This is a genomic window from Mesobacillus stamsii (assembly GCF_030814065.1).
Taxonomy (GTDB): domain Bacteria; phylum Bacillota; class Bacilli; order Bacillales; family Cytobacillaceae; genus Mesobacillus; species Mesobacillus stamsii.
This window is the reverse complement of sequence record NZ_JAUSUN010000006.1, coordinates 1-56669: the sequence shown is the minus strand read 5'-3', so window position 1 is coordinate 56669 and position 56669 is coordinate 1. Positions and strand designations below refer to the sequence as shown.

At 40.7% G+C, this 56669-nt stretch carries 62 protein-coding genes and 4 pseudogenes; 25 read left to right on the top strand and 41 right to left on the bottom strand.

Going from position 1 to position 56669, the window contains the following annotated elements; genetic code table 11:
- The first annotated feature begins 45 nt into the window (after positions 1–45).
- The 3 genes from J2S25_RS06790 to J2S25_RS06780 all read left to right on the top strand — a co-directional run bounded on the left by J2S25_RS06790 (position 46) and on the right by J2S25_RS06780 (position 2055).
- Complete coding sequence (locus tag J2S25_RS06790; protein WP_044391169.1) at positions 46–315, top strand: hypothetical protein; 270 nt, start codon at positions 46–48, stop codon at positions 313–315.
- Between the two features lie 89 nt (positions 316–404).
- Complete coding sequence (locus J2S25_RS06785) at positions 405–1196, top strand: alpha/beta fold hydrolase (RefSeq protein WP_044391171.1); 792 nt, start codon at positions 405–407, stop codon at positions 1194–1196.
- Between the two features lie 142 nt (positions 1197–1338).
- Complete coding sequence (locus J2S25_RS06780; RefSeq protein WP_044391173.1) at positions 1339–2055, top strand: YebC/PmpR family DNA-binding transcriptional regulator; 717 nt, start codon at positions 1339–1341, stop codon at positions 2053–2055.
- 61 nt (positions 2056–2116) lie between these two features.
- On the opposite strand, the gene J2S25_RS06775 is transcribed toward J2S25_RS06780, so the two are convergent.
- The 3 genes from J2S25_RS06775 to J2S25_RS06765 are packed head-to-tail and all read right to left on the bottom strand — an operon-like array spanning position 2117 to position 3858.
- Positions 2117–3253, bottom strand: coding sequence for a zinc-dependent alcohol dehydrogenase (locus J2S25_RS06775; RefSeq protein WP_044391174.1), 1137 nt, complete (start codon positions 3251–3253; stop codon positions 2117–2119).
- Positions 3254–3268: 15 nt separating this feature from the next.
- A complete protein-coding gene (locus J2S25_RS06770) occupies positions 3269–3631 on the bottom strand; it encodes a spore coat protein (protein ID WP_044391175.1) in 363 nt (120 codons plus the stop codon).
- Complete coding sequence (locus J2S25_RS06765; RefSeq protein WP_044391177.1) at positions 3631–3858, bottom strand: hypothetical protein; 228 nt, start codon at positions 3856–3858, stop codon at positions 3631–3633. Before J2S25_RS06765 ends, J2S25_RS06770 begins: the two co-directional genes overlap by 1 nt.
- A 135-nt stretch (positions 3859–3993) precedes the next feature.
- Between J2S25_RS06765 and J2S25_RS06760 the strand changes: the two genes are divergently transcribed.
- From J2S25_RS06760 to J2S25_RS06745, 4 genes are all read left to right on the top strand, one after another.
- Positions 3994–4200 (top strand): hypothetical protein, encoded by a 207-nt coding sequence (locus tag J2S25_RS06760; RefSeq protein WP_044391251.1) that lies wholly within the window; start codon positions 3994–3996, stop codon positions 4198–4200.
- Complete coding sequence (locus J2S25_RS06755; RefSeq protein WP_044391179.1) at positions 4197–4490, top strand: spore coat protein; 294 nt, start codon at positions 4197–4199, stop codon at positions 4488–4490. Before J2S25_RS06760 ends, J2S25_RS06755 begins: the two co-directional genes overlap by 4 nt.
- 143 nt (positions 4491–4633) lie before the next feature.
- Positions 4634–5524, top strand: a complete 891-nt coding sequence (locus J2S25_RS06750; protein WP_044391181.1) for a nucleoside hydrolase — start codon at positions 4634–4636, stop codon at positions 5522–5524.
- A gap of 83 nt (positions 5525–5607) precedes the next feature.
- Entirely contained in the window at positions 5608–6168 is a 561-nt protein-coding gene (locus J2S25_RS06745; protein ID WP_307191562.1) for a class I SAM-dependent methyltransferase, read from the top strand.
- Between the two features lie 566 nt (positions 6169–6734).
- Here J2S25_RS06745 and J2S25_RS06740 read toward each other — a convergent pair.
- The 3 genes from J2S25_RS06740 to parE all read right to left on the bottom strand — a co-directional run bounded on the left by J2S25_RS06740 (position 6735) and on the right by parE (position 12034).
- Entirely contained in the window at positions 6735–7496 is a 762-nt protein-coding gene (locus J2S25_RS06740; protein WP_052806937.1) for a YybI family spore inner coat protein, read from the bottom strand.
- A 126-nt stretch (positions 7497–7622) separates the two neighbouring features.
- A complete protein-coding gene (gene parC / locus J2S25_RS06735; RefSeq protein ID WP_044391183.1) occupies positions 7623–10058 on the bottom strand; it encodes a DNA topoisomerase IV subunit A in 2436 nt (811 codons plus the stop codon).
- Positions 10055–12034 (bottom strand): DNA topoisomerase IV subunit B, encoded by a 1980-nt coding sequence (gene parE / locus J2S25_RS06730; protein ID WP_044391185.1) that lies wholly within the window; start codon positions 12032–12034, stop codon positions 10055–10057. The genes parC and parE overlap by 4 nt, the downstream gene beginning before the upstream one ends.
- 368 nt (positions 12035–12402) lie before the next feature.
- Between parE and J2S25_RS06725 the strand changes: the two genes are divergently transcribed.
- Positions 12403–13800: a S8 family peptidase gene (locus tag J2S25_RS06725; protein ID WP_044391186.1), complete on the top strand. Its 1398-nt coding sequence runs from the start codon at positions 12403–12405 to the stop codon at positions 13798–13800.
- A 39-nt stretch (positions 13801–13839) separates the two neighbouring features.
- Here J2S25_RS06725 and helD read toward each other — a convergent pair whose 3' ends face one another.
- From helD to J2S25_RS06700, 5 genes are all read right to left on the bottom strand, one after another.
- Positions 13840–16167, bottom strand: coding sequence for an RNA polymerase recycling motor HelD (gene helD / locus J2S25_RS06720; RefSeq protein ID WP_307191561.1), 2328 nt, complete (start codon positions 16165–16167; stop codon positions 13840–13842).
- Positions 16168–16408: 241 nt separating this feature from the next.
- Positions 16409–17542 carry a glycerate kinase gene (locus J2S25_RS06715; RefSeq protein ID WP_044391190.1) on the bottom strand — a complete coding sequence of 378 codons (1134 nt, stop codon included), beginning with the start codon at positions 17540–17542 and terminating at the stop codon, positions 16409–16411.
- Between the two features lie 112 nt (positions 17543–17654).
- The gene (locus J2S25_RS06710; RefSeq protein WP_044391191.1) at positions 17655–18923 is read right to left on the bottom strand and encodes a GntP family permease; all 1269 of its coding nucleotides are present in this window, start codon (positions 18921–18923) and stop codon (positions 17655–17657) included.
- A 119-nt stretch (positions 18924–19042) separates the two neighbouring features.
- A complete protein-coding gene (locus tag J2S25_RS06705; protein ID WP_044391192.1) occupies positions 19043–20155 on the bottom strand; it encodes a sugar diacid recognition domain-containing protein in 1113 nt (370 codons plus the stop codon).
- 174 nt (positions 20156–20329) lie between these two features.
- Complete coding sequence (locus tag J2S25_RS06700; protein WP_044391194.1) at positions 20330–21637, bottom strand: purine/pyrimidine permease; 1308 nt, start codon at positions 21635–21637, stop codon at positions 20330–20332.
- 254 nt (positions 21638–21891) lie between these two features.
- Between J2S25_RS06700 and plsY the strand changes: the two genes are divergently transcribed.
- From plsY to J2S25_RS06680, 4 genes are all read left to right on the top strand, one after another.
- A complete protein-coding gene (gene plsY / locus J2S25_RS06695) occupies positions 21892–22476 on the top strand; it encodes a glycerol-3-phosphate 1-O-acyltransferase PlsY (protein ID WP_044391195.1) in 585 nt (194 codons plus the stop codon).
- Positions 22477–22808: 332 nt separating this feature from the next.
- Positions 22809–23759, top strand: coding sequence for a two-component system sensor histidine kinase NtrB (locus J2S25_RS06690; protein ID WP_052806938.1), 951 nt, complete (start codon positions 22809–22811; stop codon positions 23757–23759).
- 101 nt (positions 23760–23860) lie between these two features.
- Positions 23861–24049, top strand: a complete 189-nt coding sequence (locus J2S25_RS06685) for a hypothetical protein (RefSeq protein ID WP_044391196.1) — start codon at positions 23861–23863, stop codon at positions 24047–24049.
- A 130-nt stretch (positions 24050–24179) separates the two neighbouring features.
- Positions 24180–25343: a CapA family protein gene (locus tag J2S25_RS06680; protein WP_044391198.1), complete on the top strand. Its 1164-nt coding sequence runs from the start codon at positions 24180–24182 to the stop codon at positions 25341–25343.
- Positions 25344–25360: 17 nt separating this feature from the next.
- On the opposite strand, the gene J2S25_RS06675 is transcribed toward J2S25_RS06680, so the two are convergent.
- Entirely contained in the window at positions 25361–25660 is a 300-nt protein-coding gene (locus tag J2S25_RS06675; protein ID WP_044391201.1) for a zinc-binding metallopeptidase family protein, read from the bottom strand.
- 263 nt (positions 25661–25923) lie between these two features.
- Here J2S25_RS06675 and pxpB point away from each other — a divergent pair, with 263 nt between their 5' ends.
- From pxpB to J2S25_RS06655, 4 genes are read left to right on the top strand one after another with little or no spacing between them, the layout of a single operon-like run.
- On the top strand, positions 25924–26637 hold the full coding sequence (gene pxpB, locus J2S25_RS06670) for a 5-oxoprolinase subunit PxpB (protein WP_084221704.1): 714 nt from the start codon (positions 25924–25926) through the stop codon (positions 26635–26637).
- Positions 26634–27635, top strand: a complete 1002-nt coding sequence (locus tag J2S25_RS06665; protein WP_044391203.1) for a 5-oxoprolinase subunit C family protein — start codon at positions 26634–26636, stop codon at positions 27633–27635. The genes pxpB and J2S25_RS06665 overlap by 4 nt, the downstream gene beginning before the upstream one ends.
- A 13-nt stretch (positions 27636–27648) precedes the next feature.
- Complete coding sequence (locus J2S25_RS06660) at positions 27649–28419, top strand: LamB/YcsF family protein (RefSeq protein ID WP_307191560.1); 771 nt, start codon at positions 27649–27651, stop codon at positions 28417–28419.
- 23 nt (positions 28420–28442) lie between these two features.
- A complete protein-coding gene (locus J2S25_RS06655) occupies positions 28443–29633 on the top strand; it encodes an NRAMP family divalent metal transporter (RefSeq protein WP_044391207.1) in 1191 nt (396 codons plus the stop codon).
- 35 nt (positions 29634–29668) lie between these two features.
- On the opposite strand, the gene trhA is transcribed toward J2S25_RS06655, so the two are convergent.
- From trhA to J2S25_RS06640, 3 genes are all read right to left on the bottom strand, one after another.
- On the bottom strand, positions 29669–30307 hold the full coding sequence (trhA, locus tag J2S25_RS06650; protein WP_044391209.1) for a PAQR family membrane homeostasis protein TrhA: 639 nt from the start codon (positions 30305–30307) through the stop codon (positions 29669–29671).
- 265 nt (positions 30308–30572) lie between these two features.
- Complete coding sequence (gene ltaS / locus J2S25_RS06645; protein ID WP_500684432.1) at positions 30573–32504, bottom strand: lipoteichoic acid synthase; 1932 nt, start codon at positions 32502–32504, stop codon at positions 30573–30575.
- A 248-nt stretch (positions 32505–32752) separates the two neighbouring features.
- A complete protein-coding gene (locus J2S25_RS06640) occupies positions 32753–33676 on the bottom strand; it encodes a DNA/RNA non-specific endonuclease (protein ID WP_044391212.1) in 924 nt (307 codons plus the stop codon).
- A 253-nt stretch (positions 33677–33929) separates the two neighbouring features.
- Between J2S25_RS06640 and J2S25_RS06635 the strand changes: the two genes are divergently transcribed.
- A complete protein-coding gene (locus J2S25_RS06635) occupies positions 33930–34874 on the top strand; it encodes an aldo/keto reductase family protein (protein WP_044391214.1) in 945 nt (314 codons plus the stop codon).
- 186 nt (positions 34875–35060) lie between these two features.
- On the opposite strand, the gene J2S25_RS06630 is transcribed toward J2S25_RS06635, so the two are convergent.
- Positions 35061–36074: a YeiH family protein gene (locus J2S25_RS06630; protein WP_044391216.1), complete on the bottom strand. Its 1014-nt coding sequence runs from the start codon at positions 36072–36074 to the stop codon at positions 35061–35063.
- Positions 36075–36219: 145 nt separating this feature from the next.
- On the opposite strand from J2S25_RS06630, the gene J2S25_RS06625 reads away from it, so the two are divergent.
- Positions 36220–37104: a LysR family transcriptional regulator gene (locus J2S25_RS06625; RefSeq protein WP_044391217.1), complete on the top strand. Its 885-nt coding sequence runs from the start codon at positions 36220–36222 to the stop codon at positions 37102–37104.
- A 10-nt stretch (positions 37105–37114) separates the two neighbouring features.
- On the opposite strand, the gene J2S25_RS06620 is transcribed toward J2S25_RS06625, so the two are convergent.
- A complete protein-coding gene (locus J2S25_RS06620; RefSeq protein ID WP_044391218.1) occupies positions 37115–37477 on the bottom strand; it encodes a winged helix-turn-helix transcriptional regulator in 363 nt (120 codons plus the stop codon).
- 212 nt (positions 37478–37689) lie between these two features.
- Here J2S25_RS06620 and hxlA point away from each other — a divergent pair, with 212 nt between their 5' ends.
- The 3 genes from hxlA to J2S25_RS06605 all read left to right on the top strand — a co-directional run bounded on the left by hxlA (position 37690) and on the right by J2S25_RS06605 (position 39667).
- Positions 37690–38322, top strand: a complete 633-nt coding sequence (gene hxlA / locus J2S25_RS06615; RefSeq protein WP_044391219.1) for a 3-hexulose-6-phosphate synthase — start codon at positions 37690–37692, stop codon at positions 38320–38322.
- Between the two features lie 8 nt (positions 38323–38330).
- The gene (gene hxlB / locus J2S25_RS06610) at positions 38331–38888 is read left to right on the top strand and encodes a 6-phospho-3-hexuloisomerase (RefSeq protein WP_044391220.1); all 558 of its coding nucleotides are present in this window, start codon (positions 38331–38333) and stop codon (positions 38886–38888) included.
- 62 nt (positions 38889–38950) lie between these two features.
- On the top strand, positions 38951–39667 hold the full coding sequence (locus J2S25_RS06605) for a 3-ketoacyl-ACP reductase (protein ID WP_044391221.1): 717 nt from the start codon (positions 38951–38953) through the stop codon (positions 39665–39667).
- Between the two features lie 82 nt (positions 39668–39749).
- Here J2S25_RS06605 and J2S25_RS06600 read toward each other — a convergent pair whose 3' ends face one another.
- From J2S25_RS06600 to spxA, 5 genes are all read right to left on the bottom strand, one after another.
- Positions 39750–40025, bottom strand: a complete 276-nt coding sequence (locus tag J2S25_RS06600) for a hypothetical protein (RefSeq protein WP_307191559.1) — start codon at positions 40023–40025, stop codon at positions 39750–39752.
- Positions 40018–40350 (bottom strand): hypothetical protein, encoded by a 333-nt coding sequence (locus J2S25_RS06595; RefSeq protein WP_307191558.1) that lies wholly within the window; start codon positions 40348–40350, stop codon positions 40018–40020. Before J2S25_RS06595 ends, J2S25_RS06600 begins: the two co-directional genes overlap by 8 nt.
- A gap of 313 nt (positions 40351–40663) precedes the next feature.
- Positions 40664–41353 (bottom strand): DUF421 domain-containing protein, encoded by a 690-nt coding sequence (locus J2S25_RS06585; protein ID WP_044391223.1) that lies wholly within the window; start codon positions 41351–41353, stop codon positions 40664–40666.
- Between the two features lie 100 nt (positions 41354–41453).
- Positions 41454–41879 (bottom strand): RrF2 family transcriptional regulator, encoded by a 426-nt coding sequence (locus J2S25_RS06580; RefSeq protein ID WP_044391224.1) that lies wholly within the window; start codon positions 41877–41879, stop codon positions 41454–41456.
- Positions 41880–41952: 73 nt separating this feature from the next.
- Positions 41953–42348, bottom strand: a complete 396-nt coding sequence (gene spxA / locus J2S25_RS06575; protein ID WP_044391225.1) for a transcriptional regulator SpxA — start codon at positions 42346–42348, stop codon at positions 41953–41955.
- A 231-nt stretch (positions 42349–42579) separates the two neighbouring features.
- Here spxA and J2S25_RS06570 point away from each other — a divergent pair, with 231 nt between their 5' ends.
- The gene (locus J2S25_RS06570) at positions 42580–42897 is read left to right on the top strand and encodes a hypothetical protein (RefSeq protein ID WP_307191557.1); all 318 of its coding nucleotides are present in this window, start codon (positions 42580–42582) and stop codon (positions 42895–42897) included.
- Between the two features lie 76 nt (positions 42898–42973).
- Here J2S25_RS06570 and J2S25_RS06565 read toward each other — a convergent pair whose 3' ends face one another.
- Together J2S25_RS06565 and J2S25_RS06560 are read right to left on the bottom strand one after the other, a co-directional pair.
- Positions 42974–43171, bottom strand: a complete 198-nt coding sequence (locus tag J2S25_RS06565) for a hypothetical protein (protein WP_307191556.1) — start codon at positions 43169–43171, stop codon at positions 42974–42976.
- A 229-nt stretch (positions 43172–43400) separates the two neighbouring features.
- A complete protein-coding gene (locus tag J2S25_RS06560) occupies positions 43401–43778 on the bottom strand; it encodes a YkvA family protein (RefSeq protein ID WP_307191555.1) in 378 nt (125 codons plus the stop codon).
- 131 nt (positions 43779–43909) lie between these two features.
- Here J2S25_RS06560 and J2S25_RS06555 point away from each other — a divergent pair, with 131 nt between their 5' ends.
- Entirely contained in the window at positions 43910–44173 is a 264-nt protein-coding gene (locus tag J2S25_RS06555) for a hypothetical protein (protein ID WP_307191554.1), read from the top strand.
- A gap of 89 nt (positions 44174–44262) precedes the next feature.
- Here the strand turns inward: J2S25_RS06555 and lepB are convergent, their stop codons facing one another.
- The 17 genes and pseudogenes from lepB to J2S25_RS06470 form a co-directional block, all read right to left on the bottom strand.
- The gene (gene lepB / locus J2S25_RS06550) at positions 44263–44808 is read right to left on the bottom strand and encodes a signal peptidase I (protein ID WP_307191553.1); all 546 of its coding nucleotides are present in this window, start codon (positions 44806–44808) and stop codon (positions 44263–44265) included.
- 97 nt (positions 44809–44905) lie between these two features.
- Positions 44906–45139, bottom strand: coding sequence for a glutaredoxin family protein (locus J2S25_RS06545; protein ID WP_084221705.1), 234 nt, complete (start codon positions 45137–45139; stop codon positions 44906–44908).
- 189 nt (positions 45140–45328) lie between these two features.
- Positions 45329–46102: a TerC family protein gene (locus J2S25_RS06540; RefSeq protein ID WP_044391231.1), complete on the bottom strand. Its 774-nt coding sequence runs from the start codon at positions 46100–46102 to the stop codon at positions 45329–45331.
- A gap of 358 nt (positions 46103–46460) precedes the next feature.
- Positions 46461–46658 (bottom strand): twin-arginine translocase TatA/TatE family subunit, encoded by a 198-nt coding sequence (gene tatA / locus J2S25_RS06535; protein WP_044391232.1) that lies wholly within the window; start codon positions 46656–46658, stop codon positions 46461–46463.
- Between the two features lie 97 nt (positions 46659–46755).
- A pseudogene (locus J2S25_RS06530) lies at positions 46756–47145 on the bottom strand (DUF817 family protein); the annotation flags it as partial.
- A gap of 75 nt (positions 47146–47220) precedes the next feature.
- Positions 47221–47334: pseudogene (locus J2S25_RS06525) on the bottom strand (helix-turn-helix domain-containing protein); the annotation flags it as partial.
- On the bottom strand, positions 47335–47727 hold the full coding sequence (locus J2S25_RS06520; RefSeq protein ID WP_044391233.1) for a thiol-disulfide oxidoreductase DCC family protein: 393 nt from the start codon (positions 47725–47727) through the stop codon (positions 47335–47337).
- Positions 47728–47775: 48 nt separating this feature from the next.
- A complete protein-coding gene (locus J2S25_RS06515) occupies positions 47776–48951 on the bottom strand; it encodes an LL-diaminopimelate aminotransferase (RefSeq protein WP_307191552.1) in 1176 nt (391 codons plus the stop codon).
- 102 nt (positions 48952–49053) lie between these two features.
- Positions 49054–49893, bottom strand: coding sequence for a DMT family transporter (locus J2S25_RS06510; RefSeq protein WP_439117490.1), 840 nt, complete (start codon positions 49891–49893; stop codon positions 49054–49056).
- A 298-nt stretch (positions 49894–50191) separates the two neighbouring features.
- On the bottom strand, positions 50192–51172 hold the full coding sequence (locus J2S25_RS06505) for a DUF2705 family protein (RefSeq protein WP_044391236.1): 981 nt from the start codon (positions 51170–51172) through the stop codon (positions 50192–50194).
- Positions 51165–52076: an ABC transporter ATP-binding protein gene (locus tag J2S25_RS06500; protein ID WP_044391238.1), complete on the bottom strand. Its 912-nt coding sequence runs from the start codon at positions 52074–52076 to the stop codon at positions 51165–51167. The genes J2S25_RS06505 and J2S25_RS06500 overlap by 8 nt, the downstream gene beginning before the upstream one ends.
- A 14-nt stretch (positions 52077–52090) precedes the next feature.
- Positions 52091–52873 carry an SGNH/GDSL hydrolase family protein gene (locus J2S25_RS06495; RefSeq protein ID WP_307191551.1) on the bottom strand — a complete coding sequence of 261 codons (783 nt, stop codon included), beginning with the start codon at positions 52871–52873 and terminating at the stop codon, positions 52091–52093.
- 132 nt (positions 52874–53005) lie between these two features.
- Positions 53006–53515, bottom strand: a complete 510-nt coding sequence (locus tag J2S25_RS06490; RefSeq protein WP_307191550.1) for a cell wall hydrolase — start codon at positions 53513–53515, stop codon at positions 53006–53008.
- Positions 53516–53663: 148 nt separating this feature from the next.
- On the bottom strand, positions 53664–54017 hold the full coding sequence (locus J2S25_RS06485) for a hypothetical protein (protein WP_044391243.1): 354 nt from the start codon (positions 54015–54017) through the stop codon (positions 53664–53666).
- 126 nt (positions 54018–54143) lie between these two features.
- Entirely contained in the window at positions 54144–54410 is a 267-nt protein-coding gene (locus tag J2S25_RS06480; protein ID WP_052806940.1) for a DUF1450 domain-containing protein, read from the bottom strand.
- Positions 54407–54724, bottom strand: coding sequence for a DUF3817 domain-containing protein (locus J2S25_RS06475; protein ID WP_044391260.1), 318 nt, complete (start codon positions 54722–54724; stop codon positions 54407–54409). Before J2S25_RS06475 ends, J2S25_RS06480 begins: the two co-directional genes overlap by 4 nt.
- Before the next feature lie 149 nt (positions 54725–54873).
- Positions 54874–55374, bottom strand: a complete 501-nt coding sequence (locus J2S25_RS06470; protein WP_044391245.1) for a hypothetical protein — start codon at positions 55372–55374, stop codon at positions 54874–54876.
- A gap of 255 nt (positions 55375–55629) precedes the next feature.
- Between J2S25_RS06470 and tnpA the strand changes: the two are divergent.
- A pseudogene (gene tnpA / locus J2S25_RS06465) lies at positions 55630–55999 on the top strand (IS200/IS605 family transposase).
- 35 nt (positions 56000–56034) lie between these two features.
- Positions 56035–56669, top strand: a pseudogene (locus J2S25_RS06460) (RNA-guided endonuclease TnpB family protein); the annotation flags it as partial.

The window sequence follows — 56669 nt, the reverse complement described above, 5'->3', positions numbered from 1 at the left end:
AATTATTCGCGAATGTCGAATTGATTTTTAAAGGAGTTGATGCAATTGGATAGCGTTATCCTCGTAACCTTTAAAATCAAGGGAATCCCGATTCCTATTAAAATAGCATCTACTACAGAACCAAGCAAAGACCAAATCCTCAAAAAAATTACTGACTTAGCCAATGGATATGACTTATCCGGTCAGATTCAATTCAAGAAGCTCCTAATAGAGCATGGACATAAGATGTATATTTATGAAATTGGAGATAAAAAATGCATTGTGCTGGTAGAAAGACTTGAAAAAATAAAAGAGTTTGAAGAAATGGGTTCATAGTAATGTTCTTTCAAGTATCACAGCATCAAAAAGAAAAGGGAATAAGCTGTCCTTTCATCTAAGTAGTATAAAAGATAGGAGTGAATGAAATGACTACACAAAAAATAAAAGCAGCAAACACAGAAATCAGTTTTTATGAGGAAGGAAATGGAAAACCGATTGTTCTTATTCATGGTTTTGCTGGCGGAAAAGAGTATTGGGACAAAGTACTTCCTGAATTAACCAAAGAGTACAGAGTAATCGCCATCGATCTTCCAGGACATGGCGAGTCAGGCATGGTAAACGACAGTTATAAAATAGAGGATTATGCATTTTTGGTAAAAGACTTTCTTGATCATTTAGGGATTGAGAAAGTGACTATGTTCGGTCATTCGCTTGGCGGATATATTACTTTAGCTTTTGCCGAGCTTTATCCACAGTACTTAAACGGATTTTCCCTGGTTCACTCCACGGCAAATGCTGACACGACTGATGCGAAAGAAGGCAGGGACACGAATTCAGAAAAAATACAGAAGCAAGGTACTGATTCATTTATCGAGGAACTTTCCAAAAAGCTCTTTTCGCCTGCTAACCTCGAGTTGAATATTGTCGAAATTTCCGAGATAGTCAAAATCGGCCTAAAGACTTCTGTGAAAGGACTTGTTAGTGCCCTGTCAGCAATGAAAAACAGGCCGGACCGAAATCATGTTCTGGAAGAGACTGAGCTTCCGGTGCTGTTGGTTGCTGGAGAACTCGATCAAATTGTTCCTCCCGAGAAAACATTTACGGTTGATAAACCAAATATCCAAAAATACCTTATTAAAAACAGCGGACATATGAGCATGTTTGAACAGCCCCAAGATCTAGTGAGGGCAATGAACGAATTCCTTAGCAAACTATAAATGCCCATCAGCCAGCCATTTAGATCAGGCTTCATTTTTTCTTATTTTAAGGTATAATATTATTTGTGAAATGCTGCATGGCTTTTATTCTATTATGGATGGCTTGCAGTTAACTGATATAACTGGAAAGAGAGTGGACTATATGGGGCGTAAATGGAACAACATCAAAGAAAAGAAAGCTTCCAAGGATGCGAACACTAGCAGGGTTTATTCTAAATTTGCACTAGAAATTTATGTTGCAGCCAGGCAGGGTGATCCAAATCCGGAATCAAACCAAGCTCTGAAATTTGTCCTTGAGAGAGCGAAAACATACAATGTACCGAGAGTCATTATTGATCGTGCTATCGAAAAAGCCAAGGGCGGGGGAGAAGAAAGCTATGATGAGCTTCGGTATGAAGGCTTTGGACCTAACGGCTCGATGATTATTGTAGATGCACTTACCAACAACGTAAACCGGACAGCTTCCAACGTACGCGCTGCTTTCGGGAAGAACGGAGGCAACATGGGAGTAGCCGGTTCCGTTTCTTATATGTTTGATAAAATAGCAGTAATTGGTTTTGAAGGAAAATCGGCCGAAGAAGCTTTGGAAATTTTGATGGAAGCAGATGTGGATGCACGTGATATCCTTGAGGAAGAGGATTCGGTAATTATTTACGGGGAGCCTGAACAATTCCACGCTATACAGGAAGCTTTCAGGAATTCCGGTATTACAGATTTTACAGTTGCCGAATTGACGATGCTTCCACAAAATGAAATTTCCCTCGAGCCCGACTCACTTGCCCAGTTTGAGAAGCTTGTAGATGCGCTGGAAGATTTAGAAGATGTCCAGCAGGTTTACCATAATGTTGATATGGAGTAAGATAAACAACCCATTCCGCTGATGGAATGGGTTGTTTTTGCATGGGAGACATTATTGTATACTACGGTTTAAGGACGACTTTGATGCAGCCATCTGTTCTTGTGTCGAAAATCTGATAGCCGTGTTTAGCCTGGTCGAGTGGGAGAACATGGGTAATGACGTCACTTAAGTCCATTTTTCGATTAGAAACAAGATCGTAAAGAAAAGACATATATGGGATTACTGGAGCCTGTCCCATTTTCAAATCTACATTTCGCTGGAACAGATCCCCCAAGGGAAAGGCGTTATATCTGCCTCCATATACACCTGTAATTTGGATCGTACCAGCCTTACGAACTGCTTGTGAAGCAATCACCAGGCCGCCCATCGCACCGCCTTGCAGCTTCATGCCTGTCGCCAAGTATTCTAATGGTGACATTTTTGCACTCATGCCGGTGCAATCAATGACGATGTCTGCACCGCCATTTGTGATTTCCTTAAGAAATTCACCGGTATTTTGATGTTCCTCTATATTCACTATTTCCACTTTATTGGTCTTTTTCGCATGTTCCAAACGATAGGTCAAATGATCAACAGCAATGACACGCTTTGCACCTTTGTACCACGCAAATTTTTGTGCCAGCAAGCCAACCGGGCCACAGCCTAATACCACTACCGTATCCCCCGGTTTTACCCCAGCATGATCGACACTCCACAATGCTGTCGCAGCTGCATCTGCCAGCAAGACAAGTTTTTCATCCTCGACTTCACAGTTCTCAGGTATTTTAAAAGGTGTGAAATTTCCATAAGGAACACGCATATATTCAGCTTGTCCGCCTGCATAACCGCCGGTAGTTTCTGAGTAGCCAAAAAATCCGCCCATTTCCCCATGTGGATTTGAATTATCACACTGTGATGTAATGTCATTTTTACAATACCAGCATTCTCCGCAGCTAACATTAAAAGGAATGATCACACGGTCACCCTTTTTTAGTTTTTCTACGCCAGGACCAACTTCTTCTACTACACCCATTGGCTCATGTCCAATAACATAGTCAGTAGGCAAGTTAGGGATCATCTGATGAAGCAAATGCAAATCGGAGCCGCAAATTGCCGAAGCAGTTACTTTTATGATAATGTCGTCCGAATTTTTAATTTGAGGATCTTTAACATTTTTGACTTCTACATTCTTGCTGCCTTGGTACGTAACGGCTTTCATATCATCTTACCCCCTTTATTTGTTTGGTGTCGCGAACATTCCAAGACGGTCCGTGTCCATTGGGAATAACTCCATTTTTCCAATACTGATTGCCATGTCAGCGGACTTCAAATCCAATTCCATTTGTTTTCCGACATCATGAGGGTAAAACCAGCCTTTTTCAATCATTAAATCCGAAATTTCGGCATGGAGATCAATGGCCTGTTCCATCTGTTTGTAAAAAATCTTACGCAGGTCCCCATTCGCTGTTTCGGTCAAAGCAATACCGTAAGTATGTATGCCATTTTTAATCCCTAGAAGAAAATCTAGCGCAAAGGATGCATCAGCCATCTCGGGCATGTGCTCAGCACCCTGTGGATCAAGATAATCCATTTCCATTATTGGTCCCCTTCTTTCATTAGTTTTGTCCTGGCTTCTTCATAATAGGTCTTCAATTCTTCTACAGCTGCAATCGATTGTTGCACTTCTTTTTCCATTAGAGCTTTTAAGTCATTATCAAAGCAAAGTCCTTGGATTAATTTTGATTTCAGGATACTAATCGTGTTAAAATTCAGTATTTCATGTGCTTCCATCGTTTCGTGGAATGCAAGCGTATCTTTTTCCATTAAGGTCACCTCCATAGAAAGAACATAGTTATTTTTCCAATAAAGCCATCACTTTATGCAGGAATGGAGAATAAGCTTTCATTTTAAAGGAAGCATAAGGAGAGACGTTTATTTTTGGGAGGAAAACCAATACCAATGACCAAATATCTAGGAATACATGAAACCCTTGAATTGCATGAGGTACTAATTTTTAAAACGGTCACATTGACCAAAGCCACCACAATGGGCTTACTTGTAAAAGACATGAGACTGAAAGAAATCCTGACAAATGAAGTAGCTGCATCAAGTACACACATTGAACGGATGAAGGAGCTGTACAGGAGGGAGGTAAATCAGGTATGACAATTTTGCATAACCTAGCTGGAATGGCTGGGATGACGGATCAAGTAATTGCGGCAGATTATTTGATTTCCATTAAATCAACAATCCGCAATCTATCTTTTGCCATCACAGAAACCGCCACTCCCGAGTTAAGAGATGCTTTTCGGGAACAATTAAGGTCCGCTGTAGCCAGCCATGAAAACATCACCAACTATCTGATTGAAACTGGATTTTATCATCCAAACGACCTCAGTGAACAAATCAGAGTGGATCTAGATAATGCAAATACTGCTTTGAAGCTTGCTGATTAAATTCAAGAAGTTAAGGCTGCCAATCCAAGGAAGCAGCCTTTTTGAGCGTCAACAATTGTTAATCTCCTTGATTTTTTACGGAGGAATTCAAAAAGAAAGGTTAGAATATAATAAACCAATGTCGAAGAAAATGGGGGAGAGCCATGTACAATATTCTTTTGTTTACGGATTCCGGGGTGGATGATTCACTGGCCTTGATGTATGCCTTGCTACATCCGCAGCTGAATATTGTCGGCGTCGTAACCGGCTATGGAAACATTACAAAAGAACAGGCAATCAACAATGCTGCCTATTTATTGCAGCTAGGTGGAAGAGAAGAAATACCAATCATCGCTGGCGCTTCTGGCCCATTATCCGGTGAACTGGCAACCTTTTATCCAGAAATCCATGGTCCCGAAGGTCTTGGTCCAATCAGGCCGCCAGCGGACTTTGGAGAGGTAGAAGTTTTTGATATTGATAAGATTCTGGATCTTGTGAATGAATACCCGGATAATCTAGTGATTGTCGCTGTCGGAAGGCAAACGGAACTGGCAATCCCATTTATCCTGTATGGCGAGGATGCCTTCAAAACTGTTAACGCTTTTTATATCATGGGAGGAGCATTCCTAGTTCCCGGAAATGTCACAGCAGAAGCTGAAGCAAATTTTTATGCAGATCCGATTGCAGCCAATCAGGTTCTGGAAAAGGCAAGAAATGTTTTTCTTCATCCGCTGAACATTACCAATAAAGCCATCGTCCCACCAGCTGTCATTGACTACCTTGCAAAGAACAGCCAGTCTCCTTTCAAAAATCTGATCAAACCTGTATACGATTATTACTTTGAAGCTTATAAAGAGAATGTACCTGGTATCCAGGGAGCACCGTTGCATGATGTAATCACTTTAAGCGCTCTCGTGAATAGAAACCTGGTCAAATATCTGCCTAGAAGAGTAACCGTCGAATTGTTCGGCCGTGCCAAAGGGAAAAGCATGGCAGATTTCAGGCCAAAACCAGAACCTGAACGCCTGTACGTTTTAAATATATCTTCTGAATAATCTAAAAATAGAACTGTGAATAAGTAAAATATTTTAATATGATATATTCGTAATAACTCCAGTTTTAGAAGGAAGGGATATGATTGGATTCTCAAGAAAAATGGAATTCAAAATACAAGGATCGATTGACTAAGAAAACAGAAGCAGAACCAAATACTAGATTAATGATGCAGTCAGGCTACTTGACGGGAGGGGGAGCACTCGACATCGCGTGTGGCCTTGGAGGAAATAGCTATTATCTTGCCGAGATAGGTTATGAAGTGACAGCAATTGATATATCGGATGTGGCTGTTGACTATGTTCAAGAGCATGCGACCTGTAATAAGCTGAATATTACTGTTAAAACTGCTGATCTTACTAAACAAACATCGGTTTTTACAGGCCGGAAATATGATCTGGCGGTGGTGACCTACTATCTTGATCGTTCATTGTTTCCACTGATGAAGGAATGGATTAAAACAGATGGATATTTGTTCATAGAAACCTTTTTTCAAAATGGTTCTTCGGGAAACCAGAGTGTTTCGAATCAATATAAACTGGAGTCGAATGAATTGCTGAAAGAATTCAGTGACTGGAGAGTTCTCTACTTCGAGGAAAATGAACAGGAAGGACGTCAGACAATTTTTTGCCAGAACCGGCGATAGACTAAATATCTTTAGAAAAAAGCAGAACCAGATAAATCCTCTGTTTCTGCTTTTTTAAGGATAGATAGTTATATAATTTTTGCTATGACTCTGCATTCTAGTTTCAAGGCAACAAACAAGAAGGAGAATGATGCAGCCATCCTGAATAGCGAAATCAGATTCAAAAAAAGCCCTAAATAACCATTATTTATTAATATAGTATATTCTCTTAAAAACGGACAATCGGGCAGGAGGAGAAGGGTTCGTGATGCCTTAACGAAAAATTCTTTTTAGTTTACATAACATAAATTCTCGGAAGTTAAATAAAATATATCTCAATATTAGAGTATACTTAAATCAGTGAGATAAAATAAAAAAAAATCATTTAATTTACATGGCAAGCGAATATTTCATGCTTTTTCGTCGGGTGCTTTATCCTAACCACCAATTTTATGTTCTGACTCAACTTTACATAATATTATTATGCAAAACAAAAGGTATCCTCTATTTACTTGTAAACCGAAAAAACACAGTACTAGCCTGTGTTTTTTCGTGGTTCAGCTTCTTATATGGCCATTCCCTCTATTTTAATGCGACTTCAGTTCGATTACCTTTGCGTGCTGCAGTTTCCAGGTCCCCTTTTCATATACCCAGGTTGATTCCAGGTTTGCAATACCGTCAGCATTGTAGGCACCGTTTATTCGCTGTATCCCGATTAATTCGTATTGTCCAGCTTCGCCTTTGAATGGCTTTAAACTTCCGAATGGTAGCACCATCAATTCAGTCGGTTCGTTCAATTTGCCATCTTGATAAAGACCAAGTCTGTCATAGTCCACTTTTCTTTCACTTAAATCAAAACTGTAGGACTGCCCTGTTTGCTCTATTCGAACAGAGGCCTTGTAACCATCTTCGAATTGGCTTGTGACAGATAAAGGTTCCGGTACAGACAAATTAACAACCTTAAAATCTTTTAAGGTGTATAAATAATAATTCGACAATCCTCCACTCCCGCCAGTAGGAATGCTGACGAAAATATCCTTTACCGAATCGTGATTAAGATCTTTGTATTCTGTGGTCGGGTCATACCCTCCATCGAGATCAATCTTATATGTATTGCCATTTGATGCTTTGATTTTTAGATAAATCTCCTTGAGGTACCGTGTCCCTTCTTCAAATGGGATACCTTTTACAAAAACTAGATCTTTTTTTCCATCACCTGTAACATCCACTTTTTCTTTCGTTCCTGTTACTGACTCCGTTTCCTTCGATTCACCTGCGTATGCTCCTGTTAGTGCTGTCAACGACATTAAAAAGAATGCGGTGATAATGATTAAAATTTCCTTTTTCATTGTGAATTCCTCCCTTATAGTTAATATCTCTTTATATGGGAAAAAAATACACTTATCGAGAGAAATTTTAGTCTTTTTATATAAAAAAAACACAGCAAATCCGCTGTGTTTTTTCATCATTTTATTTTAGTCTATTTCCTTATTTTCCCTTTTCCAAACGGATTTAAGTTTACCTGTTTCATTTTCATCAATAATGAAGGACCCATTTGTGTAACGGTCACTGTTCCTCAAATCTGCTGCCTTTAGCGAAACAATCTGCTGCTTTTCAGATAGGAAGAATAGTTCATCTTCTCCCTTGACAGCTTCAACACCGATAATCCGATGTGGATTTGCCTTCAGTTCTCGCAGCATCACGACTCCGCGTTTTGCACGGGATGTTTTCTCGAATTCAGAAGAAAGCTTCATTTTCTTCACTGCGCCGCGCTGGGTTGCAATCACAATGGATGGATTTTCATTGTCATCGATGATTTTACCGCCCACGACATAGTCTTCATCCTTTAGATTCATTCCCTTAACCCCGGCTGCGCGGATTCCAATTGGACTAACGTCTACTTCGCTGAACCATAAGCCATAGCCAAAATGGGAAGCAAGAAATAGATCCATGTTTCCATTTGTTAAATGGACATCGATGACCCGGTCATCTCCTTTGACATTGATGGCGGTCAAGGGTTTAGAATACCTCTGAGCTTTATAAAGACTCAATTCTGATTTCTTCACCATCCCGTTTTTCGTAACAAATAAAAAGAACAGGTTTTGTTCAAAATCGGTGATAGGTACAGCTTTGATGATTTCTTCATCCCGGTCAAGCGGTACGATATTGGCCACATGCTGTCCAAGATCTTTCCAGCGGATGTCAGGAAGTTCATGAACAGGTAAATACAGGTAGCTTCCTTTATTGGTGAACAACAGAAGGACATCCTTTGTGTTCATATTTAATCGGGATAACAGCCTGTCAGTATCTTTTATCGCGAAATCCTGTTCATTTGATGCCGCATACGATCTTTGACTTGTACGTTTTACGTAGCCATCCTTCGTTACTGTGACAATTACATCTTCACTGGCAATGAGTACCTCAAGATTGATTTTGATTTCCTCGATTTCTTTCTCGATTTTCGTCCGGCGATCATCAGAGAAGCGCTTCTTGACATCCTTTAACTCCTTCTTGATAACGGCCGTTAGCTTTTTCTCGCTTTCAAGAATGGCAGTGAGCTCTTCCACCTTCTTGGCAAGCTCATCCGCCTCTGCTTGAAGGGCAGTAATATCAGTATTTGTCAGGCGGTAAAGCTGGAGGGAAACAATTGCTTCCGCCTGAACTTCAGTGAATTGGAACTTCTGGATCAAATTATCTTTCGCATTGCGTTTATCCTTTGAAGCACGGATTGTAGCAATTACTTGATCCAAGATCGACAAAGCCTTCATTAGCCCTTCGACAATATGCTGGCGGTCTCGTGCTTTTTGAAGGTCAAACTGCGACCGTTTCGTTACTACATCCTTTTGGTGACCAATATAGGCATCTAGAAGTTCTGCAAGACCCATCAATACTGGCCGTTTCTTGTTGATAGCAACCATATTAAAGTTGTAGGTGATTTGCAAATCGCTGTTTTTGTACAGATAGTGCAGAACACCGTTTGCATCTGCTTCTTTCTTTAATTCGATCACTACCCGAAGACCTGTTCGGTCCGTTTCATCCCGAACCTCAGAAATACCTTCCACTTTCCGGTCTAACCGGAATTCATCCATTCGCTTGACCAGGTTTGCCTTATTGATTTCATAAGGAACTTCTGTGATGACAATCTGTTGCTTGCCACCACGAGTATCCTCTATTTCCGCTTTGCCACGGACGATAATCTTTCCCTTGCCAGTCTTGTACGCTTTGGCAATCCCTTCGATCCCCTGGATAATTCCGCCTGTTGGAAAGTCTGGTCCTTTGATCACTTTCATCAGATCCTCGACCGTGCATGCAGGGTTGTCCATCCTCATAATAACCCCATCAATCACTTCCGCTAAATTGTGAGGTGGAATATCTGTGGCGTATCCAGCTGAAATTCCCGTCGAGCCGTTGACTAGCAGGTTTGGAAACATTGCCGGGAGCACGGTAGGCTCACTGGACGTATCATCAAAGTTTGGGATGAACTCAACTGTCCGCTTTTCGATATCCCTTAACAATTCACCGGCAATTGCTGATAATCTTGCTTCTGTATATCGCATTGCCGCTGGAGGGTCCCCATCGATGCTTCCGTTATTGCCGTGCATGTCCACCAGATAATTTCGCACTTTCCAATCCTGGCTCATCCGAACCATTGCTTCATATACCGATGAATCACCGTGTGGATGGTAATTCCCGATCACATTACCGACTGTTTTAGCGGACTTCCGGAAACCCTTTTCACTTGTGTTGCCCTCAACGTGCATGGCGTATAAAATTCTCCGCTGCACAGGCTTCAGGCCGTCGCGAGCATCAGGAAGGGCACGTTCCTGGATAATATACTTGCTATACCGGCCAAATCGGTCGCCTAATACATCTTCTAAAGGAAGATCACGAAATTTTTCCACTGAACTCATTCGCCTTCAACCTCCTCTGGCACGGAGATATTTTCATTTTCCAAAATATTGCCGTCTTCCTCAAGTCCAAAAGAAACATTCGATTCGATCCATTTCCTGCGGGGTTCCACCTTGTCCCCCATAAGGGTTGTGACTCTCCGCTCCGCTCTTGCCGCATCATCAATTCGAACGCGAATCAAAGTCCTAGTCCCAGGGTCCATCGTTGTTTCCCAAAGCTGATCTGCATTCATCTCGCCAAGACCTTTGTAACGCTGGATAATATAGCCTTTGCCGATCTTTTTGATGGCTCCTTGTAGTTCATCATCACTCCAGGCATATTCAATGATTTCCTTTTTGCCAGTCCCTTTGCTGACTTTATACAACGGAGGAAGGGCAATGAAGATTTTTCCCGCTTCTATGAGGGGCTTCATATAGCGATAAAAGAAGGTAAGCAATAGCACCTGAATATGGGCACCATCCGTATCGGCATCGGTCATGATAACAATTTTATCGTAGTTAATATCTTCAATATTGAAATCCGACCCTACTCCCCCGCCGACCGCATGGATGATCGTATTGATTTCCTCGTTTTTGAAAATATCCTGAAGCTTTGCTTTTTCGGTATTAATGACCTTTCCGCGCAATGGCAGTACAGCCTGGAATTTTCTGTCGCGCCCCTGCTTGGCAGAACCTCCCGCAGAATCCCCTTCCACAAGGTATAATTCATTTTTCGCCGGGTTCTTTGATTGAGCTGGAGTCAATTTACCTGATAGAATGGCATCCGTTTTTTTTCGCTTTTTCCCGCTGCGCGCATCTTCACGTGCTTTGCGGGCAGCCTCCCGGGCCTGGGAAGCTTTGATCGATTTTCGGATCAGTAAAGTACTTACGTCTGGATTCTCCTCGAGAAAATACGACAGATGTTCCGATACGACCGAGTCGACTGCGGATCTTGCTTCACTGGTCCCCAGCTTCCCCTTCGTCTGCCCTTCAAACTGAAGCAGTTCCTCAGGAATACGAACTGATATGATTCCTGCCAGCCCTTCGCGTATATCCGCTCCATCAAGGTTTTTGTCCTTTTCCTTCAGCAATCCAACCTTACGGGCATATTCATTGAACACTCTCGTCATCGCCGTCTTTGCCCCTGCTTCATGTGTGCCGCCATCCTTCGTCCTAACATTGTTTACGAAAGAAAGAACGTTTTCCGAGTATCCATCGTTGAATTGAAAGGCAAATTCCACTTCAAATTTGCTATATTCGCCTTCAAAGCTGACTACCGGATGTAGCACATCTTTTTCTTCGTTCAAATATTCAACAAATGCCTGAATGCCCGTTTCAAAATGAAAGACATCTTTCTCGTTATTTCGGTCATCGATCAGCTCAATTGTTAAGCCTTTCAGCAAAAAAGCAGACTCACGCAGCCTTTCAGAAAGTGTGTCATAGTTATATGTCAAAGTAGAAAAAATTCCTTCGTCTGGTTTGAAATGAATTGTCGTCCCTGATTGATTTGTCTTGCCAATTTTTTCAAGCGTAGTCGCCGGCTTTCCGCCATTTTCAAATCGCTGCTCATAAACAAAGCCATCGCGTTTGATCGTGACAACCAGCCATTCAGATAGGGCATTAACGACGGATGCGCCAACACCATGCAAACCGCCGCTTGTTTTATAACCTCCTTGCCCGAATTTCCCTCCAGCGTGAAGGACGGTAAGGATAACTTCCGGTGTTGGTTTTCCAAGCTTATGCATCCCAGTAGGCATTCCTCGTCCTTTATCCTGGACACTGACCGAATTATCTTTATGAATTTTGACGATGATGTGATTCCCAAAGCCGCCAAGTGCTTCATCAACGGAGTTATCAACGATTTCATATACGAGGTGATGAAGGCCTCGCGTATCTGTGCTGCCAATATACATGCCCGGTCTTTTTCGAACCGCTTCTAAGCCTTCCAGTACCTGTATGGCATCATCATTATAATCAAAAGCTTGCTGATTTCTTGCCACGAACATACCCCTTTCATTTCTAGCAAACAACATTGACGGTTTTTTTGTATAAGGTCAATGAATTCTTAAGTATTCCTCTTTTTTGTTAAAAAGTATGAAAAACTGCTTTTTTTCCAATCAGAACAATTGTTCTCTTTGTTTATTTTACCATAATAATGGCGTCTATGCTTAATTGTAGCGATTAATTGAAATTTGGCAAACAGATTTAAAAAAATAATTCCATATAAAAAAGCGAACGGTACCTTTTGACCAGAAAAAAATTTTGCCTATGTTGGTTTCCATTCATGAACTGCCAGCGATTACCGCCGTTAATTTCCCCTTTTGTTTTGCATGATAAGAACAAATTCATTTTTTGGAGGGCTTTAACAATGAAATTGGCGAAGGTTTTCACCCTGGGGGCATTACTAATTTTCGTTCTTGCCCTTAATGCAGGTGGAGTGTTCAAGAATGAGCCTGCTCAAAGCGATCAACAGAATACAAAAACTCTCTCATCTAGCCAACGAATTATGATGATGCACTCTATGGCAAACGTAAATAATATTGAATCGGGAGAGAAAATCAAGAAACATCTCCATTCTCAAGAAAATATTACGCTTATTTTTCATAATAAAAAAGATACAAGTCATTATTATGATCATGAGGCTGCTGTTGATTTTATTACGGAACCAAGTGCTGACGAATTAGATGAAATGACCCGCGACATTAAGGGCTGGGTCGTTAAACACCTAAATTCGGTGTATATCTTTCGGTCAACGTCCATGGAAACACCGCAAATGGTTGAATATTTCAACGAGCGGCCGAACGTTGAATATGCAGAGCCTAATTTTATCCTGATGCAAAACGAGGTATCCAGCCCAAATGATTTGCTATATCAGGAGAATTACCAATGGAATTTGCCAGCGATCGGAACAGAAGAAGGCTGGAACATTACACGCGGCAAAGAACAAATTGAAATAGCCATTGTCGATACAGGCGTTGACCTGGATCACCCCGAGTTAAGGAATCGAATTGTCGCAGGGTATAATGTCATAGACGAAAATCAGGAACCTGATGATGACAATGGCCACGGTACACATGTGGCTGGAATCATCGCCTCGGAAACGAATAATCGGGAGGGTGTTGCTGGCATAACATGGTTCAGCAAGATCATACCTGTAAAAGCAATGGGAGCGAAAGGCTATGGTACTACATTTGATATTGCAAAAGGAATCATTTGGGCAGTCGACCATGGCGCAGATGTCATCAATTTAAGCCTTGGCAATTATCAGCCATCAAAAGTATTGGAAGAAGCTGTTCGTTATGCTTATGACCAAAATGTCGTAATGGTATCAGCAGCAGGGAACGACGGATCCAATCAACCTACTTACCCTTCGTCTTACCCAGAGGTTTTAAGCGTGGCAGCAGTGGATTATAACGGAAACAGAGCGAGCTTTTCGAACTATGGAGATTATATTGATATTGCTGCTCCTGGGGTGAACATACCGAGCACTTTTTTTCATTCTCAGTATGCAGCTCTCTCTGGAACATCGATGGCTGCTCCACATGTCGCAGGTCTGGCCGCTTTGATTAAATCAGTTAACCCTGATTTAAAAAACTCCCAAATCATCACCATCATAAAAAACTCTGCGATTGACCTTGGGGAACAAGGAAAGGATATCGATTATGGAAATGGCTTGATCGACGTGAATTCCGCCCTGCAGGAGGCTAGCCAAAAACAGACTCCCAAAAGAACCAGGCAAAGATCGTTATTCAACTGGCTGAATTAAATTCAAAAGCAAGCCGCCAGAATGTTTGGCGGCTTGCTTTTACATGATCTGAAATAATTGCGGATCGACATTGGCTAAAAGTGGACTGAGTTCTCCTCTCGAAAGAATATAAAGCTCATGCATGGCCCTTGTACAAGCCGTATAGAACAACTTCCTTTCCTCATTCCTTGTGTAGGAAGAGGAATCAAAAATAATGACCGCATCAAACTCGATCCCTTTTGCCAGATAGGATGGCACGACATTGACGCCGTTTTCAAAGGTCAAGGTACCTTTTTCAATCAATCTTGCTGCATGCGCCTTCTTAATGGATTCGAAAGCCTCTTTGCTTTCCGCTGCTGTTTTGCAGATGATGGCGATATTTTTATGACCATTGTTCTTAAGGACTGAAATGATTTCTTCCGTCCTTTCCATATGGTTGGCATCGTCCGCATGATTCACGATTACCGGCTTAGGTCCAATACGATGAAAGGGATCAATCAAATTTCCTTCTTCAATCAACTGCCTCGTGAATTCAACTATCTGCTTTGTAGATCTGTAGGTTTTTGTAAGCTTATAGGTTTCTTTTTCCCCAAAATCCAGCATCGCGTCGGCAAAAATGCTTGGGGCACCGGTCGGACCAGAGTAAATCGCCTGGTTAATATCGCCTAGCAGCGTCATTTTGCTGTATGGGAATAGATTTTTAATATACGCAAATTGGAATGGGGTATAGTCCTGGGCTTCATCAATGAATACATGACGAATCGAAGAGTTCGACTTCCTTCCTTCCACGAGATCCTGAAGGTAAAGAAAAGGCGTTGCATCCTCATAAGAAATATATTTTGCCTTGAGGGTATGGATTGTCCGATCACAAATGGATCGCCAATTATCAGGAGCACCCTCCGCCTGAACACTTGCCTCCTTGAAAAAATCGATAAAAATGGCGTTGTAATGGATAAATTTTAGTTTTTTTACTGCCTGGAACAATGGCTTGAATCGCCTTTTTACAACCAGTTCAGACAGCCATTTTGCTTCCATGTCATAGTCATGGAATGTATCTTCAGCTTCAGCTTGGTGCTTCTGACTCTGCTTAAAAGCTTCGAGATAATCTTCCTTTTCAAGAAATTGAATTTCATTTTCTACCCACTGCTGTGATTTTTCTGCTTTGGCTTTTTTCTTGAGTTCCTTGATCAGCCATTCCTTAACGAGCTGAACCCTATTTGGAATGGCAATGCCCTTGTCGAGTGAGTCATAAAATTCAGCAATCTCTTGCTTTGAAATTATCGTGCGTTTTTTTAAGATCAAGCTTTTAAAGACAAGTGTCTCCCTGGATAACTTCTGTTCATACTGATCCAGTAACTCTTTAAATTCCAGGCTCGCTTTGAAACGGATTCCTTCAACCCTTTCCTGGTAGCTCTCATCCTTTTCCGCTGCAAGCAGGAATTCCATCTGCGCAAAGGGATCCTCCAACTCATATTCAGCACCGAAACGGGATAGAAGATACTCCAGGAATGTAGCCTGCTGCATGTTTTCTTCTCCGAGTTCCGGCAGTACTGTCGCTACATAGCTATTAAAAAGCGGGTTCGGAGAGAATAGCATGATGTTTTCTGAAGAAATGATCTTTCTGTACTTGTAAAGTAAATAGGCGACTCGCTGCATAGCAGCAGACGTTTTGCCGCTTCCGGCCGCCCCTTGGACAACAACAAGACTGCTTGAATCATTGCGAATAATCTCGTTTTGTTCCTTTTGAATGGTCGCTACTATTGTTTTCATCTGATTGTCAGCATGATTGCCGAGAACTTCCTGAAGCATCTCATCCCCGATTGTTACCCCAGCCTCGAACATCGCCTTTATTTTCCCTGCCTTAATGACAAACTGGCGCTTGAGCTCCATCTCCCCTTGAATGGTCTCTGTATCCGTTTCATACTGTGCATGTCCAGGGGAGTAATCATAATAAAGGCCTGAGATCGGTGCTCTCCAGTCATAAATCAGGAAATTTTCTTCCTGTTGATCCATAAGCGAGGCGATACCAATGTATATTTTCTCTGCTTGACTCAGGCCTTCTTCTTTAAAATCAACTCTGCCAAAATAAGGAGAGAACCTTAGTTGGGAAAGTGTCTTCAGCTGTTTTACCATTTGCGATTGGGTACGCTCCCGCTCTGACAGAAGAGCAGCTTGTTGCTTGATGCTTGTGAAAGTTTCCGCTACATCATCCGCTTCATCAAAATTTACGGTTACATCCTCCCAAAAGGTCTTTCTGATCTGAAGGGCATCTGAGCCAACCTCAGTAGAATTCGCTTTCCACTTTGCAGCCTTGCGATCAATTTCTTCCATGATGACAAAAATACGATCTTGTTCCATTCTCAAGGCGTCTTGCTGCTTTTCCTTCATGAAATCCACTCCCACAACGATTCCTCTTTTACTTGACAGCACTTAATTTTTATGCTAGAATTAAATTTTCAAAAAAACAAACCACTATATCAACTTCCATTTTACTATTTACCTATTTCGATTTCAAATACATTTTCTTAGCAAAACTCCTTTCGTGGTGTTTTTTTATACATCATGACTGTAACCTATTTTAACTATCAAAAAACCGCGAACTGCAATTACAGTGTCGCGGTTTTTCTTTTCACTTGGCTAATTTGATCAGTGAAGCTATATTCGCAGCAGTATTTCTGACATACGTACTGGCATTTTCTAAAGCATCTTCAAGAGAGATCGCTCCTGGTACCACACTAAATAATACATCTATCCCGTGTTCGTGCACAATCACACTGTCCTTTGCTACGTTCCCAGCGATTGCGATTACAGGGATGTTGTGCCGTTTTGCCGTTTTTGCTACCCCGATTGGTGTTTTGCCAAAAATTGTTTGTCCGTCGATTTTTCCTTCACCTGTAATGACAAAATCAGCATCCAACAGCTGCTGTTCAAGCTTTGTTGCCTCAAGAACGATATCAACGCCTCTTTTCAATTCTGCTGATAGGAATGCCAGCAGTCCTCCGCCAAGTCCACCTGCGGCTCCTGCACCAGAAATGTGTTCAATATCTTTTCCAAGATCTTTGCGGATAATTTCTGCGTAATGATGAAGATTTTTATCCAGTATTTCGATTATTTCTGCAGTTGCGCCTTTTTGTGGACCAAAAATACGGGATGCGCCTTTCGTACCAGTTAAGGGGTTATCCACATCACAGGCAACTTCAATTTTTACCGAAGTCAAACGGCTATCAGCTTGCGTCCTATCGATCGAAACCAATTCGCTAAGAGATCCACCACCTTCGCCGATCTCCTTTCCATCAGCATTGAGAAACCGGATACCAAGGGCTCTCGCCATTCCTGCTCCCCCATCATTCGTAGCACTGCCCCCAATACCGATGATGATCTGTTCCACACCATAGTCAAGTGCAGCTACAATTAATTCTCCAGTACCTCGAGTAGTGGTAATAAGTGGATTACGTTTCTCTCTGGGTACCAAATGAAGTCCTGACGCTGCAGCCATCTCGATGATTGCCGTCTTTTCATCACCCGATAAACCGAAAAATGCATCAACAGCATCTCCAAGCGGGCCTGTTACAGTTTTTGAAACAATCCTTCCATGAGTTGCATCCACAAGAGATTGTACAGTGCCTTCCCCGCCATCCGCCATTGGTACTTTTACAAAGATCGCTTCAGGCAAAATCTTTTTCATGCCTGCCTCGATCGCAGTTGCTGCTTCAAGTGCCGTCAGACTTTCCTTGAAGGAGTCTGGAGCTATTACGATTTTCATACTCTATGTCTCCTCTCGTTAACCACGGAGTGATTTGTAAGAAATGGCCTGGATTTCTAAGTAATCCAGACCATATATGTTTCTTTTCGTTTTATAGAATGTTCCTAGAGATCTATCCAAAGAACTTAAAGATTCCAAAAATCAGCGTGGAAACGATGGCAAGTGTCAAACCAATAGCTGTTTCATACGGAATCAATTTCAGGCGCTCTTTAATCTCCATATTGACACTTCCGCCAGTTGCGTGGAAGAAGCTTCCGTGCGGAAGGTGGTCCAGCACTGTAGCGCCAGCATGTACCATCGCCGCACCCGCCAATGCAGTTACGCCCATTTCCAAAATAGTTGTTCCAAATACCTGTGAGGCAACAGCGGTACCAGCAGTCGTGGAAGCCGTAGCAGCAGACATGAAGATACCCGATACTGGTGCCAGAACAAAGGCTGGAAGTCCAAGTGCATCTAGACTGTTGATGAGAACATCCTTTAAGCCTGAATTTGCGATGATTCCCGCCAAAGTACCTGTACCAAGCAACATGATCGCTACACCCGACATTTTCCCAAGTCCTGATACAGCATAGTCATTGATATGTTTGATCCGTCCCATTGCTAATGCTCCTGCAATCCCCCCGGCTGGCAGGGCAATCATCGGATCGATGTTAATGTCAAACAATGGTCGAAGGGCTAGCAAAATAATCGTCACTAATGGGGCAACAATCGCAGGCACGACAAGCGGAAGCTCCCCTTTAACTTTCGTTTCGCTCTCCTCAACGGAAACACTAGAACCTTTATGAATCAATTTTTTAGCTATAAAATATGTTACAGCAAGTCCAAATATAGCTGGGATGATTCCTGCTGCCATGATTGAAGTCAATGGAACACCGAACGCATCTGCCGCGGCAATTGCATTGGGATTTGGTGACATGATGTTTCCAGCTTTTCCTCCGCCTATCATTGCAAGCAGAATTGCTGTTTTTGAGATGCCCGCTTTGCTGGCAATTGCCAAGGCAATGGGGGCAACAGTGATAACAGCTACATCAATGAATACACCAACTGTCGTAAGGATCAGCGTCGCAATTGCCAAGGCAAGCAGCGCTCGAGTTTCCCCGACTTTTTTAACAATCGTTTCCGCAATGACAGCTGCAGCACCTGATTCAATCAAGACCCCAGCCAGCACACCTGCAGCCAAAATGCGCAATACCGCAGGAATAATTCCTTTGGCACCCTCCATCATCAAGGTAACCGTATTTGTAACATCAACACCACCAACGAGACCGCCAATCAATGCTCCGGCGATCATTCCGTACGCAGGTGAAACTTTCTTCAGAATTAAAAATACAGCTACAATAAGGGCTACTAAGGCTCCGAAAGCGCTTACCTGAATATCCATGTTGAACTCCTCCTACTATCTTTGATACCTTTATTGTAAGCGCTGTCTCTCACTAATTCATTGGTCAAACAATCAAAAAAAGACCTGAATTCATACAGATCTTTCGTGCATTTGCACAATCATTCAAGTTCATTATTAAGAAAAGACAAGTAAAGATGAAGCAAATCTGTCGTTTTTCGAGGATCCTTCCCTGTTATTTCTGTTATCTTATCTAATCTGTACCTAAGGGTGTTTCTATGGATAAAAAGCATTTTCGCAGCACTATTCATATCCCCATTCGTCTCTATCAATGCTCTTAATGATTCTGTTAATTCCCCTTTAGAATCCCTGGATTTTAGCTTTGTATAAAAGGGCTCCAAACCCTCAGTCAATCCCATATTTGAAGCAGTTAACAGGAAAACAGGCAGATAATAATCTTCATACACGAAGATATCTTTTTCAGATGCTAATTTTAAGCCTGCTTTCAAGGTAAGATCAGCCTGTTGATAAGACTTTGTCAATCCTGTTAAACTAGAATGATGTTGTCCAATGCCTATTTTAATGTATCGATCATTGGTTGACTTATAAGCATTGATCCATCCCTCTGCCAATTTTATCATTTGAAAGCCACTTTGTCCGGAAGGCATCCTCTTTAAAATTACAATTCTATCATGCTGCATCAGCAAAAGGTCATCTTTTTCTAGTCGGCTCTTTAGAAAGGGAAAGGTTTTCTTTCTGTCACGGGTCAATATAACCATCGCTGTCCGTGACAAATTCACATCAATCCCCAGACGCATGGCTCTATCCAGGAAAAGCGGATCCATCTTCCCTTCAGCATGGATGATTTGACTGACAAGCTCTTCCTTCAGCCTCTCGTCCCACTGGATTTCATTCATTAGGACTGCTTGCTGCAGACTTAGTTCAGCAGCCATCCGAACTAGTTCACCAAAACTTCTGATTTCTTCAGGAGCACCCGTAATTCCGATCACACCAACTATTTCTCCGTCAAAGCGAATAGGAAGATTGACCCCTGCCTTCACCCCATAGAAATTCTTTGCCTCTACTTCAGTAATTTCATAGCCTGATTCCTGTTTGATAACATGGACAGCACCTTCGTGTACGTCATCAATTCGGTTTGCGTCTCCTGACCCAATGATAACGCCCCGGTTATCCATTACATTGATATTTTTCCCGATAATTCCCATCGTCCTATCAACAATCTCTTGAGCCAGCTGCTTATCTAAAAAATCCATCCTATAATCCCACCTTGTACAGCACATGATATCATCTTGTCAAAGCATGTTTTACCATTATACATGATCCCAGTGTTTCCATTTTTTTAAGAGTCGCAGAAGATATTTCCGCAAATTCTCGAGCAACTTTCATCAAGTATTCGTAATACATTCACGATATCTATCACTTGTTTGCTAGGTATCTTGGTTAACAGCCAGAATTCTCCTTTTCTTAGCCAAAGTGAACTGATCCGATATAACGGCTAGTAATGTCCCGAGTATCAAGCCATTATTCAAGACGGAAACCAAAATTGGCGGAACATGGCTAAAGGCCTCTGCAGGTACAAACATCGCACCGACTCCAGCAAATAATGAGGTTCCAATAACGAACCGTGTTCTTTGTTTGTCATCTTCACGGTCGAATTCGGAAAAGGCAATTCCGATCATATTAGCAAAGATGACGAAAGTGACAGAATAGCCGACAGGTGCAGGCAAGGCTGCAAATACTGACATTACATGCGGCAGGAAGCTCGCTCCGACAATGAAAAAAGAACCAATGATGAATGGGAGCAATTTTGTAATTCCTGTCGTAGTGATAAAACCGGCTGCTCCTGAAATCGGTACAGAACCAATCGCAGAAAATACCCCTCCAAGAATCTGATTGATTCCAGCAATATAACCGCTAGCACGGTAACGATTTTCATGAGAATGGACACCCATATCATTGAGTACTTGTCCTGTTACCCTAATGCTTGCAAGCATATTGGTAATCAGCAAGAAGGTGATGAAGATGGAAGTAATCATCAGGCCGGTATCAAAAACAGGCACCCCAAAAGTCAAAATATCTGGGTAAGCAAATACAGGTCCTTCATATCGTTGAAAACCCTCATCTAGACGAAGCAGAGAAAAAAGCAACCAGCCAACACCTAAGCTAAGTAAAATTGCATATTGACTAATTAGTTTTAAGCGGTGACGTGTTAAATAAAAGGTGAACACAACTAGACACAAACTGAATAAAGCGATTGGAGGATTCACTTCATTAGTGCCCCTCCCGATCCCCATCATTCCGTTTAGAAAGGAACCACTTAATTGGATAACCAGCAGCAGCAGATAAATTCCACTTACAACAGGCGTGAACAATATTGCCAGTTTATCGATTAATTTAAAAAAGCTTAATAGAAAAAAGACCAATCCGCTCACAATCATCGCGCCCTCAAGTGCTTGAAGAGTTTCAATATTGGAAGAAAACAATGCTGTGCTTAAACCTGCATAGATGGTGAATACACCCCACCATAAACCTGCAGGTCCTTCGTTGATCGGCAGCCGGTGGCCGAACGATGCTTGCAAAAGACTTGATATTCCCAATACAAACATAGTTCTTTGAACAAGGCCGGTTGTCTGTAATTCAGTAAGCTGAAATAAATCTGCAATCGCAATCGGAGCAACAATCGAACCCGCAATGATAAAAGCCATCCACTGGATAGCAGCAACAAAAGTTTTCATATACACTTGCTCCGTTCTAAAAAATGTCTATCTATTGCTGAGCACTGATGATATTAGTCTATAATACTATTTTCATGAAAGATAGAAGAGTTTTTTATGAAATTCAAAGCCCCCAGCAATGGCTTGCCATTATCAGAAATGCGGATCCATTGACGGAAGAACTGATTTAGGAAATAGGACAAGAATTGGATGGAGTTTTCAGAAGAACGTGGTAAAATAAAAGAACCTGTAAAACCTTTAAAGGAGAGTCTTTCATGGTATTAAACGCAATTATCGTATTATTAGCTTATTTGCTTGGATCCATTCCTTCTGGATTGATCGTAGGGAAAGTCTTCTATGGAAAAGATATCCGGGAACATGGGAGCGGGAATTTGGGCGGCACTAACACTTTCCGTACGCTAGGTGTGAAAGCAGGCATGGCCGTTACTGTCGCTGATATTCTTAAAGGTACTCTTGCAGCAAGCCTTCCCTTGCTTCTCGGTGCAGACGTTCACACACTGTTGGTTGGTATTTTTGCGGTCATTGGACATATGTACCCAGTATTTGCTGGTTTTCGAGGTGGAAAAGCTGTCGCAACTTCAGGCGGAGTTCTGCTAGCTTATGTACCGATTTTATTCCTATTTACGCTAATCTTCTTTTTCATCAGCTTATACTTAACAAAATATGTTTCTCTTTCTTCTATTCTGACTGGTTTTGTTGCATTCATTTCCTCCCTATTCACTCAGGATCTCCCTCTTATCCTTGTGGTTGCGGTCCTAGCTACTTTCGTTATTTACAGGCATAGGGAAAATATTCAAAGAATACGCAAAAAAACCGAGCCAAAAATCACCTGGCTATAAACGAACTCTCGATCGATCGCCGATGAAATTGTACTACTCGAAGTGAGCTTTTATTCTTATACTCGAAAAAATCTCGGCATATCAGCTCATGGTTTGCCGGGATTTTTTTATTGTCATCCAATAGCTTATTCCAAAAACCGGATATTAGCTTTTATCTCACGGTTCTTTATAAAATATTTTTGTTCTTTATAATGAATTTTTTATTTTAAATGGTATAATTTAAATAAAATTGTCATAAATATCTTCGAAAGTAATCGAAATTTGCTGTCAGATTTCCTAGTTATTAAACGAGAACCAAATGTAAAAAAATTTTATTCAAAGAAGGGATCCCGATGAAAATGAATAATCCTTCCTCTGTCTATAGTTTTCATCCAATGGTCGATCATAAAACATTATTTAAAACCGAATTCTCATTCCATACGGATTCACACACTTTCCCTTTTGAGCCAATTCTTCCGTATGCAAAGCAGTCTATGCAAAAGGATGAAGTAGCAATAATGATGAACAAGAAAAAGCTGGAACTGGAAAGCGTCCTTCAAAATTTAAACCAAGAGATCCTTGAAAAACAACAAATGGTAAACGCATTGAAAGAGGCCTTGACCGAGGTATCAAGAAACTATCAATCTGCATCTTTAAGTTTGTTATCTGTTGGGTTAGCCCATGAAATAAGGAACCCATTAACAACCATCAAAGGGTTCATCCAATTATTAAAGCCAGATCTTCAATCCGCTGGAAAACAAGAATTGGCAGATGTAGCATTGGAGGAAATCAATCGTGCAAATGGCTTGCTAACTGAATTCCTATCTGTCTTAAAGCCGACTCCAGCAGGGAAAAAAAAGCTGGAAATAAACAGTTTAATGAAAAACATGAGGGATTTATTTTCAAGTGAAGCAATCCTGAAGGGTGTCGACTTAAGCGTCGAACTTGCGGAAGAAGAACTTTTTATCATGGCAGAAGAGAATACCGTAAAACAAGTGCTCGTCAATTTATTGAAAAATGCACTAGAGGCTGTGGAAGGAAGCGGGAGAACCGATGGATCTGTTAAAATAATTGCTGGAAGAAAAGCTGATTATGCGCTGATCCGTGTCATTGATAACGGCATTGGAATCGATGAATGGTGCATAGAGAAAATTTTCACTCCTTTTTTTACGACAAAGGCAGAAGGAACAGGCATTGGATTGGCAATTAGCAAACAATTAATTGAAAATCATGGCGGTGAAATGAGTGTCGTTAGCGAATTTTCGAGCACAACATTTACGATTTCATTACCCACCCTTTTATAACCTGCTTTCGATTAGTCGAAAAATTGTCAAATTATACCCAATCAATAGGTAGGATTGTTGCTAAAATAAAGAAAAGAGCACAGGAAAGAAGGCGAACTGGTATGGAAGAAGAAGTTATAAAGCTGACAGACCAATATGTATATTCAACCACAACAGCTGATGTAACGACTTCAGATGACTTTATCGTTGAACTTTTGGCTGATTTCCACGAAACAACAAATCCAAAGATTATCAAGATCAAGAACCTGGATGAGCTAATGGATTTTATCGAAACAATGGATAGCGAATAACATGCGGCTCTGGAACGAGTCGCATTTCCTTTTTTCAGTAAAAACTTCTATATTTCACACAAATTCTATACTATATTATCTTTAGAAGCACAAAATAGATAGGACTCATCAGTTATTGGGGAGATTTTAAATGAAAAAAAAGAAGCAAACCTTCTTGGCTATGACGATTATTTCCGGATTAAGTATTTTATTAGGAATCCTAACCTTCCAAATATCTCATGAAGCACAGGCAAAAAAACCAATTTTGAATGTCCAACAAAAAAACCATTCAATGAGAAGCATCGATGTAGCGGGGAAAAATTTTCAAGAAACCGTAAAATTAGGGGCGATTGGCGACATCCTGATCCATGACACTGTTTATGAAAGCGCTCACTCTTCTTCAGGGTATGATTTTAAGCCGGTGCTAACGAATGTTAAACAGCTGTTAACAGATCCTGATCTCCTCTTGGCTAATCAGGAAACCATTCTGGGCGGAGTCGAAATCGGTTTGTCCAGTTACCCAGCTTTCAATAGTCCTGTTGAAATTGGGGATGCACTACTAGATGCGGGTGTCGATATTGTTTCCAATGCCAATAATCATTCGCTGGATCGTTCTGAAAAAGGGGTTTTGACATCCATACGAAATATGGAAGCTGCCGGTCTGCCTTATGTTGGTTCCTTCAAGGATGATGCCGATCAACAGAAAGTAAGGGTATTGACTAAAAACGGAATAAAAGTTTCTTATTTGTCATACACCTATGGGACAAATGGGATTCCGGTTCCATTTGGCAAAGACTATCTCGTCAACCTGATCGACCGCGAAGCAATGAAGGAGGAAATTCATCGTGCCAAAGCAGCATCGGATGTGGTCGTCATGAGCATCCATTGGGGGAATGAGTACCAACGGTTTCCAACAGGAGATCAAAAAAAACTTGCCCAGTTTCTAATCGACCAAGGGGTAGATATCATTTTTGGACACCATCCGCACGTCCTACAGCCAATGGAATGGTTGACCGCCTCAGATGGCAGGAAGGGACTTGTTGTATATTCTCTTGGCAATTTCCTATCAGGACAAATGTGGGATTACAAAGATATCGGCGGCCTCGCAACGGTAGAGATTACAAAGCGCATTACCCCTGATGGAAAGGTAATTGCATTACATAATCCGGAATTCCTTCCTACCTTCGTTTCCAGCAGCAAACAAAAACATTACAGAGTCGTACCATTGAAAGAAGCAGGAAGGTTTGGCCTTGCAGACGCAGAAAATAAATATAACGAAATCATGCATCATATGACGCAATTACTAAAAAAATAACTCTATTAAGGTTACCGTCAGGAAAATGCTTTTACAACGTTAAGCCCGTTTTCAAGACGATTAACTGGATTTTTTGAAAGATACGATACGGTTTGTCCCCCCTTCATCGGCAAAGTGTCCATATCTGCCCTCAATGCCAGCGTTTTTTCTCCAGTTTTTCTGTTCACATCCCCTGCCACACTTGGTGGTTGGAAACTCAAGATTTTAATCCCAAGAGTCTCGAGCCTCTCTCGGATATAGTTACTCGTTTCATTTTCCTGACCAGACAGCTCCGGATGCTGATGTAGATAGCGAAGGTCCTCCACAGCCTGTTTCATATATGTTCCGATAGATAATTCATCCTAGTTTATATCAAACTTATAAATATACAAATTGATCAGGGTGATTATACACCTTTGCTTTTTAAAAATGAATAGCAAGAGCTTTTTCACTACAAATCTGCATTAACATAATGACATTTTCCCTATAATTCTAGACTAGTAGTAATTTCATTTTTATGCATCCATTTTAATTTTGTAATTCATCAATTTTAAGGTATACTTAAAAACATATTTTCAGCTAAAAGCAGGAGGTGAACCCATTGGTTTATAGTTTCCAGCCATTAGGAGACAATGCCATCATGATCGAATTGGGCAAAGACATTCATATACAAACTCAGCAAAAAGTGCAATTCATTGCCTCTATTTTGGATAATCATACAAAAGATTGGATGATTGAATACATTCCTGCGTTTACTACTGTTACCTTATTTTACGATCCTTTTAAGATAATGAGACATGCGAAAAAAGGGGAACTTCCTTATAACTATGTTCGTTCCTGGCTTGAGTCTTTCTTAACTGGTGTTGCTGTTGAAAACAAAATCACTCAGAGAATGATTGAAATTCCAGTTTGTTATGGTGGTGAATTGGGACCTGACCTAGAGTTTGTTGCTCGGCATAATAATTTATCTGAAGATGAGGTTATCCAGCTCCATTCTGCTGGAGATTATCTTGTCTATATGATTGGTTTTGCGCCAGGCTTCCCATATATAGGAGGTATGTCGGAGAAGATAGCAACACCAAGAAAAGAAACACCTCGGCTGAAAATTCCTCCGAGATCGGTAGGAATTGCCGGTAAACAAACAGGTGTCTATCCAATCGAAACACCAGGCGGCTGGCAGTTAATCGGCCGGACTCCTCTCGAGCTGTTCCGCCCAGAGAAGCACCCGCCTACTCTCCTGCGCCCCGGAGATCGTATACGCTTTTATCCGATCAGTTATGAAGAATACTTGGAACTTGGAGGAGATAAGGAATGATAAGAGTCTTAAAACCGGGTCTTCTCACAAGTGTTCAAGATTTAGGAAGATACGGGTATCAAAAATATGGTGTCATTGCAAGTGGTGTGATGGATCAGCTCGCGCACCGGCTTGCGAATATTCTCGTCGGCAATCAGGAAAATGAGGCAACTCTTGAAATTACCTTATTAGGACCTGTTATTCAATTTGAGAAGGATGCTCTAATCGCCATTTGTGGCGGTGATTTATCGCCAACGATTGATGGGATTCCCATTAAAATGTGGCGGCCAATTTACATAAAAAAAGGCGCTTTATTAAGTTTTGGCCAAGCAGCTAATGGTGCAAGATCCTATCTCGCAGTCGCAGGAGGATTTGATATTCCAGAAGTTATGGACAGTAAATCTACTTACTTAAGGGCAAATATTGGCGGATACCAAGGACGCGCACTAAGGTCAGGTGATTTAATCCCATTTGACCCCCTAGGAAAATTTTCTCAGCAGAAGCTAGAGTTTCTTTGTGGAAAAGCTGGATCTGAGCTTTTCACAGAGATGGATTGGTCCGTTTCATCAGATTTGATTCCTTTGCATAGACGCGACCCATCCATTCGGGTAATCAGAGGCAGGCAGTTCGATTTATTTTCAGAAGAAAGTAAGACTAACATATTTAACGAAGCCTTTTTCGTTACCCCCCAATCAGATAGGATGGGTTATCGACTAACAGGTGCTTTTTTGCAATTGAAAAAACCGGCAGAAATGGTTTCCGAAGCGGTCAGTTTTGGAACTATTCAAGTTCCTTCTGAAGGAAATCCAATCATCCTGCTGGCAGACAGGCAAACAACCGGTGGCTACCCAAAAATCGGACAGATTGCTACTGTCGATTTGCCTCTGATCGCGCAAGCAAAACCAGGGGACCATATCCGCTTTAAGGAAATAAGCCATGAAGATGCGCAGACCCTCTACCTTGAGAGAGAGAGAATTATTAATAAGCTTAGACAGGGAATTTTATTAAAATTCAAATAGGAGGAATATGATTATGGCAAAGGTTGATATTAATTGTGACATGGGTGAAAGTTTCGGAGCCTACACTCTTGGCAGGGATGCAGAAATTCTCGAATACGTGACCTCTGCCAATATCGCCTGCGGATTTCATGCCGGGGATCCAGCTACGATGAGGAAAACGGTAAAATTAGCGCTTGAAAAAAATGTTGGCATTGGCGTGCATCCAGGTCTTCAAGATTTAGTTGGCTTTGGAAGAAGAGAAATTAATTTATCAGCTCAAGAGGCGTACGATCTTGTAGTCTACCAAATAGGCGCACTATCTGGCTTTGTCAAAAGTGAAGGCGGCCAAATTCAGCATGTTAAGCCTCATGGCGCCCTTTTTAATATGGCTGCAAAAAATGCCAAGCTGGCAGAAGCGATTGCGGAAGCTGTATATAAAGTCGATCCGCAAATGATCTTTTTTGGCCTTGCCGGAAGTGAGTTAGTGAAAGCAGGAGAAAAGATTGGCCTCCGTACGGCGAGTGAAGTTTTTTCAGACCGCACCTATCAACAGGATGGCTCATTAACTTCCAGGCTGCATGCTAACGCATTGATTAAAGATCACGGGGAAGCTGTCAAACAAGTAATACGGATGGTCAAAGAAGGAATAGTCACTTCCGTTCAGGGCACCGATGTCTCGATAAAAGTGGATACTGTCTGCATTCATGGAGATGGAGAAAGTGCTCTTGATTTTGCGAAACATATAACTGCAGCTTTAAACGAGGCTGGCATTTCTATTGCCAAAATTAGCAGCTTTATTGAATAAACTATTTTTAGGAGGCAACAAGGATGGAGAAAAAATCAACCGCCAGTTTACTGCTTGGTGCTGCATTCCTGATGGCAACGTCGGCAATTGGTCCTGGGTTCCTTACTCAAACAACTGTATTTACACAATCACTGATGGCAAGCTTTGGATTTGTCATTTTCATTTCTATCATTATCGATATTGGCGCACAGATGAATATTTGGAGGATTATAGCGGTATCCGAGAAACGTGCTCAGGATATTGCCAACGATGTCTTGCCTGGGTTGGGGCATTTTCTCGCTGCACTTGTTGTTGCAGGGGGACTTGCCTTTAATATTGGCAATATTGCCGGAGCAGGTCTTGCCGTAAACGTCTTGTTCGGCTTGTCAGCTAAAACAGGTGCTTTATTAAGCGGAATCGTAGCGATTGGAATCTTCCTCGTCCGCGAAGCCGGAAAAGTAATGGACAGATTTGCTCAAATTATGGGTTTTGTGATGATTATTTTGACTATTTTTGTTATGTTCACAGCTGATCCGCCTGTGGGGGAAGCCGTTGTAAAAACCTTTGTTCCTGATAGAATCGACCTTCTAGCAATCGTAACCCTTGTAGGTGGAACTGTCGGAGGATATATTACATTTGCAGGAGGACACCGGTTATTGGACGCAGGTATAAAAGGCCGTGAAGCTTTGCCTGAAGTAACCAAGAGTGCAGTAACTGCCATTGGGATTGCCTCCATCATGAGGATCTTCCTGTTCCTTGCTGCATTTGGAATCGTCGCTCAAGGTCTTGCTATCGACCCGGCAAATCCGCCTGCTTCCGTTTTTCAGCATGCTGCAGGCAATGTTGGCTATAAAATTTTCGGAGTTGTAATGTGGGCTGCTGCAGTTACTTCGGTTGTTGGTGCTGCATACACTTCGGTTTCGTTCATTCAGACACTGAGCAAGACGGTTGCAAAACATCATAACTTGACGATTGTTACATTTATAGCCATTTCTACTCTCGTATTTGTCTTAATAGGACAACCGGTAAAGATTTTGGTCCTTGTCGGCTCCTTCAATGGCCTGATTCTTCCAATCGCCTTAGGGGTAATGTTGATTGCAGCTTACAAGACAAAAATTGTCGGCGACTATAAGCACCCGCTCTGGATGACAATTTTTGGAGCGATCATCGTCATCGCCATGACTATTATGGGCGGTTACACACTGATTAATGGAATACCTCAGTTATTTAAATAACAAAGATGCAAATCGTTATATGGACGAATACAACCTTATGGCAACAAACTCAACACCGCAAAAAAGTGCATAATGGACCCAGCTAGAACAAACAAATGCCATATTGCATGATGGTAATGGAAACCGCGCCAGACGTAAAAGACTGCTCCTACAGTATACAGAACGCCTCCAATTACTAGAAAGAGCAGTCCTTGTGATGAAAGATTCTCTGTCAGTGATCCCCAAGCAAATACGATCAGCCAGCCCATAATGATATATAGCACTGTGGATGTATGCAAAAATCGTTTGACAAACAGAGATTTAAACACCGTTCCCGCGATGGAAATCCCCCAGACGATTCCGAACAGCGTCCATCCTAAAACCCCTTTTACCACAAGGAAAAGGAATGGTGTGTAAGTTCCAGCAATGAAGAAATAAATCGATGAGTGGTCCATGATTTCAAAAAAATCCTTTGCTTTTCCCGGTGGAAAGCTATGAACGAGGGTGGATGATGTATATAGCAGGAACATGGTCGCACCGAATATGGTGAAACTGACGACATGCCACACTGTGCCATACAATGAAGCAAATACGATTAGGATAACGAGAGCTGCGATGCTTAGTAGTCCACCTATTCCGTGGATGATTGCGTTCGCGATTTCCTCTTTCTTCGTAAAAGTATGTACATTTGCCATTTTTCTTACTCCTTTTCTCTATTTGAAAAAACGGTCTGTTGATCCGTTTCCACTGCATTCATTCGAAAATAAGTATATCATTTATAGCTTTTAACAACGCAAGGATTTGATGTCTGGGAAGTGTCGGTTGAAGGCTTATTTTTTCGGTAATACGTAAAGTTTTTGTGTAGCTCGAGTGACTTGATCGTCGAGTCGCTTGCTTGCGCTTTTCTTACGTTCAAACATAAAAGCTGCCGGACTTCTCTAGCTCGGCAGCTTTCTAAAACTATTCTGCATTGTTGCTGGACTGATCGTTCTTTTCACTATAATTAAACAGTGACCGATCAACAGGAACAAAATCTTTCGGAGTGTAGAATCGTAAAAGGTCACCCTCTACGACCTTATCGGAGTAATTCAAGATTGTCTCAGCGATTTCCTTTTGATGCTTCGCTTCTTCTGTTTCCTCTATCACAGTTCCGGTTATTGAATCATAATACTTGCCATTAAGGTAAGAGACAGTTGGACTCACGAAATCTCCATTTCGAAATGGTATTAGTTCATCGTGTTCTTCTGAAAGTAAGTCTGTACCCATTTGCAGGTAAGGCTTTGTGTCAATCCCTAATAAATGCATAAGAGTTGGCAGCAAGTCGATTTGTCCGCCGTATTCATGCATCGTGCCTCCCTGAACTCCAGGTACACGGATCAATAACGGTACCCGCTGAAGGCCTGCACTTTCAAAAGTAGTAATTTCTGTGCCCAATACTTGTTCCATCGCCTTGTTATGATTGTCGGATATCCCGTAATGGTCTCCGTACATAATTACTACAGTGTTATCATATAACCCTGTTTCTTTTAGATAGTCAAAAAACTCTTTTAATGCCTCATCAGCATACCGCGCTGTCTGGAAGTATGAATCAACGGATGGATCTCCGGTTGTATGAGGTTCAATGGTTGTTTTCTCCTGGTCCATTTTATAAGGAAAATGGTTGGACACGGTAATGAACTTTGTGTAAAACGGCTGTGGCAATGACTCGAGTAAAGGCTGGGATTGTTTTAGAAACGGCTTATCCATTAACCCATACTCAGCAAGGTCCTCTTCATTCAATGTGTAGTAGCTTGAATCAAAGAAATTGTCATACCCAAACGATTTATAAATTTCATCACGGTTCCAGAATGACCCGTTATTTCCATGGAAAACAGCAGATGTGTACCCGTTTTGACCTAAAATGGCAGGCGCTGCTTGATACGTATTCATCCCTTTCGTAGAAAAGGCAGATCCTTGCGGCAGACCATATAGCGAATTCTCGAGAAGGAATTCGGCATCAGATGTCTTCCCCTGGGCTGTTTGATGAAAAAAGTTTTCAAAGTACAGGGTATTGGCATCTCTTGTTAAAGAGTTCAAGAACGGCGTTACTTCTTCTCCATGAAGTTGATAATCAATCAAGAAATTTTGCATGGATTCAAGGTGGAAGTATACCACATTCATTCCTTTTGCTGCACCAAAGTATTCAGGATTTGGTTTTGCGTAATGTGTTCTCTGGTAATTAAGGATTTCCGTTAAATCATCCGTACTTGCCATCGCCCGTTCCATGGAGCCATTGACACTCTGAACAGCATCATAAATGGTGTAGTTGTACACCCCCAAATACTTAACAATATAGTTGCGATCGAACGTTCTTGTCAGCAATTGTGGCCGATCCTTTTCTGCTAGTCCCAAGTTCACTGACATGATCAGGATGGAAGTGATAAATACGGCCGAAATACTCCTGCGATTTACCATTCCGGTCGTACGCTCTTTTTTGAAGATCAAACCAACAGCGAGAACAATGAACGTGTCCAGAAATAATAAAAAGTCATATGGTTTTAACAGAGATGACACACTCGAGCTTACATCGCCAAAGTTTTGTGTCTGCGAAATGGTCGGAATCGTAATGAAATCACTAAAAAACCGGTAATACACCACGTTTGAAAACAATAAGAAACTCAAAATAAAGTCAAACACAATGAGCCATAGGAATTTTCTATTCCTTGATAACAAGGAAAATCCTAAAAATAACATAACCGAACCTAACGGATTCAAAAATAATAGAAATTCTTGTAAATTATTATTCAAGCCTAGTTTGAATTCTAAGTGTTGTACTAAATATGTTTTCATCCATAATAAAACAACAGCTAAAAAGAAAAGGCCCAAGTGATTATTTTTTATTTTTTTGTACACCTTTTTCTCCCCGCTTTCTTTCTTCCTACTTTGTGAGCCATTTAATAATTCTATAAGATTGTTAAGTTAATGTAAAGTGATTTAATATTCTATTTACAAAACAGACACCTTTGTGATTAAACGCAAAAAAAGCAAGCATTAAGGAACGCTTGCTCTCTTTTCCATATATACACCTTTTTCTGCCTTTCCAAACATCGAGCTGATAAAGGAAACGAACCCTTTTTAGAATTCCCAGTCTGTTAACTTGGCTACTCCCCTACCATACCGTCCTTGTCTGCATCGTACATATAAGGATATAACCAATGATCCGAGGTAATTGGCATACGAAAACCTGCTGCTTTCGCTTCTTTAATCGTTACCTGTCCATTTCCATTTGTATCAACACTTGAAACATCGCCGTTTGTGATTGAACTAGTTGATTCAGAAGGCACACTGCCTGTTAATCCAAGCGATACATTTACTTCATCAGGGTTAACATTGTCAAATGTATCCATGATCTTATTCCCTTTTACTGTATAGGTATACTGATAATGGGAAGGAATCTGCGTTTCCGTATTCGGATAGGTGATAATCGCTTCAAAATTAGTGGCTCCTCCCGCACTGCGGATCACCTCTTCCATATAAGCTTGATCACCATGACGGTTTAGCGTACTATCCTGCGGGGTAATATTATAGGCATTTGATACCCCACCAAGTGCATCAGCAATGACATGCCCTTCATCTAATACAGCGCTCTCTACACCAGGGACCTTTGCCTCATCAGCGTAGTATCTGCCGGAAGATAACACAGCTTCGATCTTGTCATCTTGCAGTATGATTTCAGCAGCAATGACTCGAACCAGTTGTCCATATTCATTAGTAAAAGCCCAATATTCTCGGTCCCCATACCCAATGTCGACGACGACGTTCGGTTCACGATCTCCAGACAAATCACCGCCATCCACTTCAATAAATTTGTATCCTGAGAACTGTTCTTTATTTGCCTGAGTAGGAGTTTCCTCTACTACTGGTTCATCCACCATTTGCGGGTTTTTAACACGATCCGGAGTAACTGTCGTTTCTTCTTGTGAATTTTTATCTTGATCCGCAATCGAGGCATTTTCGACATTGGCACAACCAACCAAAGAAATAATTGTGAAAAGCAATAGTACATAATGCATTTTCTTTTTCATTTTTTAGACTCTCCTAAACTAGGTTACAAGTGAGCATTCGTTTTACATTGTAAGCTTATTGTTAATAGTATATTCCTATTTTACCATTTTTTCAGTGGAATCTATTTTTATCTTCTTGAACATACTTGGAAACGTGTTTTCCATGAGATTGGATTCCCCTTCTTTCGAATTTCGATAGCAAATAATGGACCTATCGTCTATCCTGCCTTATAGTGTAAGTATTAAGTAAATTCTAAAAACAGGAGGCCTTTATATGGAATATCGGCGTTTAGGCAATACCGGATTGAAAGTAAGTGAAATAAGTCTTGGAAGCTGGCTTACATATGGTGGGTATGTGGAAGAGCAGAATGCCGTAAATTCGATTGATTTAGCGTATGAGTCAGGCATTAATTTCTTTGATACGGCCAATGTCTATATTAGGGGCGAAGCCGAAAAAGTAGTCGGGAAAGCATTGTCCAAGTATCCTAGAAGTTCGTATGTATTAGCAACAAAGGTTTTTGGCAAAATGGGAGAGGGTCCGAACGATCAGGGGCTTTCACGAAAGCATATTATCGAGCAATGCGATGCTAGTTTGGAGCGGCTTGGCTTAGACTACATCGATATCTATTATTGCCATCGCTATCATCCTGAAACTCCACTGGAAGAAACTTTGCGTGCCCTTGACGATCTCGTAAGGCAGGGAAAGGTTCTCTATCTTGGAGTCAGCGAATGGACAGCTGAACAAATTACCGAAGCGGTCCATTTGGCTGATAAAAAACTGCTCGACAGAATTGTCGTTAACCAGCCAAATTACAGTATGCTTCACCGAAACATAGAAAACGAAATTATTCCTATCAGTGAAAAACATGGAATCGGTCAGGTTGTTTTCTCTCCTCTAGCACAAGGCGTGTTAACAGGTAAGTATTCAAAAGACAAGCTGGCACCAGAGGGAAGCCGTGCAGCACAACAAAATACTAATATGTCCCATATCCTCACACAACAAAACCTTGACAAAGTGGAACAGTTAAAATCCGTTGCCGCTGAAGAGAATGTAACGTTGGCGCAACTTGCTATTGCCTGGATTTTAAGACAATCAAACGTATCAAGTGCCATTGTAGGTGCAAGCCGCCCGCAACAGCTGGAGGAAAACGTCAAGGCATCCGGCATTAAATTATCCCATGATGCACTACAGAAAATCAATGAAATCCTTATTAACTAATACAGAAAGCGCAAGCGTTACCAACAACTAGATAATTTTATAATTTCCTGGTAAACATCGAAAAAACCAAGGATCCCGTCATTGACAGGATGCTTGGTTTTTTTATTTCTAATCGATTGATAATAATTTTTAACTAAACCAATATAAAAATAGTGAAAAGTTCAAATAGAACTGAGACTGTCGTATTTAGATCGTGAAATATGTGACAACTGATAGCAAAACAGACGTAATAGCCATTGCTAGAAGTGGTCTTAGCGCTTTCGTTCTAAGGTCGCTTAGACGAACATTTAGCCCTAATCCAATCATAGCCATAGTTAGAATAAAAGAAGTGAAAAAAGAAATGCTATTCATGACACTCGTTGGGACGGGTATCAAATGACCGAGGACATAACTTCCAAACAAGCTCATCATAATAAATCCTATGAGAAACCAGGGAAATTCAATTTTAGCCTCAGAATCGGATTCCACTTGATTTTTTCGTTTCATCCAATACATAAGAATAAAACTAAGCGGAACGAGCAAGAAAACACGGCCTAGTTTCGCGAGCAAAGCAATAGCAAGTGCATCTGGACCTGCAGGCGCTCCTGCTAAGGCAACATGAGCAATTTCGTGTAGACCTACACCTGACCAAACACCGTATTGAAGGTCTGTCAAAGGAAGAAACGGACGTAAGATTGTGTAGGTTATAGCGAAAATGGTACCAACAAAAGCAATGATTCCGGCACCAATCGCAGTGTCTTCCTCCTTTGCTTTCAAAATTGGGGAAACTGCTGCAATCGCAGCAGCGCCACACACCCCTGTTCCAATTCCTAATAACAAGGATAAGGAAGAATTCGCCTTAAATAATTTTGCCAGCAACATTGTAAGTAGGATGGAAAAAACGATCGTGCCAACCCCTCTTGCAAGTAAACCTATCCCTTGGTGTAAAACTATATCAATGTTCAATTTTAATCCAAAGAGAATAATAGCAATCCTTAATAATCTTTTGGCAGAGAACTGAATACCTGTACGGAATTTTTCAGGATATCCCCAAATTTGTCGATAAACTACAGCAATGATGATTGCACAGGCAAGCTGACCGATATGATCTAACCCGGGTAATTTGGATAATCCAAAACTAATTAACGCAATAATAAAGGTAAATCCCAGGCCACCGATTGACGAGGACGCATTCTTAGTTTTTGCTAATGATGTATTCATTTTAACCACTCCTCTAGGTTACTTTCTTGCTTTAAGCGTATAATGGTTTTGATAATAAGTAAAATAGATTATAATTATAGTAGTGATATATGTTTACTTATGAATATTGCAAATACCATTTTGATACAATAGGAGGAATTTTTTTATGGATCAATCTTTACTTGTATTTACTACTGTTGTAGAACAAAAAAACTTTACACGAGCCGCGGAACTTCTTCATATGACACAACCAGCAGTCAGCAATTATATTCAATCATTAGAAAAAAACATGGGGATAAAATTATTAGAGCGGACAAATAAATATGTTCGGCTTAGCAAAGCTGGAGAAATAGTATTTCATCATGCAACGGAAATTTTAGGTCTTTATGCTCGAATGGAAAGACTTATTGATGACTTAAAACATACCGCAAGTGGTCCGATTTCTATCGGTGCCAGTTATACTTTCGGGGAATACATTCTTCCTCATAAAATTGCCAGCATGCTTAAAATGTATCCGTTAGTAAACCCAATCATTACGATAAAAAATTCGCATGAAATTATAAATTTACTCATGAAACACAAGATAGATGTTGGAATAATCGAAGGAGAGACTAATGCAGATCATTTAAAAATGATTCCTTTTGCTATTGACGAATTATCCATTACAGTTCCTTCCAATCACCCTCTAGCAACAGCAAACGAAATTGATCCTTTGTTATTGCATCTAGAGACATGGCTAGTTCGGGAAGAAGGTTCAGGAACGAGAGAGATGCAAGAAAAGGGATTTAAACAAATGGGATTTTCTCCGAAGAAGTGTAGGACATTTGGGAGTACGCAAGTAATTAAGGAATCCATTGAAGCTGGCCTTGGCATTTCTATCCTCTCGCACGCTTCGATAAAAAACGAATTGGAGCTTGGGAAAGTAAAGATCCTTGAGATAGACGGATTTCCTATCTCACGAAATTTTTCTATAATCACTCCACAAGTTGAATTTCATACAAAAGCAGTCGAGATTTTTATTGAATCTTTAGTAAAAAAGACCACAAGCTAATGTGGTCTTTTCATTTGGAGGATGCTGTATTATCAGGTTTTTCAAGTACATTCTCCATATAATTCTTCCCCCATTGATACATCGAGTCAAGAATCGGCATCAAGCTTTCTCCTTGCTTTGTCAACGAGTATTCCACTTTCGGTGGGACAACCGGATAAACTTTTCGTTCCACAATTTGGTCGTCTTCCAGTTCGCGCAGTTGATTCACGAGCATTCTTTGCGTAATACCAGGCATCAAGGCCTTTAATTCCCCAAACCTCTTTGTGCCCTCTTTGCCGAGATGCCATAAAATCAACATCTTCCACTTTCCGCCAATCACTGCAAGGGTCAACTCTTTTTCACAGTTGAATGTTTTTGCATCCATTCTCGCCATCTCACATCACCTCTCTAGTCATAGAATATCACTTAGTATACTTTTTGTCACTATGTAAGAAAAAAGTGCGTACTTACAATTATAATTTATACGCAGTATACTTACAACAAGGCCAAAAATGAAGTTGGTTACACTTGGCATGAAAATAAACACGCACAATTGGATAGGTTACAATTGTGTACCAACAATAAATATAAGGAAGTGGAATAGAAATGGAATTACAATTGGCATTAGATTTAGTGAACATCCCAGAAGCGATTCAAGTGGTGAAAGAAGTGGAGGAGCATATTGACATCGTGGAAATTGGGACACCGGTTGTCATCAACGAAGGACTCCAAGCTGTCAAGGCAATGAAAGAGGCATTCCCTAATCTTAAGGTTTTAGCAGACCTTAAAATTATGGATGCTGCTGGATACGAAGTAATGAAGGCTTCAGAAGCAGGAGCAGATATTATCACCATTCTTGGTGCTGCAGAAGATATGTCCATCAAAGGCGCTGTCGAGGAAGCGAAAAAACAAGGAAAAAAAATCCTTGTTGACATGATCGCTGTCAAAGACCTGGCTGGACGAGCAAAAGAATTGGATGCAATGGGAGTGGATTATATTTGTGTCCACACTGGTTACGATCTTCAAGCAGTCGGAAAAAATTCATTTGAAGACCTACAAACAATTAAAAACGTTGTGAAAAACGCAAAAACAGCGATTGCAGGCGGAATTAAATTGGATACCCTTGCTGAAGTTGTGAAAGTTCAGCCGGATCTTGTCATTGTCGGCGGCGGCATTACCGGCCAAGATGATAAGAAATCAACTGCTGAGAAAATGAAGCAAATGATGCAGCAAGGGTAACAATCAAAATGCGGACTACACAGTACCTTTCTGAAATTTTAATGGAGCTTCACCCGTCAGCAGAATTAATTTCGGATGAAGCTGCAGAAGCTCTTGTCAACGGCATCCTCGATTCTAAAAAAGTTTTTGTTGCTGGTGCCGGCAGATCCGGATTCATGGCAAAGTCTTTTGCAATGCGAATGATGCATATGGGGATTAAGGCCCATGTCATTGGCGAAACAGTCACTCCTGGTTTTGAAAAAGAGGATATTTTGATTATCGGATCAGGTTCAGGGGAAACAAAAAGTCTTGTTTCTATGGCGGAAAAGGCAAAGAACATTGGCGGTACCATTGCTGCTGTAACGATTTTTCCCGAATCGACAATAGGTCAGCTGGCAGATATCATTGTTCAGCTGCCTGGTTCACCAAAGGACCAATCAGAGGGAGACTACAACACGATTCAGCCAATGGGATCCCTGTTTGAGCAGACTCTGCTTCTTTTTTACGATGCGATCATCCTCAGATTCATGGAGAAAAAAGATTTGGATACTAACAAAATGTACGGAAAACATGCTAATCTTGAATAAAACCGGAAGGCTGCCTGATGACAGGCGGTCTTTCGGCAATTTTTTAGAAGGAGGAATGATACATGATTTCATTAAAAGGAAAAACAGCAATTGTTACAGGGGCAGGCCGAGGAATTGGACGAGCAGTTGCGATTGCCCTAGCTAAAGAAGGTGTCAATCTTGGATTAATTGGATTGACAATGTCTAATCTCGAAATATTGACTGAAGAACTCGAGCAATATGATGTTACTATTTCAGCTGCTTCCGCCGATGTCTCTGATCTTGAAGGTATCCAGCATGCGGTAGAGCATATCAAATCAGATCTTGGCGCAATTGATATTTTAGTCAACAATGCCGGGATAGCGAAGTTTGGCGGCTTTATGGATCTTTCCCCTGAAGAATGGGAAAAGATTGTCCGCGTTAACCTGATGGGTGTGTACAACGTGACAAGAGCAGTTTTACCAGAAATGATTGAAAGAAAATCCGGAGACATTGTGAACATCTCCTCTACTGCAGGCCAAAAAGGAGCACCAGTCACTAGCGCTTACTCCGCTTCTAAATTTGCAGTCCTTGGATTGACCGAATCATTAATGCTGGAGGTAAGGAAGCATAATGTCCGCGTAACCGCTTTGACTCCAAGTACAGTGGCAACCGATCTTGCTGTCGAAAGCAATCTGATCAGCGGAAACCCTGAAAATGTCATGCAGCCAGAAGATCTAGCAGACCTTCTTGTCGCTGGATTGAAACTGCACCCAAGAGTCTTCGTTAAAACGGCTGGATTGTGGTCCACTAATCCATAAGGCCTTATCAACCGTAAATCGCTTAACGCCCTTGTTAAGCGATTCTTCATTTCAAATAAAATACCCTTTTCGGACTACGTATTTAAAACTCATTTAGATAAGAAATGACATTTTTTAATATTTCAATTGATTTTATTGGATCGTTCTCAAGTTCCAAACTGTGATTTCCCTCTTCAACCACATGAAATGTAAGATTTGGAATAGTTTTCAATTTTTCAAAACGTTCTTCAATAAAACAAAAATAATCTTTTTCTCCAATAACACAAAGCCCTTTATTATTACTGTTAACCATTGCATTAAATACAGCATCATTTTGTAGCAAAGGAGTCAACCATACTACTTTGGCATCTTTAAACATTGGATGATCGATCAGATAGCTCAAAGCTTTTGTTCCAATAGATTTTGCCACAATATAATAATTGTTTTTTTTTATCATTGATTGCGCTGTTTATCGCAAAGAGTACATCTTTTGCAAAATCCCTTTCATTCAGTGAAGTCAACTCTTGCCCGCTAAATGAATAGTTAATATGTAATACATCGAACCCTTTATTGTAAAATGCTCCAGTTGTGTAATATAACAATGGAGCTTGGGTTGTGTAACCCGCCCCAGGTAACACAATAACTAATCCATTTGTGTCTTCTTTCTGTTCAATCAATCTAAAAGGGATAACTTTGTTACTCATCGTTATCGCAACTCCCCAAATTTTATATGTTTTGTGTTTTTTTTACTAAAACTACTGCCAAAGGGCAACTTTCTTGCGGAAAGATACCCTTATGCAAGCATTTTCCCCTCGGACATGGAATCCCAATGGCAGCAGAAACACTAAGAGATAACTTAAGAAAGCTCGTTGATGAATTTGATGACCTTGCCATTCCAGATTACGGTAAATATGTAAATAATAATAAATAACCGACAAAGAGGCTTGCCAACTAGGCAAGCTCCTTTTTCGTTTCTAGCTACCATTATTGAACGGATAGAGAATGATCGTTGGATGTTTATGAACGGATGTCATATTCTTGGACAAACAGCTGTTCATTTTGTTTCCATTCGGCAAACAGCACATCTTTGAAGTGTTGGATTTTTTGCTTTTCAAGTTCTCGCTTAAGCCACTGTTCATCGAGCCCTGCTTCTTGCAGATTCGCGTGTATTACTTCTCCATCCAAAATCATGTTAATTGGCAGACTTGGATCCTTTGTTTTGATTTTCATGTCGCTATTCTTTGGGAGATCGTAATCCGCTTTTGGAAGGACACTGACCATTCCGTTCATTTCGATGATCGCAAATTCAATTTCCCTTAATGAAAAATATCCCTGCTGCCTGACTAGACTTTGCAGTTGATTGATATCCAGCTTCGCTTTTTTCAACGCATCGTATTTGATTTTTCCATTGCGAATGACGATATTTGGTTCTCCTTCAAGTGATTTTCGTGAACGGAGGAATTTCTGAGTGATCATTTCTGTTACATAAACAAGAATTCCCCACAAAGCGACAGCAAAGGCAATTTCATCAATTTTCACTTCTTGGTCATAAATGGCATTTCCAACCAATTCACCGAGTATAATAGCTGAAATGAAATCAAATGGAGTAATTTGTGAGAATTGAGTCTTCCCCTGCATTTTCGTCATCAGAAATAAAAAAACAAACCCACTCGTCAACTCAAGTGCAATCGATAAATAATGATTCACTACTCCCACTCCTTCCTTCCCATTATGGGAAGAAATAAGGAAGTTGAACCGTATTTTTTGTAAAAAATTTATTCAAGTAGTTGATTGTTCTATTATCTTTCTATTCACAGTTTTCTTTCTCCTGCTTGATGAGATCTACCAGTTGTTTAATGGAATAGTGCTTCAGGAATTCTCCTAAGTGTTCTTCTGCTCCTTGGAAAATGGCAAACAGAACCTTTTGCATATGAGCACCGACCACACATTTTTCATTGGAATCGGGGCATTTTGGCTGTATGGCGCCTTCTGATGTTAATTTATAAATATCCCAGAGGTTAACTTCATTTAAGCCCAAGGCAAAAATAAAGCCGCCGCCGGTACCTTCTTTTGATTTGATAAAACCATGTTTTTTTAACAGAGCCAATACTTTGCGAATTCGTACCGGATGAACACCGGCACTGTCTGCGATTGCATCGCTTGTCGTCATTCTGCCAGGCTGCAGTGCAAGCAACGTTAAGCTGTGAATGGCAAGAGTAAAATCACTGTTCATAGCCTGCCTCCTCGTTTCTATCTATAATACTTTATAGTACAGTTAACATGTCCGAATATAAATGAACCCCCCGTTAATTGGCCATACTTTCCCATTCATACCCGGTAAAAGTGCGCAGTTTCCGCGGCAAGAAGCTACGAATTTCTTCTTCATTATAGCCAACCTGCAATCTTTTGTGATCCTGGATAATCGGCCTGCGCAGCATTTGCGGATTTTTTATGATCAGGTCATACAGCTGATTCAGTGGTAGAGAATCGATATCGAGATCTAGCTTCTGGTATGTTTTGGAGTTCTTAGAGATAATTTCTTCCGTTCCATCTTCTGTCAAACGAAGAATCGATTTGATTTCATCCACGGTTAGCGGGTTGGAAACGATGTTTCTCTCAACATAATCGATTTGATGCTCTTGAAGCCATGCTTTTGCTTTGCGGCATGAAGTACAACTAGATGTAATATATAAAGTTACCATAAACCTCACAACTCCTTTTTTTACTGTAAAAATAAAAATTACAGTTATACCGTTAAATTGCTTTCGTTTAAAGATAATTTCGCATACTGTAATATTAATCTTTACAGTTAATTTAGTCAAGAGAATTTTTGCTAACGCCAAACATTCTCTTTCAAATCCAGATCCCGTGGTCATATTCTTCCGTGGACAGGCATAGTAATTACTGAAATGTAATTAAAAGGAGCTAATAAATTGATACGTATATTCGGGTTATCCATCCTCATGCTAATCTGTATCTATCTTGTTTATGCCTATCCTCAAATCGCACAAAAAAATACTGATTTGGAGACGAATACCACTTTACAGGAAGACCTAGAATCCAATCAAGATATTTTAGAAACCATCATCCCTGAGTTGGAATACCTGCACGAAGAAACGCTTGACAAAGTGGTCGACGGTTACCTTGTTGAGACCTACAGAGAGTATGAATTTTACAGAGACAAGGCCGGGAATATTATTAAACAAGTCCCTACATCAAACTATGAGTACATTAGATACAAGGACTATTAATTTTAGGCAGAGGCCATTCTTTTACAAAAAAGGGAATTGTCCAGCTTCAGCGCTTTCACTGCGAATTATTAATTGCTTATTGAAAACCTCCGTTCAAAATTTTGACTCCATTCGGATCCTCTGCCTGTTTAACCGGGAAATTGTTCATGATGGCTTCCCTGATGGTTACGGTATTGCCGATTATCGTATGTAATTGTTTCACAGGCTTGCTGAACAAATAAAGAATATCCTCTGCCAAGCCTTCTTTTTTCGTTTCCATTGTTATTTCTTCCATTTTATCTTCCATTGAATCTACCAAATATTCGTGTGTCTGTAGCTCTATTCGAAAATCATATGGTGTGGAGATAAAAATCCTTCGCTCGCCACGATCTACTTTCCAGTCCCTTTTTTCTGCATTTTTACAAATGATTTCTTGTTCCTTATCCGGTACGAGAAAGCCAATATGGTCAAAAATGATAATGAAAAAGCAAAAGTACCACCTCTTAATATTTTCTAAACCTCAGTCACCAAGATTGCTTCACCACCCAGTATATGCCGGTTGCCCATAATAAGATAATAATCACTCCTGCCAGCCAATTCTTCTTTTTCACGTTATCGGTTGCGGCTACTTTTTCACGTGATTCCTGGATGATATGGTCAGGAAGGAGTTTTAACAAAATCGTAATTCCAAACGGAATTAGGATGAGATCATCCAGATAACCAAGGATCGGAATAAAATCGGGAATTAGGTCAATAGGACTGAAAGCATAGGCGACAACAATCCAAGCGAAAACCTTCATGTAAAAAGGCGTATCAGGATGCTTGTATGCTTCGGCGATCACAAAAATATCTTCTTTCCATTTTTTCATCCGCATTTTGAATTGTTCCATCGTCTTCCCCATTGTTACCCTTCTTTCATTCAAATAGAGATAAAGTTTAGAAAACTGAAAATTATCAGTTTACAAATAGAACAACCGTTCCATATAATAGGGATAGGATCACGAAAATCAAAAGGATCAGGGGTGGTAAATTTATGAGTAAAATCGCTGAATCACAAAGATCTTTTATTTACCTGGAACTGGACGAGCATTATCTTAAATCAAGCCTCTTAGAACCTGAAAAACAGTCGATCTACCAGGAATTTAAATTCTTCCTCGATCAGGTGAATGACACTTCCCGCTTAACTGAAATCACTGATGCTATATTCGAACTCGGTGCAGACGAGGAAGACTTATTCGCGAACCTATTGACCTTAAAAAACAATCTATTAGACAAGCAGTTGCTAACCAAATCTTGACAATCAGAAATGGAAAGGCTCAGAGTTTGTCTCTCTGAGCTTCCTTATGCATCTACGCTTCACAACCAATCTTTTTTTAATAATTCCCTTTAATCACCAATAATCTTCATATCTTTTAGAGGGTAAAAAACAACCTTTGTCTTTCCAACAATTTTATCAATTGGGACAGCACCAATGTGACGGCTGTCTTTACTATTCCTTCTGTTGTCGCCCATCACAAAAATATGCCCTTCTGGTACTACTTTTGCTCCTACAGCTGTCTCTTCCAAGGTAAAAGATCCAGTCAGTGGTCCATCCAGCAATTGCTTTTTCTTTTCATCCAAATACGGCTCCTCATATGGCTTTCCGTTGATGTAAAGGACATCGTTTTTATATTCTACACGGTCTCCCGGCAATCCGATCACCCTTTTTATGTAATCCTTTTGTTCGGTTGCGTGGAACACGACAATATCAAATCGCTTTGGTTCGCCGACCTTGGTAACGAACATTCTCTCTTCGTTGTGCAAAGTAGGTTCCATTGAAGCACCCTTTACTTCAATTGGAGTAAAGAGAAAAGCACGTATAACAAAAACTAATAAAATTGCGATAAGGAAAGCCTTAGTCCATTCCCATAGTTCATTTCGTTTTTTTACCACAGAACTTGCACCCTTTCATGTTGTCAGGCATGATTTCTTCTCATTATAACAAGGATCATGAAAAAAAGAGGCCAAAGCCCCTTTTTTAATGAAAAATTTATTTTTTCACATACTGCATAAGCGTATCCGGGTCAAACCCAAGTACCCAGTGGCCATTCACTTTCGTTTGCGGTACACCCATTTGGCCCGTTTCTTCCACTAACTTTTGTGCAGCTTGTTGATCGTATTGTACATTTACTTCTTTGTAGGTTAATCCTTGACCCTCAAGGAATTGTTTCATCATTGTGCAGTAAGGTCAAGTGTTTGTTGTGTAAACTGTAATATCATTCATTTTAAATGCCTCCTTAAATTTTTATTTCCTTCTATTTATGGATTATCCCAGTAATGATAAATTTTTTCAAAATAAATGCTCCGGGATATGATTATTTTTCCCTATTTTATTTTTAAAAAACAGAATGAGTAGCGATTGTGAAAAAAAGTGCGTACATCCAATGTGGATGTACGCACTTTTTTAAAGATTTTATGCTTTTCCTTTGTCCTCAGCTTTTTGTCCTGGAGCAAACCAGCCGATCAGGGCGATTGCTACTAATACACTATAAAAAATGGTTGTCCACAATGTACTATGCGGGAAATCGTGATCCAAAATGGCGATTTTTTCATGAGAAAGCGTAATAACAGCCAATTTCACACCTACCCAGGCAACAATCGTATAAGCAGTTGTTTCCAATGCAGGACGCTCGTCAAGCAGTTTCACAAACCAAGTAGCCGCAAACTTGATGAGAATTAGACCAGAAACTCCCCCAAGGAGAACAACCAGGAATTTCCCGCCATCCATACCACCAAAATTTCCAAGCGGGGAGTCCGGAAGGCCAAGAGCAAGCGCGACTGCAGCAAGAATAGAGTCAATTGCAAATGCCAGGTCAGCAACACCGATTTTAGTAACTGTCGGCCAAAATCCCAAACCTTTTGCTTCCTTTTCATCCTCTTTATGTATATCTTCATTTTTCGTGCCAAATTTAGCCTGAATGACATGTTTTAACCCCAAATATAGTAAGTACGCGGCTCCAATAGCCTGCACCTGCCAGACGTTTGCAATGTAAGAAATTGCAAAAAGGGCCCCGAATCGGAAGAAGAACGCCATGATAATACCATAACTGATCGCCTTTTTCTTTTGATTATCAGGTAAATGTTTTGCAATGATTGCCAATACTAAAGCATTGTCGGCCGATAATAAACCTTCCAGACCAATCAATATCAATAATGCCCAGGCATATTCAAGCCAAAGTGATTCCATCAACCTCTCTCCTTTATCTCTGGCCCCGGCTATTCTCGTAAATCACCCTCTGTTTATACGCAAGTTTAGCGTGTTTAGGTGGAAACCATATTTATCGAAAAATAACTTAGGAGCATCTTTTGTTGTTTCCATTAGAATGACCCATTAATCAGGAAGCAATCCGCCGAATATATGGAAGTATTCTTCGTTTACCTATATCCACATCAACTATATAACTCTATATCCATTCGGGAAATAATTCAACAAATATCTCTTATTTTGGCAAAAAAATTCTCTGTAAAAATATGTAACAGGTTGCTACCATGATTATCGTATTAGCACCGGTAAGAAAAGAAAAAAACTGCTTCGCGGCAGCTTTTTATTCATTCTTATGCGCTTTTTTGTCTTCTCTGAGTTCCTTTTTGATTTCATCGGTGATTCCGCTAGTCGCATTCTTAAATTCCCTCATGGATTTTCCGACTGCCCGTCCAACTTCCGGAAGCTTGTTTGGCCCAAAAATTATCAGTGCAATCACAAGGATGAGAATTAATCCGGGAAACCCTATATTTGAAAGCATTCTATCTCTCCTAATGAAAAAAGTTACTTTTATTATAACGGATAACAATCATCTTTTGCACCCTTTTTCATGAATGAAACTTTTGCTTGGAAAATCGTTACTGATACTTTCCTAGTGGAACAGTATTTATGTTTGCAGGCGGCTTAGCTTTTATCTGCTTTAAAGTAGCGACAATCAGAAAGCTGACGATGACCAATAAGAGCCACGAACTCACTTTTCCAAGGTGTACCAGCGTCCATGCCTCCTTTTGATTTGGGTATTGCCAGGCACCGAAAAAAGTCGCGATATTTTCGGCGATCCAGATGAAAAATCCGATGAGAACAAAAGATAAAACGATTGGCATACGATAGGTAGTTCCGCCAACTTCATATGTGACCCGAGAGCTCCAAAAAACGATCACCACGAAATCGGATAACCACCAACGGATATCCAGCCAAAAGTGATGCGAGAAAAAGTTCAAGTAGATGGTTGCTGCCAATATCATAACAGGAAAGATGCACGAAAGTGCCTGTTCCCAGCCAAAACGAATGCATGATTGGTCTCATGGTTAAAGTCCCCCACCTCAGTTTTTCCTATCTTCGTCACTTTGATATTCCAATAGGTCACCCGGCTGGCATTCTAAAGCTTTGCAAATGGCATCTAAGGTTGAAACCCTGATTGCTTTTGCTTTTCCATTTTATGATAAGAATCTTCTTCTAAAATTTTCCGGTGGAAGCATGCAGCGTTCCTTCTGGCCGAACCATTTGAGTCTATTTTTAGCAATGAAATCATATCCAATATTCCTTATGGGAGCAGGTATAAGGATGAAACCATAAAGCAGCCACCAAGGACTTTTTAGTTGGCGGCTGATTCTGAGAGCAGCCTCTGACTTATAAAATACTCTTCCATCTTCTATTACTATCATGCTATCGACATCTTCAGGAACATGGTATTTCTTCAAAAGCTTCTGTCCCGCATCGCTTTGAAGCGAGGCAAAGAAGAATCTCTCTTTTTTATCCCGTTTGAGAATAAATTGAACACTGGCATCACAAAAATTGCAAACTCCATCAAATAATATAACAGGCTCCACAGACTAGCCCACCTCCACGACTTACTGCCATATACCCCTTTTGGATGTTCAAACCGGAAAACCAAGCAAAAATTCATTTACCCGCTGTGCTGCCTCTTCCAGTTTTTCGGACGGCTGTACCATGGCAATTCTGACATAGCCTTCTCCCTGTAGTCCAAAAGCATCCCCAGGGACAACGACGATCCCTTCATCCTCTATCAACTTGAAGGCAAACTCGCGAGACTTCCATCCTGCTGGGATTTTAGCCCAAACAAACATCGTTGCCGGTGATTTTTCCACCTGCCACCCGCTCGTTTGGAAACCTGTCACGAGAACATCTCGCCTTGCCTGATACCGCTTCAGCTGATCTTCAAGAAACGAAAAGTCAGACGTCAATGCAGCTATTGCAGCTTTTTGAATCGGATAAAATACGCCATAATCGATATGGGATTTAAACGACGCAAGCAGGCGGATAACCTCTGAATTTCCTGCCGCATAGCCAATGCGGCAGCCAGCCATATTAAAGGTTTTGGACAAAGAGTTAAACTCAATGCCCACCTCTTTCGCCCCCGGAACAGACAGAAAACTGATTTGTGGGTTTCCATCATAAATCAATTCAGAATACGCGAAGTCATGCACAACTAGAATATTATGTACATTCGCAAATGCAACGACCTCTTCAAAAAAGCTACTGTCAGCCAGTGCAGTAACAGGATTTCCTGGGTAGCTTAAAATCATCATTTTTGTTTTTCGCAGTACTTCTTCAGGAATCTCATTCAGCTTTGGCAGAAAACTATTTTCCGCCAACAGTGGCATAGGATAAATCTCTCCGCCCGCAATAGTAACGCTTGCTTCATAGATTGGATACCCTGGATCAGGTACCAAAACATAGTCCCCCGGATCAACAATTACAGTTGCTAGATGTGCTAGCCCATCCTGTGACCCCATTAACTGCAGCACTTCAGTGTTGTCATCCAGCTCGACCGAATAACGTTGTCTGTAAAAATAGGAAACTGCTTCATTGAACTCAGCAATCCCCTTTAAAGTATATCCATACTTGCTGGAATCCATTGAATATTTCGCCAATGTTTCCATCACAAATGCCGGTGGCTGAAAATCCGGACTTCCGATACTAAGGTCAATGACATCTTTGCCATGCATCAAGGCCGCCTGCTTCCGGTCTACAACTTCCTGAAAAATGCTGGAAGTCATTTTTCTGATCTTTTCTGAGCCGTACGTGGTCATGGAGATTCCTCTTCTCATTTTATATACTGTTCAAAATTTTTGAAATATAAATTTAATTATAACAGGATCGCATTTTTCGTTCTAGTACCAATTTCAAACATTTTACGGCAAGCTTATTTCCTTTCTCTTTGCGAAATTCCAGTTCACTAGAAAAATCCCTGTAAAGATGAACGCTCCGCCTGCGTACACATACCATTCGACAACTTCTCCCATCATCCAGCCTGAAAGCACTCCAAAAAATGGAGCAAGGAAGAGAAAGGCGCTTGTTTTTCCTGGATCCCCTTGATTGAGGAGGTAAAACCAGATTGCAAACTGAACAATCGATGCCATGATTGCAAGCCATAAAATAATTGATACGGATGCCATATTGATCGTAAGACGTGGATTTTCCATCGTTAAGCTCATCACTAACAAAATGAGTCCGCCAAAGAGCATTTGATATGCGGTCAACACCCAGACATTAAAGAGACTTCCCCATTTTTTGATCAAGATCGTCCCTATCGACCAGGACACAGCAGCTCCCAGCCCCAGAAGGGTTCCAGTTGTCAGCTGTAAGTGAAATCCAAGTGTGATGAACACACCAAGGAATCCGACGCCGGCACCAATCCATTGCAGCAACCTGTACCGAATCCGAAGGAATACCGTTCCCATTAACACAACAAGCAACGGATTCGTGAATGTTAATATCGAGGATTCTCCCGCTGTAATCGTTCGTAAACTGAGGAAAATCGCTCCCATTACGCCGGCGGTTTGCATCAATCCAATTGTAAAAACCCTTCCCCAATCTGAAATATTTGCAGGCAATGGTTTTTTCCTGACGATAATTGCCATAAGGACTCCCGCAATTGTGAACCTTAAACCCACCAATAGTAAGGGAGATACATATGTCAACCCTATTTTTCCTACCGTAAAAGAAGACCCCATTAGAAAAGTTGTCACCATAATAAGCACGCTGAATAAAACCGGATGAATTCTTTTTTCAGGCAAATAGATCCCTCCTACCCTTTCTACTATATTCTTTCTTCATAAAGCAATTTCCTGCAAGTTGAAAGGCCGTGGAACTGTAACAGCCATCCCCCTGAAAAAATCCTAATGGAGTCCCCCTTTACGGCAGGGCTAGCGGATAGTTTTAAAATACAGAAAATCCTGCGACTACCATAATCGCAGGATTTTCTATGAAATTTACAACTGCAACCGTTTTCTCATTCTCTCCATGTTTTTTTTAATGACTGAATCGGTTTTAATAGATATCCTGCCTAATAAAGACGGCAAACGAAACAACCAAAGCTGCTAATCCCCAAACGGCGAGCACGATCAGCGAAAAACCTAATGTCATTCCTTCAATTGGTGGCGCTTGGCCGGACAGGTATCCTGTCAGATTCAAATTGATCATGAATAGATATTTTGCTGATTCCCAGGAGGCGACCATACTGCTTAAAATCGCTCCAGAAATTAACGCGGCGAGCATGACGCCCATTCCCGCTGGTGTGTTGCGGATCAGAACGGAAAGCATAAAGGTGATTGTACCGACAATCAACGCCACAAACCATACAAGACTGAATTCCATTAACAAATATTGCCACTGCGGGATCATTTGTACTGCATTGGTGTTCAGTTCGTTCCCTGCGACACTGAATCCGGTAATAACGGGAGCTGACCAACCTAGATAGCCAAAAACGAACCCTGAAATCAAATAGGAAAGCACTCCAAACAATATGACGATAATGGAAACGGACAAAATCAATGCAAGGTATTTGCTCATTAGAATCTTCCAACGCTTTACCGGCCTTGTTAGCAAAAGTTTTACCGTGCCTGCTGTGCGTTCAGCAGAAACGATATCAGCTGCCACGACCATGATCATCAATGGCAGCAGCAGATTGATCGAATGCTCTGCGAACATCCTTGCAAAGCTAGGAGCACCTGGCTCCATCGGATTGACATTGTTATCAAGGTAATATTGTTGCTGCTGAATTGTCAGTTGGAGCTCGCTTTTCCATTCATCTGAAATCCCGCTGCTAGTTAGCCTATTTTGCATATCGATAATTTGCTGCTGCACAGTTGTCCGCCAATCCACATCTCCGAAGCGCTCTAGCCTTCTTTCCAAATCACGATACTGAGAATAGGTAAAAAGGGCAACAAGCACGGCGATGATTCCCGCCACAATAAGAATTCTTTTTTTGCGGACGATTTTCAGCATTTCATTCCTTACCAGGCTAATCAATCGATTCACCTCCAGTCAACTCTAGGAATAAGTCTTCAAGCGCAGGCGATTTCCTATTCATTTCGTTCACGTGAATCCCTTTTTCCACTAACATCTGATTCCAATTTGCTGATTGAATTTCAAGATATGGGGTGATGATTGTCCCATCCGGACCGTCTATAACATCTGTAACACTGCTTAAAATCTCTTTAGCAGCTTCTCTTGGTTCCACTTGCCAGATAACTTTTTCCTGCATGGCCAAAAGGTTTTCCACATAATCAACCTTAATCACGGAGCCCTTTGAAATAATGGCGACACGATCACACATCAGCTGGATTTCACTCAATAAGTGGCTCGAAACTAGAACGGTCAGCCCATCCTCTTCTGCCAGATAACGGATAAAATTCCGCATTTCCCTTATTCCCATCGGATCTAGCCCGTTAGTGGGTTCATCCAGTATCAGCACCTTTGGCTTGCCAAGCAAAGCCTGTGCAATTCCTAAACGCTGCCTCATCCCAAGGGAATAGGTTTTTACAGGATCCTGAATCCGCTCCTCAAGGCGGACAAGTTTAACGACGTAATTCATATGAGAACGGTCCACTTCAGGGAGCATTCTGGCAAAATGTTCAAGATTTTCCCAACCAGTCAAATAAGAATACAGTTCGGGATTTTCTACAATACAGCCCATTTGCGCCATCGCTTTTGTAAAATTATTTCTGAGATTATAACCGCCAATTTCAATTGACCCTGCACTTGGTTTGATCAAACCGACAAGCATACGAATGGTCGTTGTCTTTCCTGCTCCATTTGGTCCAAGGAATCCAAAGACCTCTCCTTTTTTTAAATCAAAGTCGATTCCCCTAATGATCTCTTTTTTGCCGATCGACTTTCTCAGCCCTTTTACAGACAGTGTAATCTCACTCATCTTTCTCTCCCCCCTTACCATGTAATCAAAGATGATACCCGCTCCGCAATGAGCTTGTACCCCTCTGCGTTAGGATGGAAATTATCTGTGTACAAATAGTCCTTTACACTCAGCTGAAACAAATCAAATGTCGGTACATAGACAGCCTTCTCCTTCTGATCCAGCAGAGCGTTCGTATCGTAATTCCAGTCGCGAACAATCTTGGTGGTAAGCTCGGAGTCATTTAAATCAATAAATGGATTATATAAGCCAATATGAAAAATGATCGCTAATTCATTTAAGGTCCTAACTTCCTTTAAAATCGAGTCAAGATTTTTAAGATATCCGGCCTTTGCCTGGGCGATCTTCTTTTCATCCAAATCCATTGTTTCACCGCTCTGGAATAAATCATTGCCACCAATCGTAATCAGGATATAATCTGCACTTTGAATTTTTCGCTGAATTTCCACCTGGCGCAACTGTTCTAATAGTTGAATCGAACGATACCCATTGACTCCATAGTTATGTATCGTGATTTTCTCTTTTGATTTATCTCCAAGTTCATCCACTAGATAGCCAATATATCCTTTGCCCGTGTCATCCCCCATCCCCCGCGTCAGGGAATCTCCGAGGGCAACAATTACCTTGGACCCTTGATCATTCGTTGTTTTATCCTCAACCGGTTTTGCCTGTTCCATTGCACTTGGTGTCCCATTGTTCAAAAATTGATTTTGAATAGTCCATCCGAACCCAACCAGCATCAGACCTAATGAAAGTATCGAAAGAAACAGTGTGAATCCAACAGAATACTTCTTCACCTAACCACCCCTCGTTCCACTAATTGGTAAGCTTTAATTGTATAATAATTTCTTCGATATGAAAAATAATAAAATTGAGAATGCTTTTTTCTAACGAAAAAAAGCGCACAGCTTTTATGCTGTACGCGCTTTTTACATGGTAAATGCATGATTCCCAATCTTTTTAACGACCTTACGGGAAAAAATCCACTTGCTTGTCGCTGTTTCTGGGTTATAGAAATATAAGCAGTCGTTTTTATCCTTATTTTTCAGTGCATCTTTGACTGCTTTCATTGCTTCTTCGTTTGCAGGCTTCTGAATTTCGCCATTTTTGACCGGTTGAAATGCGTTTTTCTGATAGATCACTTCTTTTATGGTATCAGGAAACTGTTCATTTTCCACTCGGTTCAGAACCACAGTTGCCACAGCCACCTTTCCTTCATATGGCTCACCTTTCGCCTCTGCTTCGACAAGGCGAGCCAAAAGCTTCTCCTCTTCTTCCTTGATAAAACGTTTATCTGTGGCCGAAAACTCCTTGACGTCAACATCCACCTTTTTTATCTTCAAGGTTTTTGCCTGATTATTTTTTTCTGTTTCCGCATAAACGGTATAGGAACCTATTAGTAATGTTAGAAAGGAAATGAAAATTAAAAATCTCTTCATTATAAACCTCCTCGTATGATGATTCAGACTGAACAGGTCTCATGAAAGAATAACAGGTTTACAATGATCACACACTAGTGAATCAATGGGTGAATCTTTAACATTTCCCAAGAAGGGCAAAAAATGTTATGACGATTACATGATTTCATTATATTTTTAAGATAAATTCTTCACTCAAATTTCTAAGCGTATGAAGTCTCGCTGTCAGAATAAACAAGTCCGAGTAATGGTATTCTACATAATCATGAATAATCATGAAGCCCTTCCAAAATCTGTTCACCAGCAACAACGTATATTTTTCATCCCACTCAAACCGATTGATCCTCAGTATTTCCTCAGCCAGCGAACGGAATTTATGCTCCTCCATCCACAGCTTAACCTGGTAGAGCTTATTTTGATCTAAAATCAAACCAGATTTATTGGTAGCAAGTTTCTGTACAAATTCAGTAAAATCCTTCATATTTACTGCCAATAGGATTGCTTTTTGCATGGCAAATTTCAAAAAACCACCCCCATCATTTAGAATAAAATATGTCATCAACGGAAATGTTAGACATTTTAATTTGGCGGTGTGTATAAACAGTCACAGCAGTAAGCAGAAAAAACCGCTCCAGCATACCCGGGGCGGTTAGTCTATATACTCTTTCATCTTTCTCACCAACTCAACTGGGTCTTCGGCTTGTACTAGTTCGCCGTTCACGATAGCATAAGGAGACATGCGGCATTCTTTGCACTTGCTCTGGCATTCATATTCCTTATATTGAACGTTTGTACGGTTTAAAAATTCATTGTACACGGCATAATTCTCTTCGCGCAAAAACTGTTCCAAATTCCGTTGGCAGAACTCTATTTTCACTTTTTTTTGCTTAGGAAAAAGCTTCTTAAGCACACTCACTTTCTAATACTTCCTTTTTTTATTAAAAAAGACTTCTGTAAAAAACGATCCAAAATAATATTGCCAAAAGGAATAAATGCCGCAGCAAATGCACTTCCTATCCAAACAAACGACCATCTTACCTTAACGGTAGTATAAATGATCATAGTTACATATAGAATAAAAAGCAATCCATGAAGCGAACCAACAAGACGTACAGCCTGAGGAAAACCAGCCCAATATTTTAACGGCATCGCGAGGAAAACAAGCACCAGCAATGAGCCACCCTCAATCAAACCCATCAAACGAAAACGATTAATAACTGTTTCCTTCAAATTCAACACCTGCTTTCTTCCTTCAAAATTATAACATCATTGCATTATTTCCTAAACTTTTTTGTTTTTTCAAAAGGAATCATATAGTTCCTAACAGACTCCAAAAAAAGAAAAGCTGTCCCAATCGGGACAGCTTTTCTTACGTTTTTTTACAATTCTTTTGCTAGAGAAGGTTTTTTCATATCGACACTTTCAAATGCTGCTCCGATCTTTTCTTCAGCTTGTGCGAATTTCTCATTTGCTGGATCCAGCGCTGGAGTATCCTTCTTGAGTTCTTCTGCTTTCATATTGTATGATTCTGCCAGGTCCTTAAGGGCAGCTTCAAGATCTGCTTTTTGATCCTTCAATTCAGCTGGAACTTCCAAACCTTGCAAATCACTTTCAACAGCAGCTGCAGATGTACTTGCCGCTACCTTCTCATCAGGTGTTGGCTCTTCTGCTCCCTCATATGCATTCAAATCAGCATCTGCCTGATTGATTGTGTTGACAATGCTCATGTAGAATCTGAATAAAGTACTCTTAGGGTTTTCTGCCGGTTTTTCGGCTTTTTCTGTTGCTGTATTTCCTGGTTGCACCTCTTTGTCCGCCGAACAAGCTGCCAATCCAAGTGCAAAGGCAATTGCAGCTAGGAAAATCCAAAACTTTTTCATTTCACTACTCCCCTTCATTCTATATATACGCGGTTTTGAATTGAAATTCACACAGCTTTTTTATTATAAAGGGATTATTTAACAAAAATCAATCTTTTTATATAATTTTTTAAACTATTTCCGAAAGAAGTCTCTCATCCTCAAGGAATGGGAAGGGCTAAAGCCCAATGAGTAGGTGGGAGATGAATTTCGGTTGGCTTTAGCCAAAGGTTTGGGTATAATCAGTCTTAGATAGAATAAAGGATTGATTTATCAATGAAATTAGACAGTAATAATCATTCAGTATTCTTGATGTAATATCATCTTGTACTAGTTGTAAAATACCGCAGACAAGTGTTCGACAGTGAAATATCTGATTTCGCAAAAGATAAGTTCACTGAAATCGGAAGTAAGTACAATATTTCTTTAGTGGAATCATGATAAAGACCCTATTCACATCTTATTCAAAGTACATCCAAACTCTTAATGATCAAAGTTCATCAATGTTTATAAGAGTGCAAGTTCTCGATTGATAAAGAGAGATTTGTCGCATATCAGAAAAAAACTATGGAAAGAAATGTTCTGGTCAAGAAGTTTCTGCCTGCTTACAACAGACGGTGCTCCAATTGATACCATCAAAAAATAGATCGAAAATCAAGGTCAAAAGTGAGGCGAATGGATATGACCAAACAAAACAAAGCGTTCAAATTTCGATTGTTGCCAAACAAAGAACAGGAAGTGTTATTAGCTAAAACATTCGGCTGTGTTCGTTTTGTCTATAACAAGATGTTAGCTGAACGCAAGGAAACCTATGAGAAGTTCAAAGACGATAAAGAAGCACTTAAAAAGCAAAAGTTTCCGACTCCTGCCAAATACAAAGATGAATTTCCATTTCTAAAAGAAGTGGATTCGCTAGCTTTAGCGAACGCACAAATCAATTTGCAGACTGCCTATAAGAATTTCTTTGAAGGAAATGCAGAATTTCCAAAGTTCAAGAACCGTAAAGCGAAACAATCCTACACAACTAACTTAGTAAATGGAAACATCGAATGGAAAGACGGTCATATCAAACTACCAAAACTAAAACTTGTAAAAATCAAATAGCACAGGGAAATCCCTTCTGACTATAAATGGAAATCTTGCACGATTTCTAAAACAAAATCAGGTAAATACTATCTTTCGATTTTGACAGAATACGAGAAAGAAATTAAACCAGTGTCGATTCAGAAAGTTGTTGGACTAGATTTTGCTATGAATGGTCTATATGTGGAAAGTGAACAGGGTAAGAAAGCCAATTACCCACGTTTCTATCGACA

What these genes read in the sequence shown, in the direction of transcription:
- J2S25_RS06785 (WP_044391171.1), top strand. Translation starts at nt 405, where the DNA reads ATGACTACACAAAAAATAAAAGCAGCAAACACAGAAATCAGTTTTTAT.
- J2S25_RS06780 (WP_044391173.1), top strand. Translation starts at nt 1,339, where the DNA reads ATGGGGCGTAAATGGAACAACATCAAAGAAAAGAAAGCTTCCAAGGAT.
- J2S25_RS06775 (WP_044391174.1), bottom strand. Translation starts at nt 3,253, where the DNA reads ATGAAAGCCGTTACGTACCAAGGCAGCAAGAATGTAGAAGTCAAAAAT.
- J2S25_RS06770 (WP_044391175.1), bottom strand. Translation starts at nt 3,631, where the DNA reads ATGGAAATGGATTATCTTGATCCACAGGGTGCTGAGCACATGCCCGAG.
- J2S25_RS06765 (WP_044391177.1), bottom strand. Translation starts at nt 3,858, where the DNA reads ATGGAAAAAGATACGCTTGCATTCCACGAAACGATGGAAGCACATGAA.
- J2S25_RS06760 (WP_044391251.1), top strand. Translation starts at nt 3,994, where the DNA reads ATGACCAAATATCTAGGAATACATGAAACCCTTGAATTGCATGAGGTA.
- J2S25_RS06755 (WP_044391179.1), top strand. Translation starts at nt 4,197, where the DNA reads ATGACAATTTTGCATAACCTAGCTGGAATGGCTGGGATGACGGATCAA.
- J2S25_RS06750 (WP_044391181.1), top strand. Translation starts at nt 4,634, where the DNA reads ATGTACAATATTCTTTTGTTTACGGATTCCGGGGTGGATGATTCACTG.
- J2S25_RS06740 (WP_052806937.1), bottom strand. Translation starts at nt 7,496, where the DNA reads ATGAAAAAGGAAATTTTAATCATTATCACCGCATTCTTTTTAATGTCG.
- parC (WP_044391183.1), bottom strand. Translation starts at nt 10,058, where the DNA reads ATGAGTTCAGTGGAAAAATTTCGTGATCTTCCTTTAGAAGATGTATTA.
- J2S25_RS06725 (WP_044391186.1), top strand. Translation starts at nt 12,403, where the DNA reads ATGAAATTGGCGAAGGTTTTCACCCTGGGGGCATTACTAATTTTCGTT.
- helD (WP_307191561.1), bottom strand. Translation starts at nt 16,167, where the DNA reads ATGAAGGAAAAGCAGCAAGACGCCTTGAGAATGGAACAAGATCGTATT.
- J2S25_RS06715 (WP_044391190.1), bottom strand. Translation starts at nt 17,542, where the DNA reads ATGAAAATCGTAATAGCTCCAGACTCCTTCAAGGAAAGTCTGACGGCA.
- J2S25_RS06710 (WP_044391191.1), bottom strand. Translation starts at nt 18,923, where the DNA reads ATGGATATTCAGGTAAGCGCTTTCGGAGCCTTAGTAGCCCTTATTGTA.
- J2S25_RS06705 (WP_044391192.1), bottom strand. Translation starts at nt 20,155, where the DNA reads ATGGATTTTTTAGATAAGCAGCTGGCTCAAGAGATTGTTGATAGGACG.
- J2S25_RS06700 (WP_044391194.1), bottom strand. Translation starts at nt 21,637, where the DNA reads ATGAAAACTTTTGTTGCTGCTATCCAGTGGATGGCTTTTATCATTGCG.
- plsY (WP_044391195.1), top strand. Translation starts at nt 21,892, where the DNA reads ATGGTATTAAACGCAATTATCGTATTATTAGCTTATTTGCTTGGATCC.
- J2S25_RS06690 (WP_052806938.1), top strand. Translation starts at nt 22,809, where the DNA reads ATGAAAATGAATAATCCTTCCTCTGTCTATAGTTTTCATCCAATGGTC.
- J2S25_RS06685 (WP_044391196.1), top strand. Translation starts at nt 23,861, where the DNA reads ATGGAAGAAGAAGTTATAAAGCTGACAGACCAATATGTATATTCAACC.
- J2S25_RS06680 (WP_044391198.1), top strand. Translation starts at nt 24,180, where the DNA reads ATGAAAAAAAAGAAGCAAACCTTCTTGGCTATGACGATTATTTCCGGA.
- J2S25_RS06675 (WP_044391201.1), bottom strand. Translation starts at nt 25,660, where the DNA reads ATGAAACAGGCTGTGGAGGACCTTCGCTATCTACATCAGCATCCGGAG.
- J2S25_RS06665 (WP_044391203.1), top strand. Translation starts at nt 26,634, where the DNA reads ATGATAAGAGTCTTAAAACCGGGTCTTCTCACAAGTGTTCAAGATTTA.
- J2S25_RS06660 (WP_307191560.1), top strand. Translation starts at nt 27,649, where the DNA reads ATGGCAAAGGTTGATATTAATTGTGACATGGGTGAAAGTTTCGGAGCC.
- J2S25_RS06655 (WP_044391207.1), top strand. Translation starts at nt 28,443, where the DNA reads ATGGAGAAAAAATCAACCGCCAGTTTACTGCTTGGTGCTGCATTCCTG.
- trhA (WP_044391209.1), bottom strand. Translation starts at nt 30,307, where the DNA reads ATGGCAAATGTACATACTTTTACGAAGAAAGAGGAAATCGCGAACGCA.
- J2S25_RS06640 (WP_044391212.1), bottom strand. Translation starts at nt 33,676, where the DNA reads ATGAAAAAGAAAATGCATTATGTACTATTGCTTTTCACAATTATTTCT.
- J2S25_RS06635 (WP_044391214.1), top strand. Translation starts at nt 33,930, where the DNA reads ATGGAATATCGGCGTTTAGGCAATACCGGATTGAAAGTAAGTGAAATA.
- J2S25_RS06630 (WP_044391216.1), bottom strand. Translation starts at nt 36,074, where the DNA reads ATGAATACATCATTAGCAAAAACTAAGAATGCGTCCTCGTCAATCGGT.
- J2S25_RS06625 (WP_044391217.1), top strand. Translation starts at nt 36,220, where the DNA reads ATGGATCAATCTTTACTTGTATTTACTACTGTTGTAGAACAAAAAAAC.
- J2S25_RS06620 (WP_044391218.1), bottom strand. Translation starts at nt 37,477, where the DNA reads ATGGCGAGAATGGATGCAAAAACATTCAACTGTGAAAAAGAGTTGACC.
- hxlA (WP_044391219.1), top strand. Translation starts at nt 37,690, where the DNA reads ATGGAATTACAATTGGCATTAGATTTAGTGAACATCCCAGAAGCGATT.
- hxlB (WP_044391220.1), top strand. Translation starts at nt 38,331, where the DNA reads ATGCGGACTACACAGTACCTTTCTGAAATTTTAATGGAGCTTCACCCG.
- J2S25_RS06605 (WP_044391221.1), top strand. Translation starts at nt 38,951, where the DNA reads ATGATTTCATTAAAAGGAAAAACAGCAATTGTTACAGGGGCAGGCCGA.
- J2S25_RS06600 (WP_307191559.1), bottom strand. Translation starts at nt 40,025, where the DNA reads ATGTTTAAAGATGCCAAAGTAGTATGGTTGACTCCTTTGCTACAAAAT.
- J2S25_RS06595 (WP_307191558.1), bottom strand. Translation starts at nt 40,350, where the DNA reads ATGAGTAACAAAGTTATCCCTTTTAGATTGATTGAACAGAAAGAAGAC.
- J2S25_RS06580 (WP_044391224.1), bottom strand. Translation starts at nt 41,879, where the DNA reads ATGAACAGTGATTTTACTCTTGCCATTCACAGCTTAACGTTGCTTGCA.
- spxA (WP_044391225.1), bottom strand. Translation starts at nt 42,348, where the DNA reads ATGGTAACTTTATATATTACATCTAGTTGTACTTCATGCCGCAAAGCA.
- J2S25_RS06565 (WP_307191556.1), bottom strand. Translation starts at nt 43,171, where the DNA reads ATGGAAGAAATAACAATGGAAACGAAAAAAGAAGGCTTGGCAGAGGAT.
- J2S25_RS06560 (WP_307191555.1), bottom strand. Translation starts at nt 43,778, where the DNA reads ATGGGGAAGACGATGGAACAATTCAAAATGCGGATGAAAAAATGGAAA.
- J2S25_RS06555 (WP_307191554.1), top strand. Translation starts at nt 43,910, where the DNA reads ATGAGTAAAATCGCTGAATCACAAAGATCTTTTATTTACCTGGAACTG.
- J2S25_RS06540 (WP_044391231.1), bottom strand. Translation starts at nt 46,102, where the DNA reads ATGGAATCACTTTGGCTTGAATATGCCTGGGCATTATTGATATTGATT.
- tatA (WP_044391232.1), bottom strand. Translation starts at nt 46,658, where the DNA reads ATGCTTTCAAATATAGGGTTTCCCGGATTAATTCTCATCCTTGTGATT.
- J2S25_RS06515 (WP_307191552.1), bottom strand. Translation starts at nt 48,951, where the DNA reads ATGACCACGTACGGCTCAGAAAAGATCAGAAAAATGACTTCCAGCATT.
- J2S25_RS06510 (WP_439117490.1), bottom strand. Translation starts at nt 49,893, where the DNA reads ATGGTGACAACTTTTCTAATGGGGTCTTCTTTTACGGTAGGAAAAATA.
- J2S25_RS06500 (WP_044391238.1), bottom strand. Translation starts at nt 52,076, where the DNA reads ATGAGTGAGATTACACTGTCTGTAAAAGGGCTGAGAAAGTCGATCGGC.
- J2S25_RS06490 (WP_307191550.1), bottom strand. Translation starts at nt 53,515, where the DNA reads ATGAAGAGATTTTTAATTTTCATTTCCTTTCTAACATTACTAATAGGT.
- J2S25_RS06470 (WP_044391245.1), bottom strand. Translation starts at nt 55,374, where the DNA reads ATGAAAAAGTTTTGGATTTTCCTAGCTGCAATTGCCTTTGCACTTGGA.